Below are 56,458 nucleotides of genomic sequence, written 5' to 3' on the forward strand. Positions count from 1 at the left end.
TCGGCGGCTGTTCCTCCATCAACGGCATGATCTATATGCGCGGTCAGGCCCGCGACTACGATCTCTGGCGGCAGATGGGCTGCACCGGCTGGGGGTGGGACGACGTGCTGCCCTATTTCCGCAAGTCGGAGGATCACTATAGGGGCGAGGACGACATGCATGGCGCCGGCGGCGAATGGCGCGTGGAAAAGGCGCGCGTCCGCTGGGATGTGCTCGATGCCTTCCAGCAGGCGGCCAAGGAGGCCGGCATTCCCGAAACGGCAGATTTCAATCGCGGCAGCAACGAAGGCTCCGGCTATTTCGACGTCAACCAGCGCGCCGGCATCCGCTGGAACGCGACGAAGGCCTTTCTGCGCCCGGCCATGAAACGCGGCAATCTCACTGTCATGACCAAAGCGCAGGTGCGGCGGCTGCTGGTTGAAGAGGGCTCCGTCACCGGCGTCGAATTCCAGCATGGCGGCAGGGCGAAGCGGGCCTATGCAGCGAAGGAGACGGTGCTTTCGGCCGGCTCCATCGGCTCGCCACACATTCTGGAACTGTCAGGCGTCGGCCGCGGTGACGTTCTCCATCAGGCCGGCATCGACGTGCTGACCGAGGTGAAGGGTATCGGCGAGAACCTGCAGGACCATCTGCAGCTTCGGCTTGCCTATAAGGTGACAGGTGTGCCGACACTCAACGAAAAGGCGTCGAAGCTGCTCGGCAAGGCGGCGATTGGCCTCGAATATCTGATGCACCGTTCCGGCCCGATGGCGATGGCGCCGAGCCAGCTTGGTATCTTCACTCGCTCCGGCCCCGATAAGGAGACGCCTGATCTGCAGTATCATGTGCAGCCGGTGTCACTCGACAAGTTCGGCGATCCCGTCCACGCCTTTCCGGCGATCACGGCGAGCGTCTGCAATCTCCGGCCGGAAAGCCGCGGTTCCGTGCATGTCTCCAGCCCCGATTTTGCCGCCCAGCCGGTCATTGCGCCAAAATACCTCTCGACGCAGCGCGATCGCGACATAGCTGTTCGCTCGATAAAGCTGACGCGCCGGATCGTCGCGCAGCCGTCCTTCGCCCGCTTTCATCCAGAGGAGTTCAAGCCGGGGCCGAGCTACCGAAACGAGGCGGAACTGGAAAAGGCGGCTGGCGATATCGGCACGACGATTTTTCATCCGGTCGGCACCTGCCGCATGGGCATCGACAGGGACAGCGTCGTCGATCCGAGGTTGAGATTGCGGGCGCTCGGCAGGCTCCGGATCGCGGATGCCTCAGTGATGCCGGCCATCACTTCGGGCAATACCAATTCGCCGACGATCATGATTGCCGAAAAGGCGGCGGCCATGATCATCGAGGACAACAGATAGGAGAAGAGCATGGCAAGGATCGGATTTATCGGGCTTGGCAACATGGGCGGTCCAATGGCTGCCAATCTCGTCAAAGCCGGCCACGAGGTTCTTGGCTTCGATCTGGCGGCTCCGGTGCTGAAGGCTGCGGAGGAAAGCGGTGTGAAACCGGCCAGCCATGCCAGCCAGGCGGTCAAGGAGGCCGAGATCATCATCACCATGCTGCCGCAGGGCAAGCACGTGCTGACGGCCTGGGCCGACATATTGCAATCGGCGGCGCAGGGTACGCTCGTCATCGATTGCTCGACCATCGATGTCGAAAGCAGCCGCAAGGCGCACGAAATGGCGAAAGCCGCAAGCTGCCTGTCGCTCGACGCACCCGTTTCCGGCGGCACGGTCGGAGCGAGCGCCGGTACCTTGACCTTTATGGCAGGCGGCTCGGAAGAAGCCTTTGCCAAGGCAAAGCCGATCCTGGAGGCGATGGGCAAGAAGATCGTTCATTGCGGTGAAGCAGGCGCCGGACAGGCCGCGAAGATCTGCAACAACATGATCCTCGGCATTTCCATGGTCGGGGTCTGCGAAGCCTTCGTGCTTGCCGAAAAGCTCGGTCTCTCGCATCAGGCGCTCTTCGATGTCGCTTCCACCTCATCCGGCCAATGCTGGTCGATCAACACCTATTGCCCGGTGCCGGGACCGGTGCCGACCTCGCCGGCCAACAATGATTACAAGCCGGGTTTTGCTGCAGCACTGATGCTGAAGGATCTGAGGCTTTCGCAGGAGGCGGCACTCGCGAGCGGTGCCTCCACGCCGCTTGGTGCGGAAGCCGCACAGCTCTACGCGCTCTTCGAGAAGCTCGGCAACGGCGGCAAGGATTTCTCCGCCATTATCGAGATGTTCCGTGAAAAGGCATAAGGGGCCTCTACCGCTCCCAATAGGCGCCGATGCTCATCTTGTGCCGGTCGTGGCCACGTTCGGTCTTGAGGAAATCGCGGATGCGCTTGGCCTCGGATCGTTCACAGCCGGCCCAGACGAAGGTCTCTGCGTCGACATCCGTCAGTGCGCCTTTGATTGCGCTTTCGATTAGACCCATGGTGCCGGCCGGCGCGCCGTTACGATGMATCCAGGTCAGGTCGACAATGCCAGCGGACGGCAGCGACAATTCCTCCGAGGGACCATCGACTTCGAGGAAGATTCGCAACTGCGTTCCCGCGGGAACTTCTGCCGCAATGCGCGAGATCGCGGGCAGCGCCGTCTCGTCTCCGGCAAGGATCATCAACGTGGCATCGGGAATACCCCCGCCGCCAGGGCCGAGTGCACCGGCGATATCGCCGGGCTGGGCATTCACCGCCCATTCGGCGCCGGGCATGTTTTCGCCTTCATGCAGCACGAAATCGATATCGATCTGGCCGCGCTCCAGATCGATCCTGCGGAACGTGTAGATACGCACGGTCAGCGCATCCTCATCCTTCGCCCATTCAATGCGGCCATCGGAGCGGAGCCTTGGCCAGACGGGCGCACGACCCTTCGGTGGGATCAGCAGGCGGAAATGCAGCCCGCCGTGCGCGAAATGCCTGGCATCATCACATGCCACAGTCACCCGGCGCATATGCGGGCTTATGTTACGAGCGCCGATCACGCGGATTTCGCGCAGATCCGGCAGATGGTCGGCTTTCGGTGCGTCCGACCATGTCAGCTCCAGCGTGTCTTCGCCGGCGAACTGAAAGAGATGTTCGGCAAGCACCGAGCGGACATTCTGGAGTGCACGCGCACTTCGGCACGAGAGTTCGATCTCGAGCTTGCGGCCCTCGTGCCGGATATCGGCCTTGCCGGTGATCATTTCCAGCGTGACCAGATCACCGTCGCGTTTCACGGTGCTGTGCTCGACGAAATGCGAGCAAATCTCGTCGAGCATTCGGCCTGGATCGACGGCGATTGCGACGCCGGATGCGGTAAAGGGTTCGCCCATCATTGTTTGATGTCCTTTCGCGAAAGCAGCCAGATGAGGTAGGGGCCGCCGATCAGCGCGGCGAAAAGGCCGACTGGCACCTGATAGGGGTAGATGATGACACGCGAGAGCCAGTCGGCCGTCATCAGTACCCCGGCGCCTGAAAGCACGCTCGCAGCAAGCTGATGTGCAGGTCGGTCGAAGCCGGCCAGACGCGCCAGATGCGGGGCGATGAGCCCGGTGAGGCTGAGTGGGCCGACCAGGAATGAAGCGATCGCCGTCATCAGTGCGGCGAGCACGGCCAGAACCAGGCGGCTTGCGCCGACCCGGAGGCCGAGAGATCGACTGGAATTGCCGCCGAGCGGCAACATCGTCAGCCAGCGGCCGAGGAAGGGCAGCGGCGTCACCAGCACGATGAGCGAAATCATTGCCGTCCAGGCTTCAAAAGCACCCGCGCGATTGGTCGAGCCCGAAAGCCAGGTGAGCAGGATGTAACCGCGCATGTCGCCCTGCGCGAGCACCATCGTGACGATTGCCATTGCGAAGGCGCCGATGCCGACACCGGCGAGCAGCATGCGCTCTGGCGAAAACTGCGCGCGAGCGGAAATGGCGATCATCGCGCCGAAAGCCGCGAGCGCCCCTAGCACCATAGCAAGCAGCATGATGACGGTCGACGGGAAGCCGAACAGGAAGAGCGCGACAGTCAGGCCCGCGCCGGCGCCGCTACTGATGCCGAGCACTTCCGGACTGGCGATCGGATTGCCGGTGACGCGCTGCATGATGAAGCCGGCGGCGGCGAGCATGCCACCGGCACCGGCCGCAACTAACGTGCGCGGCAGGCGGAAAGGCAGGAGGTCAGTGAAGAGCACGCCGGTGGCCATATGCCAGCCATCATCGGACGGACCGAGCGTGAGGAAGAGTGCGAAGAGCAGCAGGATTGCGGCTGACAGCACGGCAAGGGCGGCGATTGGCGTCGACAGCCTCCTGAGCGCCTGTGTTGACTGCGCTGCCAAGGTCGAGACGGAATGCACGCGCGGCAGCAGGAACAGCAGCAGGGGACCGCCGAGCAGCGCGGTGGCAGCGCCGGTAGGGGCGAGATCGGTGAAGCCGGGGCCGAGAATTTGCGTCAGGCAATCGGTAAGGAACAGTAAAGCGGCGCCGGTCAGTGGCGCAGCGATCATCAGGCTTCCGGTACTGCGCGCACCCAGGAGCCTGGCGATGGCTGGTGCTGCGAGGCCGAGGAAGCCGATGACGCCGACTTCAGCGGTGACCGAGGCTGCAAGCCAGACAGCGAGCGCGAGGACGGCAAAACGCGCCATATGCAGCGCGAGGCCGAGGCTTCTCGCGCTGCTGTCGTCGAGTGTCAGGATGCGCAGCGGTCGTATCAGGATCAGGGCGGAGACAAAGCCGAGAACGAGGCGGGGTGCGAGCGTGATGACGCCATCCCAGTCCTGCTGGCTGAGCGAGCCAGCGCCCCAGATGTAGATCGACATGGCATATTCGCCGCGCGCGAGGATGAGGGTCACGCTCAGCGCTGCAGCGATCATGCTGACGATCATGCCGGAGAGCGCCACGGTAACCGGATCGAGCCCGCGTCGCCAACTGAGCGCCAGCACGATCGCGACGGCGCCAAGGCCGCCGCCGAAAGCGACGATCTCTCGCGAAGGGCCGATCAGCAACGGCGAGAAACTGAGCGCTGCCGTCATCGCCAGTTCTGCACCGGAGGCAATGCCGAGTGTGGAGGCATCGGCTATCGGATTGCGCAGCACGCGCTGCAACAACGTTCCGGAAAGTCCGAGCGCTGCACCGGCAACCAGCGCCAGCACAGAGCGGGGGAGGATGCTGTTCCAAAGCAAAACGCTATCGAGGGCGGCCGCCTGAACGGCATCGCCAGGCACCTGCGGGCGTGTCGCGATCAGAAACACGAAGGCAGCGACGCAAAGGGCGGGAAGCACAATCGCCGCAAGCGGAAGACGGTGACCGCGGGCGGGATGAGCAAGGCTAGCCATTCCATGCATGACCGAGCCTCTCCTGCAAAAGATCGGCGAAGCGCATGGCTGCAGGCAGCGCGCCGTAGGGATTGATCGAACCAAGTACGAGCACGCGCTTCTCGCGTACTGCCGGCAACGCATTCCAGAAGGCACTTGTCGACAGCGTGGCGAGCGCATCAACGGGATGCGGCGGGATCATGACGATCCAGGCATCCGGCATGGAGGCCAGCGTCTCGATGCCGACAGGGGCCGCAGCCGAGTAGCTGGTCGCGCCTTGCCAGGCGTTGATCAGACCGACGCGCTTCAGCACCTCGCCGAACATGCTGTCGGAACCGAAGACGCGAAAATGCCTGGCATCGCCGAGATTGATCGGAAGGACAGGCCGGCCGTCGCCCGCCGCAAATGCTGCCTTGTATCGGTCCAGCCTTCCGGCAAGCTCTTCTGTGAACTTTCTCGCCGCATCGAGCTCTAGTCGATCGCCGATGGCGATTGTTGCCCGTTCTGCCAGCATGTAAGGGCTCTCGCCAGGCTTGTAGATCGCGTGGCTTTCGACGGGGGCGATCGGTTGCATACGGGCATCCGCCCAGGCGTAGAAGTTCGAATTGAAAATCAGGTCCGGTCGGGCAAACCGCAGTACTTCGAGGTTTGGCGTGCCCCGCAGGCCGAGATCGGCGACATCATCTGGCACCGCGGGTATGACCGCCACCTCCCGGAACTGGCGAAGTTCCGTTCCGGCAACAACATTGGCGCCGATTGCCAGCAGGGTTTCGAGCAAGGCCCAATCGAGGGTCGCGACACGCACACTATCGGCCGCCCGCAGCAAAGCCGGGGCCGACAGCGTGGCCGCCGCACCGGCGAGAAGCTGCCTGCGGGAGAAAAATGCCATGGCCTACAACAGATAACTGACCGGCTCGTTTCGAACCGGGTGCGAGAAAACGCCCATGCCGACGCCGAAGATCGACTGCAGCATGTCGGCCTGCATGATATCGGCTGGCGTGCCTTCGGCGGTGATGCGGCCACGGTTGAGCGCGATGATCGCATCGCAGTAGCGCGCCGCGAGGTTGATGTCGTGCAGCACTATGACGACGGTTAGCCCGCGCTCATGGCTGAGTTCTTGCACCAGCGACAACACGCTGGCCTGATGCGCAAGATCGAGCGCCGACGTCGGTTCGTCGAGCAGCAGGCAGCGGGCGTTCTGGGCAAGCATCATGGCGATCCAGGCGCGCTGGCGCTCGCCGCCAGACATGCTCGCGACGAGACGATCGGCAAAATCCTCAAGCTCAGTGCGGACGATTGCTTCTTCGACCATGTCGCGATCGGTGGCACTGAAGCGGCCGAGCGTGCCATGCCAGGGGAAGCGGCCGAGCGCCACCAGTTCCCGTACGGTCATGCCATCGGTTGCTGGCGTGAACTGCGGCATATAGGCGACATGGCGGGCGAACGCGCGACTGCCCCAGTCGGCGGACGCCTTCCCGTCGAAAGATATGGAGCCGCTCTTCGGGGCGATCTGCCGGGCAACGATCTTCAGAAGGGTGCTTTTGCCGGAACCGTTTGGGCCGACGAGGCCATAGATACGGCCAGCCTCAAGCGTCAGATCGATACCGTCAATTATCGACCTGTTGCCTATCGCGTAATCGATCCCAGCAAGGTTCAGGAAGGGCGTGGACACGAGGAAACTCCGGCTTTGCTGCAAGGGTTCGGGAGGACCAGGCCTCCCTTTCATGCAGCTTCCTGAAAAAACTAAACTCGATTTGTCAACTTACCATTTCTTGCTAAGCTTGAAAGTGACCGTGCGTGCGTCACCGTAACCGCAGACCGTCAGGCCCTGGCAGCTCGACACATACTCCTTGTCGAAGAGATTGGCGACGTTGAGCGACGCCGCCCAATTTTCCTTTTCGTAGCGGATGGCCGCGTCGAACACGGTCGCTGCCGGTACCTTCTCGGTGTTGGCTTCGTCAGCCCAGGACCAGCCCTGATGCCGAACGCCGGCGCCGAAGCTCACCCCTTCCAGCGCGCCCGTCGTGACGAGATAGTCGATCCAGAGCGAAGCTTTGACTTTCGGCGTGATGTAAGGGGATTTGCCGACGAGAAGCGGGTTAGCTTCGTTTTCAAGCACTTCCATGTCGGTATAGTCGAGCCCGGCAGTGACCTTCCAGTTGTCGTTGACGTTGACCTTGCTTTCGAGTTCGAAGCCGCGCGAACGCACCTTGCCGAGCTGGCTCTGTTCGAAGGTGACCGGGTTCGTCACGGCATTGTTGCGCTTGTCGATCTGGAACACCGAGGCCGTAATCACGCCATCGAAGAAAGTCGGCTCATACTTGACACCGCCTTCGATCTGATAGCCTTCCTCAGGCTTGAGCGGGCCGGAAATGCCGGTGCCGATCAACGGGTTGAAGAAGCTTGCGACACTGACATAGGGGGTCAGGCCATTGTCGAACTCGTAGGCGAGGCCGGCACGGCCGCTGGCTGCGCCATCATCGAAGCTGTAGCTCGTCCCGATCGCGGCATCGGAGTCGATATCGACATGGTCATAACGGCCATTCAATGTCAGCAGCCAGCCATCACCGAAATGGATCTGGTCCTGAGCGTAAATACCGATCTGCTTCATGGTGACGATGCCATCGGCGTAAACGAAATTGGCTCCTTGCGGCGCGCCGTAGACCGGATCGGTTGCGCTGATCGGGTTAGAGCCGCAGCAAGCCTGCCAATTGTCCAACCGGTAATATTTGTAGTCGATGCCGGCGAGCAGGTTATGCGTTGCGCCGCCGAGCTCGGCCTCGCCCTCGATGCGATTGTCGATGCCGACGGAATCGACGCCGGAACGGCCTTCAAAGCCGATACGAGCCAGATCGTAATCCGGTGCTGTCGGCACGCCGCCGACATAGCCGTTGAGGTATGGGCCCTGCTCATGCTTGTCGAGCCGGCCATAACGGAAGTTCGAAGTGAATTTCACGCCGCTGTCGAATTCGTGCTCGAATTCATAGCCGATCATTTTCTGGACATAACTGCCGTCGTCGATATCGGGCTCGCCGTAGAAGGCGTCGCGCGGGATCTTGCCGAAGGGCGCGTCTACGACCGTGCCGACATATGGGAAGAAACCGTTGCCGGTATGGACCTGATCGAGGCCTGCGAGATAACCCCAGACGGTGAAGCTCGTCGCATCGTCAGGTGCGATCTTCAGCTGCGGCATGATGAAGCCGCGGAAATCATGAGAGAAATCCGAGTAGTTGTCGCCGCCGGAGACCTTGCCGGTGATACGGTAGGTCATCGTATCGCTGGAACCAACCTTGTCGGATATGTCGAAACCGGTGAAGGCGTTGCCGTTACTGTTGATACCGATATCGGTGTAATAAAGCGGCTCGTCGAGCGGGCGCTTGCGCACGAGATTGATGATGCCGCCCGGATTGGCGCCACCGTAGAGAACCGAGGCCGGCCCCTTTAGAACCTCGACGCGCTCCAGCATGAACGGATCGATCTGGAAACCACCGAAGCCGTAGCTGAAGAGGTTCAGGTTGTCGAAGAAGACGCCGGTCTGTGTGGCGTTGAAGCCGCGGATATAGAACCAGTCCGTATCGGGATCATTGCCGAAAGGCTGGGTCGTGACGCCGGGCGTATAAAGCAGCGCCTCGTCGATCTTGTTGGTGATGCCGTGATCGTCCATTTCCTGCTTGCCGATAACGGAGACCGACTGCGGGATCTCGTTCAGCGGCGTATCGCTCTTGGAGCCTGTGGAGGAGGTTTTTGCGACATAGCCTTTGACGGGGCTGGTGGCGGTTTCATCGCCGGCGCCCTGGATGACGATCGGCGCCAACTGCGTCGGATTGGCATCCTGGGCAACGGCGGAAGAGATCGCCATGATGCCGGTGACAGCCGTTCCTGCCAATAGATATGTCCTGAAGGTGAGCCCTTTGGTCTGCGCTCGCATAGATTACCCCACTCGTGCCGCGGCTTTTCCAGCCGCGCAATGGCCTTGAATAAGTCGAGTGTTTAACTCAAATTTAATTGGGCGGATTGTCCTGATCGGGTGGAAATTGAACGTTCTTGGGCAATATTCTGCGCGGCGTGCAAAAGCTCAGGCGTGTTGCACTTACGCAATCTGCGCCTTTTTCCAGTTCGCCGGCGTGGTTCCCAGATTCTTGCGGAAGACACGAGTGAAATGGGCCTGATCGGCAAAGCCCGTTTCGACGGCAATGGTCGTCAGAGGATACTCGCTGCGCACGAGCAGATGTTTTGCGCGATCGAGGCGGAGATTGGTCTGATATTGATGCGGTGCCACGCCGGTCGAGGCCTTGAAGGCGTGGCTGAAATGCGATTGCGACAGGCCGGTGACCGATGCCAGTTCCTCAAGCCGGATGTTGCGCAGGCAGTTTTCCTCGATGAAATCGGTGGCACGGCGCAATTGCCAGCCGGCAAGCTTGCTGCGCTTGCGCGGCTGCACCTTCGTAAGCTTCAGCACATCGATGATGAGGGAGAGCGACAGGCCGTCGCCATAGAGATCATGCAGCGGCTGCGGATTGACGCATTCGGCGGCAATCAGCTGGGCGAGCGACAACAGCCGCTCGTCGGAAAACAGCAGTTGGGCATTGGCGAGGCGCTGCGGATCGAGATCATCGCCGAGCCTTCGGCTGATCGTCTCGACATCGAAATGGATATCGAGATGGCGCAGGGAATGCACATCCACCAGATCGGCCCAGACTTCCATATCGGCCGGCACATAGGAGATCGGCCGCTTCTCAGTGTCCTGGACCGTGCCGTGGGCGCGTGGCGAGAGCTTTACCTGCGAATTGCCCGGCCCGCGCTTTTCAAGGAGGATGAAAAGCCGCGGGTCGCGCGATACGTAGTAGCCGCCGGAATGGGGAGCACAGTCCACATCCCAGACATCCGCCACGATGCCGTTCCACACCCGGCGATTGACGCCTTTGGTGACGGAAAAGCCGTGAATCCTGTTTTGCATGCGCGGTTGAAACGTCATTTCCACTTCTGTCTCCGGCCGGACGGCCGAAATAAACCTTCGTAATAAACTCAAGTTTAATACAGGAGGCGGAGTGGGATGACAATCACCCAGTTCATGCGGGTGGAAATGCTGGTATCAGACGACGGAGAAGGTCAACCTTGCGCTGTCGCCGAAGCGGATGTCGATCTCGCCGGGTTCGGTGAGTTCGACGGCGCCACTGAGCGTGCCGGTGGTGACAAGCGCGCCCGATTTCAGTGAACCTTCCGGGCGCAGCGGGTCGTTGGCGTAATCGACCAGCCAGGTCACGACGTCGCCCTTGGGATGTTTGGCTAGGCCGTCATAGATCGTCTTGCTGCCCTGGGTGACCTTCAGCGGTGTGCTTGCGGCGGTATCGATGAAACTCTTTGCGATGGCGGGGCCAAGCACATAACCGCTATTGCCGAGACGATCTGCGAGGAAGAGAAGGAAGGAGACAGCACCGCTTTCCCTGACCGCGCTGACCAGCAGTTCGGCGCCGAGATAGGCGGTGGAGATCGCCTCCAGCACTTCGGCGCGGCTGTAGGGGGCACCCTTGCGGTAGGGCAGATCCTTGCCGAAGCGAACGGCAATTTCGGTTTCGAATTTCAGGCCCGGATACCAGGCAATGGTCGCACCGGAGACAGCTTCGGCATAGGGATGGAGAGGTGCTGTAACCGGCTGGCCCTCGGGCGAGACCGTGACCTTCCAGGCGTTGCTCGCGATCCCTTCTTCAGCCTTCACGGCATTCTGGGTTTCCATCGCCTGGTTCAGATCAGCCGGCAGCGAAAAGGCGCTCGTCGGCTCCTGCTTTGCGGCCTGGCGCAAGGCGCGGAGTTTGGTGGCGAGTGCGCGCGGGTCGAATGAATCAGTCATGCTGTTTCCTCCATCAAATCGAGAGGTGCCACAGTAGCGGCGCAGCCGACGTGGACAAGGCTAGTCTTGGAAAGACTGTTATTCCATCGCGGCGTACCAGCGATCCCGGTAGGCGGGAAGGCCTGGAATTGCCTGGGGCGAGAAGTGTTTTTCCACCCCGGATACCGGCTTGATGCCGGCAAGCAGGGCAGCGCCCTGACTGGTGCCGGTCGAGCCCGGCAGCGCCATCGTATCACGGCCGGTGATTGCGGCAATCAGCGACAGATAGGTCTCGTTCAATGCGAAAGGGCCTTCGACGATGATTGGGCCTTTGGCGCCGATCAGCCCGAGGCAGGCCTCCGTCATCAATGCGAGATAGAGGCAGGCAGCGGCATATTGTTCGTCGCGGCTCGCATCTTCCACGTTGATCCAGCGGCTGACCTTGCCCGGAAAGGGGCCTGAGCCGGGTGCCACGTTCGGCAGCAGCATGATGCCCCTTTCGACGACATCCGCGATAGCAGCTTTTGCCTCAGCATCGCCAACCTTGCCGATCTCGGCCGACAGGATTTCGAATTCGCGACCGCCCATGAAACGGGAGGAGGGCACGGCGCGGCCATAGGCATCGACATTGGCGAGCGCATCGCGCTTGGCGTCGAGATGGGCGAGATCCCCGCCGACGCCGAAATTGATGACCCAGGTCCCGGTCGAGACGACGGTAACGGGCGCCTCGCGGCCGACGAGATGCGGCAGCAGTGACGCGTTGGAATCATGGATGCCGCAATAGACCGGCACCGAGAGACCGATTTCTTCGGCAATGTCCGGCAGAACGGGACCGAGTGGATCAAAGGCCGAATGGATCGGCGCCATCCGGTCGCGAATGGCAAGCGCATCGACCAGCGAAGAGTAGGCACCGGTCTTCGGGTTCCAGAGGTCCGTGTGGCAGCCGAGCGAGGTTGCCTCGTTTGCCGCCACGCCGGTCAATCGTGCCGACCAATATTGCGCATAGGTGACGATGGTTGCGACCTTGGCGAATTCTTCGGCAAAAGCCGTTTTCTGGTAATGGAGTTGTGCGCCGATATTCAGGCCCATTGAAAGACGGGGCGAGAAGGTTTCGGAGAAGGGCGGCCGCAACGCGTCATAGGCGTCGCGGATCTCCTGTGGATATTCATGCTCATAATCGATGACGGGCATCACAAGCTTGCCGTCTGCGCCGAGCAGGGCGGCTGCCGCGCCGTGCGTGGTGATCGAGATCGCATCGAAACCCGGCTCGCTCGCAAAGGCTTTCAGCGAGGTGAGAGCGAAGCTCCAGAGTGCTTCAATATCATAATGCGGATAAAGGCCGTCGCGGATGACCGTATTCGGCTGCTTGCGGACGGCAATTTCTGCGCCCGTCGTGCTGTCGAGAACGACGACCTTGGCGTTTGTCTTGCCGATATCGAGAACGGCGATGCGGCGGTAATCGCTCATGGCATATGAAAAACAGTAACGAGGTCGCTCTGTACGGGCGAATTGTCGGGATTGGACGCCATGATATCAGCCATATGCGCCCACCATTTCTTCATGACGGGATGGTCCGGCAGGCTTGCCATCGTGTGATCCTGCGGCCGGGTCAGCACGCCGAAAAGCGTGTTGGTCTCGCGGTCGAGATGGATCGAATAGTCGCTGGCGCCGGACTGATGCAGCAGATCGATCAGTTCCGGCCAGATCTCGTCATGCCGCTTCCTGTATTCGGCCTCCATGCCAGGATTGAGCTTCATCTTGAAGGCGTGTTTTTCCAGGGTCATTTGGCGCTCATGGCTTTGATGCGGCGGGCGATGATCGGGATCGCGATGGTGATGATCAGGAGCAGGCCGATGAAGATCGACATGACGATGCCGGGTACGTTCAGGAGCCCCAGACCGAAAGTGACGAGGCCCATGACGAAGGCGGCGATAACGACGCCGCCGATCGTGCCGGAACCGCCGAGGATCGAGATGCCGCCGAGCACGACCATGGTGACGACTTCCAGCTCCCATCCTTGAGCGATCGACGGGCGCGTCGAGCCGAGGCGCGAGGTGAGGCAGACGGCGGCGATGCCGCTCATCACACCGGTCAGCAGGAAGAGGATGAATTTTACGCGCTCGACCGGAATGCCGGAGAAGCGGGCGGCAAAGTCATTGTTGCCGATYGTGTAGACCTGCCGGCCGAAATTCGTGGCATGCAGCAGGATGGCGAAAAGGATCGCCAGTACGATGAACAGAACGAATTCAAAAGAGAAAACCCAGACGACGTAGCCCTGGCCGAAATAGGCGAAATCAGTCGGATATTTTCCATAGGCCTGGTCGCCGAGCACGATGTAGGAAATGCCGCGGAAGAGGCTCATCGTGCCGATGGTGACGACGATTGAGGGCAGTTTCAGCACGGAAACGAGCACACCGTTGAAGATGCCGCAGAGAAGGCCGGTGCCGATGCCGATCAGCACGAGGCCCGGTGTGCCGACACCGGCCTGCGCTGCAGCACCCATGGCCGTCGAAGCGAGCGCGATGATGGCGGCAACCGACAGGTCGATCTCGCCGGCTATGACGAGCAGCGCCATTGCAAAGGCGATCATCGCCTTTTCGGTGAAGTTGAAGGTCGCGTCAGAGAGGTTCCAGGCATCGAGAAAATAGGGCGAAGCTACGGAATTGAAGATGAAGATCAGGACGGCCACACCGAAGAGCAGCACTTCCCAGCTTGACATGACACGCTTGAAGGGTGTGCCGAGGCGATCGGGAATGACGCGCTTTTCGGGTGTTGACGAAACGGCGCTCATGCTGCGACCTCCGCTGCTGCGCGATCCCGCAGGATGATGCGGCCGCGATTGCGCTCGCGCCTTGCATTGAAGACGACGGCGAGAATGATGACGGTTCCTGAGATCGCCATCTGCGTGAAAGGCGAAATGCCGATGACGGGCAGGGCGTTCTTGATGACACCGAGGAAGAGCGCGCCGAGCACCGTGCCGGCAACCGAGCCGACACCGCCGGCAATCGAAATGCCGCCGATGACGCAGGCCGCGACGCTGTCGAGTTCGAAACCGTTGGCGATATCAACATAGGCGACCGCATAACGGGAAACCCAGAGATAGCTGGAAAGACCGGCGAGCGCGCCCGAGAGCACAAAGGCCAGGAATTTCGTCTTGCCCGTATCGATACCGGCATAAATGGCGGCGGTCGGATTGCCGCCGGTTGCATAGGCCGAACGGCCGAACGGGCTGTAGCGCAGGAGCATGTACATCAGCGCGACGATGATGATGGCGACCCAGCTCAGCACAGGCAAGCCGAGGATCGGCGTGCGAGGAACGGCAAGGAAGGTCGGCGTCATCTGATGCGCGTTCACCCAGGCGCCGCCCGAGAGCACGAAGGCCATGCCGCGATAGATGGTGAGGGTGCCGAGGGTAACGACAATCGGCGGTATTTCGAGCCGCCAGACGAGGAAACCGTTGATCGAGCCGAGGGTTGCGCCGATCACGACTGCCGCAAGGATGAGAACGATGAGCGGCAGTCCGGGAAAGGCGGCGTTCATCATCGCGATCGCCATGCCGGTAAAGGCAAGATTGGCTGCGACCGAAAGGTCGATCGATTTCGTCAGGATCACCGTCATCTGGGCAAGCGCCAGGATGATGAGGATTGCCGTATCGTTGAAGATGCCGGCGAGATTATCCGGTGTGGCGAAATCGGCTGCGCGCGTCGAGAACACGGCAATCATCACCACGATGATGGCGAAGAGCAGGGTTTCGCGTTTTCTGATCAGTCTCATCATGCCCGTCACCTCATGCATTTCCGGTCGCCGCGCGCACCAGCGCTTCCGGCGAAAGCTGATCGCGTTCGAAGAACCCCGCCGACAGGCCTTCCTTCATGACGAGCACACGGTCCGACATGCCGATGATCTCGGGCAGTTCGGAAGAGATCATGATGATGGAGAGACCTTCTGCCGCAAGCTCGCTGATGAAGCCATGAACGGCAGCCTTCGAACCGATATCGATGCCCTTGGTCGGCTCATCGAGAATGATGACCTTCGGCATGGTGGCAAGCCATTTGCCGATGACGACCTTCTGCTGGTTGCCGCCCGAAAGTGTGCCGACCGGTACGGAAAGGGCAGCAGCGCGCAGGTCCAGCCGCTCGGCATATTTGCGGGCGAGCGCGAATTCCTCCGCGGCCTGCAGGAAGCCCTTGCGTGAGGTGCGCGTCAACGACGGCAGCGTCATGTTCTGATAGATCGGCATCGGCAGGGCCAGGCCGTGCCGGCCGCGCTCTTCCGGCACGTAGACGATGCCGGCGCGGATGGCGTCATGCGGCGAGTTGATCGAAATTGAACGGCCTTCAAGTGTCAAACTGCCCGAGAGCGGCTTGGTGATGCCGAAGAGCGACTGGGCCAGCTCCGAACGCCCGGCGCCGATCAGCCCGTAGATACCGAGGATTTCGCCCTTGCGTAGCGTCAGGGAAATGTCACGGAATTCGGTGCGATGGCTGTATTTCTCGACTTCCAGGACCGGGCCGCCGATCGCCACATCGATTTTCGGGAACGCGTTCTCGACGTCACGGCCGACCATCATGCGGACGATTTCGTCCTGCGGTGTTTCCTTGAGCTTTCCGTGGCCGACGGCGCGGCCGTCGCGGAAGACGACGTAATTGTCAGCGATTTCGTAGAGCTCGTCGAACTTGTGACTGATGAAGAGAATGGCCTTGCCGCTTGCCTTCAAGCCCTCGACGATGCGGAAGAGATCGTCGATTTCCTTACGCGACAGCGCAGCCGTTGGCTCGTCCATGATGACGATCCGGGCCTCGATCGACAAAGCGCGGGCAATCGCCACGAGATGGCGCTGCGCAATCGAGAGGTCCTTCAGGCGGATCGTTGGATCGATATTGCTTTCAAGCGAGGTCAACAGCGCCCGTGAGCGGCTATTCATCTCGCTCCAGTCGATCGTACGCCAGCGGGTGCGCGGCGCGTGGCCGAGGAAGATATTTTCGGCGACCGATAGCTCGTCGAAGAGCACGGTCTCCTGGTGGATGGCGGTTACACCTGCATCGATCGCGGCCTGTGCCGTTGCAAAATGCACTGAGTTGCCGTCGACAATGATCTCGCCCTCATTGGGGCGATAGATGCCGGTCAGGATCTTGACGAGCGTCGACTTGCCGGCGCCATTTTCGCCGATCAGTGCCGTCACCTTGCCGGGATAAAGCGCGATGCTGACATTATCGAGCGCCTTCACGCCCGGAAAGATCTGCGAGATGCCGCGCATTTCCAGAATGGCGGATGCGTCATCGGTTTTTTGATCCGCGACGGGGTGTTGAAGGGCAGGGGACATCAGCAAGCTTACCACCATCGAAAGAGAAGCCCGGCGGCAGAGCCGCCGGGTGTCCGTTCATGATCTCTGAAATCAGAAGACCTTGGAGAACTGGTCGATGTTCGAGGCATTGTAGACGAAGGGGTCGGCCATCGCGGCTTCGCCGTTGTCGCCGATCTTGATCTTGCCCATGCGGCCGGCTTCGATTTCGCTGCCCGGCTTGCCGTCGGCATCACCCTTTGCAAGGTGATAGGCGATCTGCGTTGCAGAGTAGCCGAGATCGATCGGGTTCCAGATGGCGAATTCCTTCGTGGCACCCGACTTGATCGCGCCAGCCATTTCAGAGGGCAGGCCGAGACCGGTGACGTACACCTTGCCGACCAGACCCTTGTCTTCGACAACCTTGGAGGCCGCGAGAACGCCGACCGTCGTCGGAGCGACGATGACCTTGACGTTCGGGTTGGACTTCAGGAGGCCTTCGGCTTCACGATAGGACTTGTCCGAGAGGTCGTCGCCGTAGACGGTGGTGACGAGGTTCAGGCCCGGGAAGTCCTTGAGCTGCTTCTTCATCTGGTCGATCCAGATGTTCTGGTTGGTCGAGGTCGTCGTTGCCGACAGGATGGCGAAGTCACCCTTGCCGCCATCAAGATGATCCTTGGCGAGCGTCAGGCACATCTTGCCGATCAGCTCGTTCGAAGACGGGTTGAGCTGCAGGATGCGGCCTTCCGGAGCAACGCCGGAGTCCCAGGAAATAACCTTGATACCGCGCTGGGTAGCCTTCTTCAGCGCCGGAACGACGGCGTCGGGGTCATTCGCCGAGATCGCGATGGCATCGACGCCCTGAGCGATCAGCGAGTTGATCACTTCGATCTGGCCTTCGGCCGTCGTGCTCGTCGGGCCGGTGTAGATGACTTCTACGCCGCCGAGTTCCTTGGCCGCTTCCTGGGCACCCTTGTTGGCGGCRTCGAAGAAGCCGTTGCCGAGCGACTTTACGACGAGGCCGATCTTGATGTCCTTGGCGCTTGCGGCGCCAGCCATCATGGTGACGGCAAAAGCCACACCGATTGCAAGTGTCTTTGCAAGTTTCATGTCATGTCCTCCCACTAAGATTTAGACTTCCACACCTCGCCGACGCCTCATGCGACCGACGAGGAATCCTCCTTCACAGCCTGGGCCACCGAGCTTGCCACGACGAGCCGGACGCCGGCATTCTCGATCATGCGAGCCGCTTCTTCCGAGATGCCGTCGTCGGTGATGACCACAGATACGCGGTCGAGCGGGCAAAGAATGAGGCTCGACCGGCGATTGAATTTGCTTGAATCGACCATGACGATGAGTTCATCGGCCTGGTGCATCAGTTTCTGCTCGCTCTGGATGATGAGGGCATCCGCCTCCATGATGCCGAGCGGGCCGACGCCCTGGGCGCCAATGAACATGCGCCGCGCATAAAAATTGCGGATCGCATCATTGTCGAAGGGCGACAGGATCAGGCTCTGCTCGCGATAGATCGCGCCGCCCGGCACTGTCACACTGTTCTTGGAATGCTTCACCAGATGTTCGGCAATGGCGAAGGAATTGGTCATGACCTGCATGCGATGGCCGGCCATGTAATGCACCATCTGGAAGGTCGTGGTGCCGCCATTGATGATGATGGCGTCGCCCGCCTCACAGAGATCGACGGCTGCGCGCGCGATTGAGCGTTTTTTATCGATGTTGACCGATTCTGAAACCCTGAACGGGCGTCCTGCAAGATTTCCAAGCTGCGGCGGGTGCACAGCCTCCGCGCCGCCACGAACGCGCCGGATCTTACCCTGCACGTGAAGAGCCGCAATGTCGCGCCGGATCGTCGCTTCAGAAGCGTCCGTCAGCTCGGAAATGTCCTGAATCGTAACGACGGACTTTTCCTGGACAGCGCTTAAGATAATGCGATGGCGTTCGCGTTCGTGCATTGGGCTCCTCCTCTTGTCATATTTATTTCGTATCCGTTAAAGCCTGTCAATCAGAAACGATCATAAATTTTCATATTGCGATGCAGCATAATCGAATTTGATCGTTTTCGATTGACAAGCGCCATTTTGATGCGCGATACCGTGAGCGAAAGGGCGTGCTTATCGCGGCGCCCGCAGGCCTATACACAAGCCTATATGGGAGGATGACATGGCGGCAAAAGTTCGACTTCTCGAGAACCGGTGGGATGATGCTTATGCGGCAGGCCTCGATGAGCCCGGCAAGCTTCTCTATCGCTCGAATCTGCTCGGCGCCGACAAGCGCATCACCAATTATGGTGGCGGCAACACGTCGGCCAAGGTCATGGAAACCGACCCGCTAAGCGGCGGCAAGGTTCAGGTTCTCTGGGTCAAGGGCTCGGGCGGTGATGTCGGCACGATCAAGCTCGACGGTTTCGCGACACTTTACCAGGACAAGCTGGAGTCGCTGAAAGGCATCTACAAGGGCGTCGAAGACGAAGATCGCATGGTTGGCTTCTTGCCGCATTGCACTTTCAACCTCAATGCCCGTGCAGCTTCGATCGACACGCCGCTGCATGGTTTCGTGCCCTTTACGCATGTCGACCACATGCATCCGGACGCGATCATCGCCATCGCCGCCTCCAAAAACTCCAAGGAACTGACCAAGCAGATCTTCGGTGAGGCGATCGGCTGGCTACCGTGGCGCCGCCCGGGCTTCCAACTCGGCCTCGACCTTGAAGCTTTCGTCAAGGCGAACCCCACCGCTAAGGGTGTCGTGCTCGAGAGCCACGGCCTCTTCACCTGGGCAAACGATGCCAAGGCTTGCTACGAGCTGACGCTCGATATCATCAACAAGGCAATCGAATGGTTCGCCGGCCAGACCGAAGGCAAGACGATCTTCGGCGGTGCCGTCGTGCAGAGCCTGCCGGTAGCAGAGCGCCGCGCGATTGCCGCCCGCCTGATGCCGGAAATCCGCGGCCGTATCGGCAAGCAGGAGCGCAAGCTCGGACACTTCGATGATCAGGACGCCGTACTTGAATTCGTCAATTCGAAGGACCTGCGCCCGCTTGGTGCGCTCGGCACCAGCTGCCCTGACCACTTCCTGCGCACCAAGATCCGCCCGCTGATCGTCGATCTCGATCCGGCAAAGCCTGATGTCGATGCCATCATCGCCGGCCTCGACAAGGCGCTTGAAGATTATCGCGCCGATTACGCGCGCTACTACAATGCCTGCAAGCACGCCAATTCGCCCGCCATGCGTGACGCCAATCCGGTCATCTTCCTGGTGCCGGGCGTCGGCATGCTGTCCTTTGCCCGGGACAAGGCGACGGCTCGTATCGCCAGCGAATTCTATGTCAACGCAATCAACGTGATGCGCGGTTCCTCGACGGTGTCAGAATATCAGGGCCTGCCGGAGCAGGAAGCCTTCGATATCGAATACTGGCTGCTTGAAGAAGCCAAGCTGCAGCGCATGCCGAAGCCGAAGAGCCTGGCAGGCAAGGTCGCCTTCGTGACCGGCGGCGCCGGCGGTATCGGCCGCGCCACGGCTGCGCGCCTCGTCGGCGAGGGCGCCTGCGTGGTGCTTGCCGATATCGATCAGGCCGCACTTGAATCGACCGAAGCCGAATTCGTGAAGAAGTACGGCGCGGATGCGGTGCGCACTCTGAAGCTCGACGTTACCAAGGAAGACGGAGTGATCTCCTCCTTCGCCGAATCCTGCGTCGAGTTCGGCGGCATCGATATCCTCGTTTCGAATGCCGGCATCGCGTCTTCGGCACCGATCGAAACGACAGAGCTTTCGACGTGGAATCGCAATATCGACATTCTGGCGACCGGCTATTTCCTCGTTTCGCGCGAGGCTTTCCGTCTCTTCCGCCGTCAGGCGCTTGGCGGCAACGTCGTCTTCATTGCATCGAAGAATGGTCTTGCCGCTTCGCCGAATGCGGCCGCCTATTGCACGGCAAAGGCTGCCGAAATCCACCTTGCCCGTTGCCTGGCGCTCGAAGGCGCAGAGGCCGGCATCCGCGTCAACACAGTCAATCCGGATGCGGTGCTCCGCGGCTCGAAGATCTGGAGCGGCGAATGGCGTGAACAGCGCGCGGCTTCTTCGAAGATCGAAGTGGACGATCTCGAGGAACATTACCGCAAGCGTTCCATGCTGAAGCTCAACGTTTTCCCGGAAGACATCGCCGAAGCCGTCTACTTCCTGGCATCCGATCTTTCGGCCAAGTCGACCGGCAATATCATCAATGTCGATGCCGGCAATGTTCAAAGCTTCACGCGCTGATAGCGAGCGGCGGGTATTGCCCGCCGCAACACAATCTCTGGGAGGAAGACATGGCTGAATTCAGGATTGCGCCGGATCTGGTCGCAGCGGAAAACGACAAGCGCGCCGGCGCGCTGAAGGCTGACTACGAAGCGCTTGGCGCCACACTCGCCCGTCGCGGCGTCGATATCGAGGCGATCACCCGCAAGGTCTCGGAATTCACCGTGGCCGTGCCCTCCTGGGGCGTGGGCACCGGGGGCACGCGCTTTGCACGATTCCCGGGCACCGGCGAGCCGCGCGGTATCTTCGACAAGCTCGACGATTGTGCCGTCATCAACCAGCTGACGCAGGCAACGCCGACCGTTTCCCTGCATATTCCCTGGGACAAGACCGATGTTAAGCAGCTGAAGGCGAAGGGCGATGCGCTCGGCCTCGGTTTCGACGCGATGAACTCCAACACCTTCTCGGATGCGCCCGGCCAGAAGCTGACCTATAAATATGGCTCGCTCAGCCACACAGATGCGGCGACCCGGCAGCAGGCAATCGAGCATAATCTCGAATGCATCGAGATCGGCAAGGCGATCGGCTCCAAGGCGCTCACCGTCTGGATCGGCGACGGTTCCAACTTTCCCGGCCAGAGCAACTTCACCAAGGCGTTTGAGCGTTATCTCGCCTCGATGGCTGATATTTACAAGGCGCTGCCGGACGATTGGCGGCTCTTTTCCGAACACAAGATGTACGAGCCAGCCTTCTACTCGACGATCGTGCAGGATTGGGGCACCAACTATTTGATCGCCCAGACGCTCGGTCCCAAGGCCTATTGCCTTGTCGACCTCGGTCATCACGCACCGAATACCAATATCGAAATGATCGTCGCCCGTCTTATCCAGTTCGGCAAGCTCGGCGGCTTCCATTTCAACGACTCGAAGTACGGTGACGACGATCTCGATGCTGGTTCGATCGAGCCCTATCGCCTGTTCCTCGTTTTCAACGAGCTCGTCGATGCCGAACAGCGCGGCGTCAACGATTTCCATCCAGCCCATATGATCGACCAGTCGCATAATGTGACGGATCCGATCGAAAGCCTGATCAACAGCGCCAACGAAATCCGCCGTGCCTATGCGCAGGCCCTGATCGTCGACCGCAAGGCGCTCGAAGGTTATCAGCAGGACAATGACGCGCTGATGGCGTCGGAAACGCTGAAGCGCGCCTACCGCGCCGATGTCGAGCCGATTTTGGCCGAAGCGCGCCGCCGTGCGGGCGGTGCGATCGACCCGATCGCTGCCTACCGCACCAGCGGCTACCGCAAAAAGGTAGCCGCTGAGCGTCCCGCCTCCGTCTCCGGCGGCGGTGGTATCATCTGATCGGTTGGAAGCCGTCGATCACGGCTTCCACTGTCCCGCGACCTGCCGGGTGGCGACGTTCAGCCGGTTCCAGACATTGATATTGGCAATTGCGATGACGAGGGCCGCAAGGCTCTTGCCATCGTAATGGCGCGTGCATTCCTCCCAGACCTCATCCGGCACCGGATCGGCTCGGTCGCTGAGGCGGGTGACGGCTTCGGTCAGGGCCAGTGCGGCGCGTTCGGCGTCGCTGTAGTAGGGGGCTTCGCGCCAGCCGGCCACGGCAAACAGCCGCTCGTCAGTCTCGCCGTGCTTGCGGGCAATGCGCCAATGTCCATCGATGCAGACGCTGCAGCCGTTGATCTGGCTGGCGCGCAGATAGATGATCTCCAGAAATCCCGGCGCAAGGCCGACCGTAACCGGCAGTTTGCCGAGGGCATTCAGTGCCTGCATGGCGTCGGGGATGACGAGGGCTGGATTTCCCATTCTCTCTTGCATGTTCAGTCTCCTGATGACGTGTTCCGTTTGACGCAGAGCCGGGCAGTTGCCGGTTTCGTTCGTCATGGATTTGACGGATCAGGGGCAGAGAGTGTGACGAGGGCAGCGTAAAAAGATGAGAAGCGAATTGGTGAGCATTTGCTACGTCAGGAATTAACGGCCGTCGTCAAGGCCGTTTCGCCAGCAGCCCACAGGCTCTCAAACGCCGTGAATTTCCGATCCCGGGCTCCTGCGCCGGCGACAACGATATCAGGCTCAGAGGTGGTTGGGGGTGTGGATCTAGCGGCCTCGTACCTGTGGCTGTCCGCAATCGCTATCGGGTGCGGACTTTGTATCGCAAGGCGACGGCGCCGTTGTCTTTCGTCTCGGCCGAAATGAGCGAGAGTTGTGTCTTGCCCGCCAATCCGCCTTCGAAGGTGACGATAGGCTGGCCGCCGCTACCGTCGAGAGCCGGCGCGACAAGCAGATAGAGTTCGTCGATAAGATCAGCGGCAAAGAAGGCTCCGTTGATCGCGGCTCCGCCTTCGAGCAGAAGTTTGCGGATGCCGAGTTCCTTCTCCAGCACATCGAGCGCTGCGGGCAGGTCGATATCTACTGATGGCGAAACGATGTAGGAGATGCCGTCGGCAGCGAGTTCTGCGAGATGGGTGTCCGGCACGGTATTGCCGAGGATGACAACGATATGGTCGCCTTCAATATCTGCTCGCGTGAAATGCAGCTTGCCCGACGTGTCGAGTGCGATCGCGTAGTTGTTTGCCTTGCGATCGGCAAAATGGTTCGGCCGTTCGACCGAGCCGGCAGATTGTGGCGGATGCGGCCCTCCCTTCGCCATTTCGGCCATGGTCACGCGCCCGACAAGCCAGGCGTCGCCCTGCAGTTCTTCATGGATCTGCTGATAGAGCGCCGACCATTCCTTGCGTCCGCCATCGGGGCTTTCGGTCCATTTGCTCGGATGCAGGCCACCGTCGAGCGACGACATCATCAGGCAGACAATTTCCGGCTTCATGGGAATTCCTTTCGGCTGTGCGGCAGGCACTCAGAACTTGATCGAAAGGTGGCCGCTGTCAGCAATGACAACGGTCGCATCGGCATAATGTTCGATCTCCGGATAACCTTTCAGCGAATGCTTGTGACCGGCGGCCGTGATGACCATGACATCGGCGCCGGCTGCCGCTCCTGCCTTTACGCCGGCTTCGACATCTTCAAAGACCAGGCATTCATGCGTTGCAAAGCCGAGCTTCTCTGCGCCGAGGATATAGCATTGCGGGTCGGGCTTGCCGACGGTCACGTCTTCCGCCGTCACGATCGCCTGCGGCATCGGGAGGCCGGCTGCCTCGAGCCGTCGCTCAGCAAGGCGGCGCGGTGAAGATGTGACGATCGTCCAGCGGTTTGGCGGCAGCGAAGCCAAAAAATCGGCGGCACCCGGCAGCGCGATGACGCCTTCGACATCCTGGATTTCCTCTTCGGTGATCTGAGCAGCTTCTGCTTCTGCATCAACGCCGGGAAGGTTCAGCCGCCGGATCGTGTCGATACCTCGTGATCCGTGCATAATCGGCAGGAATTTTTCTACATCCAGCCCGTGCCGCTCCGCCCAGCGCCCCCAGACGCGCTCCGCTGACGCCGTCGAGCTCAGGATCGTGCCATCCATGTCGAACAGGAAGGCGGCATATTGTCTGGAACTATCAAATCGGGAGGACATCGGGAAACACCATAGGGAGGGATATACGCGCCATCAGCCAATGAAAAATGCGGCAGGTCAAGTCGCCAGTAGAATTTCATGGGCTTGATGTGATGCCACTCCTGTCACATCGTCCCGCTTCCGTTCGTCATGGTCTTTGATGCAACAGTACAAGGAATGGATCGATGGACGAGAAAAGATGGCTGGCCGAGGAATTCGAGGCGAACCGTGGGCATCTGCGGGCCGTCGCCTTCCGCATGCTCGGCTCCCGGGCGGAGGCGGAGGATGCAGTGCAAGAGGCATGGCTGCGCCTGACAAGATCGGACAGAGGCAGTGTCGATAATCTCGGCGGCTGGTTGACGACAGTCGTGGCGCGCATTTGTCTCGACATGTTGCGCTCGCGCAAGACGCGCCATGAAGAGCCGCTCGACCTGCCGGCGCATGGCGCGATTGTCGATATTGCCAGCAATCCTGAACGGGAGGCAGCCTTCGCCGATTCCGTCGGCATCGCCTTGCTCGTGGTCCTGCAAACGCTTTCGCCGGCTGAACGCGTCGCCTTCGTGCTGCACGACATGTTCGATCTCCCGTTCGAAGAAATTGCCGCAGTCATCGGGCGAAGTGCTGCCGCCACCCGGCAGCTTGCCAGCCGCGCCCGGCGCCGGGTGCAGGGGCAACCGGAAACGCCTGATGTCGACCTTACGCGCAAGCGGAGCATTGCCGAGGCTTTCCTCATCGCCTCGCGCAACGGCGATCTGGCCGGGCTGATTGCAGTGCTCACGCCGGATGCGGTCTTCCGGCCGGATGCGACTGCGATCCAGCTCGGGGATGTCACTCCGCTTCACGGCGCTCAAGCCGTCGCCGAAAACTTCAAGGGACGGGCGACGTCAGCGAAAGCTGCACTTGTCGATGGCGAAATCGGTCTTGTTGTTTTCATCCACGGGCAGTTGCGCGTTGTGCTGGCGCTGGGCTTCGAGGGCGACAGGATCTCGACGGTCGATGCGATTGCCGATCCGGATCATCTGCGCGATATCGGCTATTCGATCTTCGAAGGCTGACGATCACATCGCTAAGTCTTTCCCACAAGGGGGCGAAGGCCGGTCGCCGGTCCCGAAAGCAGATCGAAAGAGGGCGATTCCGTCCATATAAAAAATCGCCAATATCAAGCGGTTCGCGTTCTTTCTTGATTTCTGTCAAGGCGAGGATTGTCGAATGCGGCTACTTATTCGGCGCAGACCGGATCGAATCTGCCCCGTCGTTATCATGCCTTTCCGGGTTTTCGCCCATCAAGATTTTTCACCTGTGGTTTGTGCTCCGGAGGAAACGTAGTGCTCATACGAGAGACCTTCCTGGCATGCTGTCTTTTCTTTCTGGGAGCAAGCATGGCCCCTGCCCAGGAAGCCAAGGCCTATCCGGATGACATGGCGGAGCGCGTTCAAGCCTGTACCCCGTGCCACGGTGTGGAAGGGAAGGGCACGAACGACCCCTATTTCCCACGACTTGCGGGTAAGCCTGCAGGATATCTCCATAACCAGCTGGAAGCCTTCAAATCGGGCAGGCGCAAGTACCCGCCGATGAACTATCTGCTCGCTTATTTGACGGACGACTACCTGCGGCAGTTTGCCGAGTATTTCGCCGACCAGCGGCCGGCTCTGCCCGAAAAGTCTCCACCTGACGTCAGTCAGGCGGTGCTCGATCACGGGCATGCGCTCGTCACGCAGGGCGACCTCGACCGCTCGATTCCGGCCTGCGTCAGCTGTCATGGCGGTGCCCTGACGGGGCAGTCACCCGGAATCCCCGGACTTCTCGGATTGCGGGCAAGCTATATCAGCGCACAGCTCGGCGGATGGCGCTATGGTACGCGAACGGCAATCGCGCCTGACTGCATGCAGCTTGTGGCCGGGCACCTTACGGAAGACGATGTGCGTGCCGTCGCCGCCTATCTCGCCAATCAGCCTCAGCCCGCAGATCCCGCGCCGTCTCCTGCCGGATCCTATTCTCTGCCGTTTGCATGTGGCAGCCAGCCGGAGGGCAATAAGCCATGAGCGCGCATCTGAGAATTCTGCCCGCCCTTGCCCTGGTGGCGTTTGTTGCGGCTCTTTCCCCGGTCGCAGCGCAGTCCCCGCAAAACGCTTCCTCCGATGTGGTCAAAAAGGGAGAATATCTCGCGCGCGCCGGAGACTGCGTTGCTTGCCATACGGCGCCCGACGGAAAGCTCTTTTCAGGCGGGCGAGCCATGCCGACGCCTTTCGGCACGCTTTATACATCGAACATCACGCCGGATGAGACGGGTATCGGCCGATGGTCTGCCGACGACTTCTACAACACGATGCATCATGGCCGTTATCCGGACGGGGGCCTGCTTTATCCCGCGATGCCGTTTGCCTCCTATACCAAGGTTACCCGCGAAGACAGTGACGCGATCTTTGCCTATCTGAAGACGATCACGCCGGTGCATCAACCGAACCGTCCGCATGAGCTCGACTTTCCCTATAACAACCGCTCTCTCATTCTCGGGTGGCGGACGCTGTTCTTCAAGGAAGGCGAGTTCACGCCGGATGCCAAACAGTCAGAGGAATGGAACCGGGGGGCCTATCTGGTCGAAGGGCTCGGACATTGCGGCATGTGCCATACGCCGATCAACGCGCTTGGCGGAAGCCGTGAATCGGAAGCCTTCCAGGGCGGACTGATTCCGATGCAGGACTGGTATGCGCCATCGCTGACCTCCAACAAGGAGGCCGGGCTTGGCGACTGGTCGATCGAGGAGATCTCCGATCTCCTGCAGAAAGGTATCTCGACGCGGGGCGCCGTCTATGGCCCGATGGCGGAGGTGGTCTTCAATAGTCTCCAGTACATGACGGACGAAGACATCCGCGCCATGGCCGTCTACCTGAAGAGCATCGCGCAGGACCAACCCACACCGCCTCGCTCCTCCGTCAGGACGGAAGAGGCGAGTCTTCTGATCAGTCTCGGCAAATCAGTCTATGACAAGCAGTGCGCCAGCTGTCATGGCGCCCAGGGCGAAGGCCGACCGCCGCATTATCCGCTGCTCGCCGGCAATCAGTCGATCCAGATGGAATCGGCAGTCAACGGCATCCGCATGGTGCTCAATGGCGGCTATCCGCCTGCGACCGAAAAGAACCCCATGCCGCACGGCATGCCGCCCTTTGCGGTAACACTTTCGGACGACGAGGTGGCGGCCGTCGTCTCCTACATCCGGACCGCATGGGGTAATCGCGGCACGCCGGTCACTGCCGCCGAGGCGAACAAACTTCGTTCTGCTCCACTTCAATGAGGACGCCATGATCAATTCGGAAGATCCAGCAGACGCTCCTGACAACGCCTTGGTCGAACAGATCGTCGCCGAGGGACCACACGGCGCCCTTGCCGTAGCGGGGATAGCGACCGCGATCGTCGTCCTCATGTGGATACTTTTCTATCTGCTCGTGTTCGTGCCCAGGAGCGGCTGATGACCGATATGCATAATCAGGCAGCGGCAGTCTCGGAGCGTGTCGAACGGCGCTGGGCGACAGTTGCAGTCCTCATCATCGTCTTTCTCGCGGGAATGGCAGCTTTCGCAGGCATTCACAATGCAACGATGCCGCAGGCCACCGTCGAGACCATCGATCCCACGACGATCCATCTCGCAAGCGAATTCATCGAGTCCAATCTCGGGAGCGCAGTCGAGCCTGACGGCTCGGTGACGGTTCGGGCGATCGGCCAGCAATATTCCTTCTCGCCGCCCTGTATCGTCGTGCCGGCCGCGACGCCGATCACTTTCCGCGCCACCAGCGCCGACGTCGTGCACGGCTTCCTCATTCAGGGCACCAACATCAATACGATGCTCGTACCGGGTTACGTGTCGATCCAGAAGGCAAGCTTTGCAGCCCCCGGTGACCACCTGATGCCCTGCCAGGAGTTCTGCAGTGTCGGTCATGAGGGCATGTGGGCAAGGGTGAAGGTCGTGGACAAGCAACAGTTCCTCTCGGAAATGGCGGACAAGAGGAGGCTTTCCTGTGCTCCATAATCGCAGATTGATCCTTGCGCATTTCTGGCTCGCCTTTGCGGTTTTCGGATTGGCTCTGTTGCTCGGCGCCTGGCAGATGTATGTCCGCAGCCCGTTGTCCCCCTGGGTCAACAATCCGGAATGGTATTATCGCTCGCTGACGGCGCATGGCACTGTCATGGGTTATGTATTCCCGACCCTCGTGGCGATGGCCTTCGGTTATGCGATCAGCGAGTCTTCCCTGAAGCAGAATCTGGTCGGTGTTCGCTGGGCATGGGCAGGGTTCTGGCTGATTGCCGTCGGCTCCGTCGTCGCGATGATTCCGGTAGCCCTGGGCATGGCTTCCGTTCTCTACACATTCTATCCGCCGCTGATCGGCAATCCGTTCTACTATATCGGCGTCGTGATGGTCGTCGTCGGTTCCTGGATCTGGGTGGCATTGATGTCCGTCAATCTGGGCATCTGGAAAAAGGCCAATCCGGGCGCTCCCGTCCCGCTGGCGATGTTTGCCAATGTCGCAGGCTCCTATCTTTGGGGCTGGACTGCGGTCGGTGCGGCGCTCGAACTTCTGCTGCAGATCATTCCCGTAGCGTTGGGCTTCAAGTCGACGATCGATGCAGGTCTTGCCCGCGTGTTCTTCTCGTGGACATTGCACGCCATCGTCTACTTCTGGCTGATGCCGACCTATATCGCCTATTACACGATCGTGCCGCGGTCGATCGGCGGGCGGATCTACAGCGATACGATGGCGCGGATTTCCTTCATCCTGTTCCTGGTCGTCGCAATGCCGATCGGCATCCACCACGCGTTTGCCGATCCGCAGGTCGGCGCAGGCTTCAAGTTCATCCACTCCGCTTTCACCGCGCTCGTTGCGCTTCCGACACTCTTGACCGTCTTTACCATCTGCGCGTCGATAGAGATCGCCGCCCGCGCGCGCGGCGGCCGTGGCATGTTCGGCTGGCTGAAGGTCCTGCCGTGGCGCAACCCCATGATGCTGGCCGTGACATTCTCCTTCATCATGCTCGGTTTCGGCGGGGCGGGCGGGCTCATCAACATGAGCTACCAGCTCGACGCGTCGATCCACAATACGCAGTGGATAACAGGGCACTTCCATCTCATCTTCGGCGGCGCCATCGTCATCATGTATTTTGCGATCGCCTATGATCTCTGGCCCCATTTGACCGGTCGACAGATCGTCAGCCTCGGGCTCGTCAGGCTGCAGCTCTGGCTCTGGTTCATCGGGATGATCGTGACGACATTTCCCTGGCACTATGTCGGCATTCTCGGCATGCCACGTCGAATGTCTTTCTTCGACTATACCGATCCGGCGCTCGCCAACGAGGCCCTATCGGTCGTGTTCTCCGTCTTCGGCGGGTTCATTCTCGTCGCGGCGGGAATTCTCTTCATTGCCATTCTGGTCCGCACGCAGTTTTCGGTGCGGCAAGAGCCCGAGGAATATCGCTTCGCGGTCGCCGTCCATCCGCTGACCAGGGTGCCCGCTGCGCTCAACAGCTACGGTCTCTGGATCGCTCTGATGATCGGGCTGACCATTACGAATTACGGATATCCAATCCTTCAGCTCGCCGTGCGTGACGATACATCTGTGCCCGCAGTCTATGTGGGAGAACGATGATGCCTCGCGAAAAGATGATCAGCTTCCGCAATCGCTGGACGGTCACGAGCGTGACCGTCACCGCGGGCATCTTTGTCGTAGCAGCAGGTTTGGGCTTTGTGCTGCTGCCGCGCCTGGAGGCAGGGGGTCAGGTAGCGGGCATCTGGGATTCCATCTGCCGGGCCGCGGGATTGCCGCGGCCGGGAACGCCTTCCGAAACAATCACGCCGGATTACAAGACATCCCTGGTCAATGTCGCGACGGCTGTGCCGAGAAGGCGGGACGAGGAGGCGATCGGTCGGGGCGCAACACTGGCCCAGCAATGCGCGATCTGTCATGGCCCGACGGGCGTCAGTCGTGCCGACTCTCCGAACCTTGCGGGACAATACGCAAGCGTCGTCTACAAGCAGCTTCGTGACTTCAAGGACGGTGTGCGTGTCAACGCCGTCATGAGCCCGTTTGCCGTGAAGCTGACCGAGCAGGACATGCAGGATCTGGCGGCCTATTATTCCTACCTGCCGCGCCTCCCAGGCTTTCATCCGCCAGGCAGCAATCCTGTGCCGCGGATCGTCGCGAGCGGCGCGCCGACGCGCGGCATTGCGCCTTGCGGTTCTTGCCATGGCAGCATCGAGAACAAGCTCGGCAGCCCCTGGCTCGAGGGTCAGTCGGAACTGTATCTGAAGACCCAGCTTCTGGCCTTTATATCCGGCTCACGGCAGAACGACATCAGCAGCCAGATGCGCAATGTCGCTCGCGCGATGACGCCCGAGGAAATCGACCAGGCAGCCCAATACTATGCCAATAAGGAGCCACTGGCGGCCGAATGACCGGTCCGAATAGTGCTTAATGGCTGCGCCAGCCCATCAACTTTTCGATGCGCTCGGCGGAACTGCGTACCTGTGCGGTATAGTGGCTTTCGTCAGAAAAGGCTTTCTGCTCCGGCAGCACGATGGAAATGGTGGCGACGCATTGACCTTCACGATCGCAAATCGGCGAGGCGATGCAGGCAACCGCATAATCGGATTCGCCTGCCTGGATCGAGAGGCGCGATTCAAAGGCTTTTCCGGCGGATTCCGATAGTGTTGCGGGATCGATCTCTGCGCGGCCCGTCGGCGAGGAGCGGGCACAGCGCTTGAAGAGCTCGACCCGCTCGTCTTCCTGCAGATGCCCGACCAACAGACGGCCAGATGCAGTCCAGTTGAGCGGTACACGAGTGCCGACGCGGGAGGCGACCTGGAAATGACTGGGGCCATCGGCCATGGCCAGAACCAGCATGAAATCGCCGTCACGGCCGCAGACCTGAACGGTTTCGCCGGCCTGGCGGCAAAGGTCATGCATCTCATGCGTCGCGACACTCATGAAATCGAGCGACCGCGCATAGGCGAGGCCGTAATGGTAGAGCCGCGAGCCGAGCCAGATCGACCCGTCGGACTGCCGCGTCAGCATATTCTTTTCGACCAGATCGTCGACGATGACATAGACGGTAGAAAGCGGTGCCTTTACTGCCTTGGCGATGGCGTAGACGCCGGCCGGCGATCCCGTCTCGTAGAGATGGTCGATCACCTGCAGCGCGCGATCGATGCCGCTGACACGTGCACGGCGCGCGCCCTTGGCGCCGGTCCCTTCGGCCGGGTCTTCATCTTCGGAGTGGATTACGGGGGAAGTCTTTCCGTCCAATTCAACATACCTCTGATATCATGCGAACCTGTTACATTACTATGGCATAGCCGCCCGCGAAGCAAATCGCAAAATTTCTGGATATGAAATCTTCGGTGGCTGCCGCAGACGGGCATCAGGTGCCGTCATGGGACGTGCTGTAATTGCAGGCGACGAATTCATCTGCGGCCGCCCCGTCACGCATCGGCGGTGCCGCAGACGGAACAACAAGCCGCAGTTTGAGTTTTCGTCCCATCAGCGATACCGGCTGATCGGATGTCGGCCAAGTCTCCTGCCAGACATCGCGGTCAGCAGTGGCAAGCCGAAGCCCCTTTTTGCGGCTTGCCGGAGCCACTGCCGGTGGGCGTTGTCAGAGGATGGCGCCCCCCCGCGGCGAGCGTCTCAAGGTTGCGGGATGAATTATTGGGAATCGATATTGATGTGAGCGACATCGCAAGGGCTGCCGCCTCATAGCGGCAGCCCGTCTGGGAACAGGGCTTATCCCCAGTGCCGATCGGGCCTTGTAGGGCCAGTGGTCAGGTCAGCCGAAGCAGGGCATCGCCGGCAGATTGGCGCGGCTGGCAAAGGACCCGATCATTTCGCTCACCGTGGAGGGACGCGGCTCGCGTTTGTGTGCGGCCGTCTCAAGGAGTTGCTTGAAATCTTCAAGCTTCACGCCGTCGGCGCGGAGCACCATGGCGATCAGCGGGTCGCGAAGGGCTTCGGAAATGGTCAAATCTTCTCTGGTCTTTCTCATGGTACGGTCCTCCTTTCGTGGGCGGTCGCCCGTGTTCCACTCCCGCTGCCAAGTGCTCCTGGCATTGACTTCTGCGAAGAGTGGTGTTACCGGTAAGTAACAATGCATTTGTTACCGATCGGTCACATCGATGTCAAGGACTTCGTCCKCRAAAAAATCAGAATCGTYGAATGAAATCTCCGTAGCTGCTTCAGATGATCGAATCCCTCCCAGGGAACGTATCGTCTCGACAGCGTCGGAGCTTTTCCGCGAGCGCGGCATTCGCGGCATTGGCGTCGATGCCATTGCGGATGCGGCTGCCACCAACAAGATGACGCTCTACAGGCATTTCGGCTCCAAGGATGAACTGGTCTGCGAGACACTGCGCCGCGCCTCCGAAAAAGCCGAGAAGATCTGGCGCGATCTCGAAGCCGCGCACCCGGGCGACGCGCGCGGCCAGTTGCTTGCCTGGGTCGAGGACAGAGCTCACTGTCTGAACGGCGAGCCCGCCGGTTGCGATCTCGCCAACGCTGCCATCGAACTGAAGGGCGAAGGCCATCCGGCGCACGAGTTGATCGAGCGGCACAAGGCGATGCAGCGCAACCGTCTTGCGGCCCTTTGTATGGCTGCCGGTTCGCGCGAGCCGGAACTGCTCGCCGATACGCTGACACTGCTGCTTGAGGGTGCGCGTGTTACCCGTCAGGCCATGGCGGATGGCGGCTGCTCCTGCCATTTTGAAAAAGCCTGCAACGTGGCGATCTCCGCTTTCGGCTGATATTGTCGCAGCCAGGGAACCTTAGGGGTTGCATGGCCGTTCTGCTGATCTGGGGGCAATCTGGAGGCAGAGATGAATTACACCTATCTCCGGCACCTATATGCCAGACGCGCCGAGCTTGAAGCCAAACTCGAACTGCACGATGCACGCTATTGCTTTGGCGAAGAGGAAGTGGACGACGGTACGCAAATCGATCTGAGGCAGCGTATCGAGGAAATCTCTGAGGAGATCGCGGCGCTGGAGCATACTCCAGGTTAGCCGTTGCCGGCACTCAGGACGGAAATTGTCCGTTCGTCGAATTTTCCGTCGTAGAAATGATCGATCGCCTTGTGAAAGGGCGAGCCGTGATCGCTGACCGCGGCAAACAGCGTCATGGAGGAGCGAAGCTTTAGATCATCCGGGGAGCCCATGATATCGTGCGCGCTGCGATCCTTGACGGAGAGGATTGCCTCGACGCAGCGCAAAAGGCGGCTGCCGAGGATGGGGTCAGCGAGGTAGGCCGAGGCTTCTTCTGCCGAGCGAATGGCATATTTCTCCGCCATTGAAGACGTTCCAAGACCGGCGATCTGCGGGAAGATGAACCACATCCAGTGGGAGCGCTTGCGACCGGCTTCCAGCTCCGCAAGAGCCTGCTTGTATATGCCGTTCTGCGCTTCGATGAAGCGGTGAAGGTCGTAATCCAAGTCGCCGGCCATGGTTCTTTCCTTTCCTATGCTTGAAATGCACGTCAGACGAAAGATTCCATGCCCGGCGAAAATCGCTTGCCCTTAGCAGACCTTGTCTGCGTAGGGGCTCGTTTCACGGCAATGGCCGTAGCGCTGGTGGTGTGGCACCAGACTATCACCCGGAGGCGCTTGCTCTTCAATAGCCGAAGTCGTCATCGGATCGGTCGCTGATGTCTGTGCCGACGGTGCTGTGAAGCCTACAAAGCTCAGCAGTACGAGGGCGCCCACGACCACGATCCGCTCCAGGACCGACAGCTTCTGTGCGCTGACGTGGTCGGCGTAATCGCGTTCAGCTTCGCCGTAACTCACGTCCTCCTTCACATGCTGGTGCACCATATCCTGGTGACCGGAGGTCCAAGTTTCAGATTGTGTCATTTCAAGTCTCCTGCAATGCACCGGGATACGGCTTGGGAAGGCAAGCTAATGGCATGCCGATCCGGCTCCCGCGTGCAGCACCGCATGTGTGTCTTAACTGCAGTAAATTGAAGAGCGCTAAATCAAACTCAGTGTTCACAAAATCGTACTAATCATCGTGAAAAGCCGTGCAAGGGCTGGTCCTGCCAAATGATAGGAGGTAAATCCTGTTCGATATCCACAGGACTTTCCCCATGACCCCTGCTTTCGGTGCGATGTCTATCGCTCAGCTTTCCCTACTCATCCAGAGCGGCGAGGCCGATCCTTTGGATGTCGCGGACGCGATTTTCGACGGGATCGAGCAATATGCCGACAAGGCGGTCTTTACGGTATTGTTGCGCGAGCGGGCGATGCGGGAGGCTCATGCTTCCTCCAGGCGTATACGTGACGGCCGCTCGCTCGGTGCACTCGACGGGATTCCGATTGCCTGGAAAGATCTTTTCGATATCGAGGGCATGCCGACCACGGCCGGTTCGGTGGTCCTGACGGACGACGCACCCGCGAAGCAGGACGCAGCCATCGTCACGCTGCTCAAGAATGCCGGCATGCTGGCGGTCGGTCGCACCAATATGAGCGAATTCGCTTTCTCCGGACTCGGCATCAATCCGCACTACGGTACGCCGGAAAATCCCCATAGCAAGGACGAGCCGCGCATTCCCGGCGGGTCGTCCTCCGGTGCGGGCGTGGCGGTGGCCGCAGGCCTTGTACCGGTTGCGATGGGCACGGATACGGGCGGCTCGGTGCGTATTCCCGCCGCCCTGAACGGCATCGTCGGTTACAAGGCAACGCGCGGGCGCTATGCCATGGAAGGGGTCTATCCGCTGGCGACGAGCCTCGATTCGCTCGGCCCGCTCTGCCGGTCCGTCCAGGACGCGATATGGATCGATGCCGCCATGCGTGGTCTGACCGCCCCGACCATTACCCGGCAGTCGCTGAAAGGCATCGATATCGTCATACCCAAGAATGTCGTGCTCGATGGTCTGGGGCCTGGTGTCGCCGAAGCCTTCGAAGGCGGTGTCGAGCGACTGCGTTCTGCCGGCGCGCTTATCAGTTCGATCGAAATCCCGGCTTTCGACGAAATCATCTCGCTGATGGCAAAACATGGCGCGCTCGTGACTGCTGAAGCCTTCGCTCTCCATCGCGAAAGGCTTGCAGGGCCGGAGGCTGCGCGCATGGATCATCGCGTCGTCATGCGCACCCGTCTCGGCGAAAAGACCAGCATGCCCGACTATATCGCCATTCTTGCTGCCCGCGCCCGGTTGATCGCCGATACCGAGCAACTGATCGGCAATCGCCTGGTCGCCTTCCCTTCGGTTGCCCATGTCGCGCCGCCGATTGCCGCACTGGAGCGTGACGACGAGTTTTTCGTTGCCACCAATGGCAAGACACTGCGCAATACGGCGCTCGGCAATTTCCTGGATTGGTGCGGCGTTTCCATCCCCTGCGGCAAGGGCGAGGCGGATATGCCGGCCGGCTTCCTTCTCTCGGCTCCGGCTAATCGCGACGATGCACTTCTCACGGTCTCGCTGGCGGCGGAAGCTATCATTCGCGGTGACCGGATCTAGGTGTTGCGGGCTTGAAGCCGCGCATCATTCTTGCCAATGTCGTCCCGAGGAAATGGGAGGAGTTGAAAGATGCAGGCTTTGCAGAACGGCCGATTTGCGGTTTCCACGTGGTCGCTTCATCGGATGCTGGGGGCAACCTACCCCTATGGTCCCGATCCGCAGAAGAGTGCAGCACGCCAGGAGCCCTATGGGCCGGGCATTGTCAGCATGCTCGAAGTACCCGGCATGCTCGCCGAGCGAGGATTTGGTCGGCTGGAGGTCTGCTCGTTCCATCTGCCGAGCCTTGATACTGGCTACCTCTCGGAATTCCGTGATGCGCTGAAGGCCTCCAACATTCTTTTCCAGACACTGCTCGTGGAAGACGGCGACCCCAGCAATCCCGAGACGGCGGAGCGCGACATAGGCTGGATTGCCGGCTGGATCGAGATCGCCAAGTCTCTCGGCGCCGAGCGCATTCGCGTTATCGCCGGCAAGCAGGCGCCGAACGAGGAGAATCTGGCGCGGTCCGCGCGGCACCTGAAATGGCTGGCCGGGCAGGCGACGGGAAGCGGCGTGCGTGTCGTCACCGAAAACTGGTTCGCGCTTCTGCCCTCGCCGAAGGAAATGAACTGGCTGCTCGACGAACTCGACGGCAAGGTCGGCCTCAATGGAGATCTCGGAAACTGGGCGGCACCCGCCAAATACGAAGGGCTGGCCAATATCATGCGCCGCGCCGAAATCTGCCATGCCAAGGCCGACTACAACGCTTCCGGGCTTGATGCTGCGGACTACCGCCATTGTCTGGAAATGTGCGAAAAGGCCGGCTATGCCGGACCCTACACGCTGATCTACGATTCACCGTTCTTCGCGGATGAGTGGGACGGCATCCTGCTGCAGAAGAAGTTCATCGAGGAATTCCTTGCCGACGCTCCCGCGCGTCGAACGGCCTAGGTTCGCTCCAGCCTGTTCTTCTCCCGCTTGCGCCAATCCTTGGGCGTCTCGCCCGCATGCTTGAGGAAGAAGCGGGAGAAATAGGCCGGGTCTGCAAAGCCAAGTCGATAGCCGACCTCCCGGACGTTTGCGAGCGTGAAGACGAGTTCACGCTTGGCCTCGTCGATGAGCTTGTTGGCGATCAGGTCGTGAGCCGTCTTTCCGGTCATCGAGCGAACGATGCGATTGAGATGGGTCGGCGAGACGCCGATTTCCCTGGCATAGAATGAAGCGGGTCTGTGTGAGCGGAAATGCTGCTGGATGAGGCCTGTCAGCTGCTCCATCCGCCGTTCGTTTTCATCAGCGGAAAACCGGCTGACATTCTCCTGATGGGAAATCCTGGCCGTTAGCCGTAGCGCGACCGCGACATAGGAGGCGAGAAGTTCGCTGCGGCCGCTGCGGTCGTGTCGATATTCTTCGCCGAGCCGTTTCAAGCTCTGCATGAGATAGGCTGCGTCGGGATCTTGAGGGTCGAGCGCCGTGAGATGCGGGACGGCGAGCCACTCGCCGAGCAGGCTGCGGTCGCCGGGAAGGTGGCTGAGATTGGCGCTCAGCATGGTGACGACAAGACCGTCAATATCACGCGAAAAACGAAAGCCATGGTCGAGACCGGGAGGAACCGTGACAACCGCAGGCGGCTGGATGGCGAGGCTCTGCTCGCCGAAAATAGCATCGCCTTCGCCAGCGTCGATGTACAATATCTGAAAGAAGCTCGCGTGCCGGTGCAATTTGATCTCCCAACGGTGCAGGCTGCTGCGCGAGGGGATCGTTTCGCAGTGAAGCCAGAAATCGGGTTCCTTGCCCGATGTCTCGCCGTAGAGCTCATAGGTCGGCACATGTCTCGTCATGGGTTTCCTTCCGTTCCCATGTTCGTTTTGTGCAATTTTTCGGTGGGAAAGTCCATTGCTGCGGGAAGGGCTAAAGGTCACAATTTGCCAAAAGCCAATTGCGTGGAGGAAACAATTGCGCACCCAAATCGCCATCATTGGTTCAGGCCCCTCGGGCCTGCTGCTGGGTCAGCTGCTGACAGAAGCCGGCATCGACAACATCATTCTCGATCGGGTCGGCAAGGACTACATTCTCGGCCGCGTTCGGGCAGGCGTCCTGGAAGAGGGCACCGTCCGTCTTCTTGATGAGGCCCGCTCGGCTGCCAGGCTGCATGCTGAAGGTCTGCCGCATGACGGCTTTTCACTGGCTTTCGACGGACGCGATCACCGCATCGATCTCTATGGCCTGACCGGCGGCAAGCGCGTCACGGTCTACGGCCAGACCGAGGTGACTCGTGACCTGATGGAGCGGCGCGAGGCAAGTGGTGCTGCGACGATTTATGACGCCGCCAATGTCGTGCCACACGATTTCGCGGGTGGTTCTTCCTTCGTAAGCTACGAGAAGGATGGTGTCACTCACCGTGTCAACTGTGATTTCATCGCCGGCTGCGACGGCTTCCACGGCCCAAGCCGCAAGGCGGTTCCGGAGAAAGCGATCACCACCTTCGAAAAGATCTACCCCTTCGGCTGGCTCGGTCTGCTCGCCGATGTCTCCCCGGTCAATCACGAACTGATCTACGCTAATCATCCGCGCGGTTTCGCGCTCTGTTCCATGCGCTCTGCGACGCGCAGCCGCTATTACATCCAGTGTTCCCTGGACGAGAAGGTCGAAGACTGGAGCGACGAGCGCTTCTGGGACGAGTTGCGCCGCCGCCTGCCGGCCCATCACGCCGAGGCCCTGAAGACCGCTCCATCCTTCGAAAAGTCGATCGCGCCGCTGCGCTCCTTCGTGGCCGAGCCGATGCGCTTCGGCCACCTGTTCCTTGTCGGCGATGCCGCCCATATCGTGCCGCCGACCGGCGCCAAGGGGCTGAACCTTGCTGCAAGCGACGTGCATTACCTGTTCGAAGGCCTGAGGGAATTCTACGATGACCGTTCGGGAGCCGGCCTCGAAGCATATTCGCGGAGAGCGCTTGCCCGCATCTGGAAGGCGGTACGCTTTTCCTGGTGGATGACGACGATGATGCATCGTTTTCCCGATACTGGCGATTTCGATCAGAAGATCCAGGAGGCGGAACTCGACTATCTGACCCATTCACGTGCCGCCTCGACAGCGCTTGCGGAAAACTATGTCGGATTGCCGTTCTGACGGGCATGTGAAGGCCCATTGCCTGCCGCATGGTGCTCTGAGTGAAGCGTCATTCCGCGCCAGACGCGGATTGAAAATACCGCAAAATATCGTCGAGAATCCTGGATATCTGTGCAAGAAATCAACAGCCAAGAAAGCAGGATCGCCAACAGGCTGAAGCTGCAACCGGATGATTGCCAAGCAGATGCTGCTGGCCCGATTTGACGATTAAAGGGGGTCGCATGAACGCCGATACCAATACGCAGCTACGACGCTACCGCATCGCCTCCGTTCCCGGCGACGGTATCGGCCCCGAAGTCATCGCTGCCGGCCTTGAAGTGCTTGAAGTGCTGGCCGCCCGCAGCGGTGCCTTTGCGCTCGACGTCGATCACTATGACTGGGGCAGCGAACGCTATCGCAGGACCGGCGCGTTCATGCCGGACAATGCTTTGTCTCTGTTGAAAGAGGCTGACGCGATTTATTTCGGCGCCGTCGGCGCACCCGACGTGCCGGATCACATCACTCTCTGGGGTTTGCGCCTGCCAATCTGCCAGCGTCTGGACCAATATGCCAATATCCGCCCGACGCGCATCTTTCCGGGCGTGAGAAGCCCGCTGAGGGGGGTGGAGGAAGGCGATCTCGACTGGCTGATCGTGCGCGAAAATTCCGAGGGGGAATATTCCGGCCATGGCGGCCGTGCGCATATCGGCCTGCCGGAGGAAGTGGCGACCGAAACCTCGATCTTCACGCGCCGGGGCGTCGAGCGCATCATGCGTTTTGCCTTCGGCGAGGCGCAGAAGCGTCCGCGCAAGCTTCTGACCGTCGTCACAAAATCAAACGCCCAGCGTCACGGTCTGGTGCTGTGGGATGAGATCGCCTCTGAAGTAGCCAGGGACTTTCCCGACGTGACCTGGGATAAGGAACTGGTCGATGCCATGACCTTCCGCATGGTCGCAAAACCAAAGAGCATCGACACAGTCGTTGCAACCAACCTGCATGCCGACATCTTATCCGACCTTGCGGCCGCACTTGCCGGCTCGCTTGGTATCGCACCGACCGGCAATGTCGATCCCGAGCGCCGCTTTCCGTCGATGTTCGAGCCGATTCACGGTTCGGCTTTCGATATTACCGGCAAGGGCATCGCCAATCCGGTCGGAAGTTTCTGGACGGCATCGCTGATGCTGGAGCATCTCGGCGAAGCGGCCGCGGCAAAGATACTGATCTCGGCAGTGGAACAGGTCTGTGCCGCTGGCATTCTCACTCCGGATCTCGGTGGCAAGGCCACCACGGCGGATGTGACACGCGCCGTTTGCGAGGCTGTGCGAGGATCGAATTTCGTCCCTGGTGACGAGACTATCCCGACTGTCTGATCCGCGCCGGCCGCATCTTCCGGGTTGCCGTGGCTCTCGAATTCGGCATTCATCGGTATCGATGAGGGACTCATTTCGATGGCGGTCGCTCCTTTCGGCGACGTGAAGCAATCCGGCATCCGCCGGGAAAGTTCGAAATGCGGCGTCGAAGAGTTCCTCGAAGTCAAATATACGGCTATTGGTGGTCTGGCGAACTGAGGAGAATGCCATGAGTGCAGCTGACATCGAAGGCTTTGCAGCCCGGATCCGGAACCATGAAAGCCGGATGATCTCCGCCTGGGTGGGCATTCCCGATCCGCTGCTGGTCAATCACCTGGCACAGGAAGCCTTCGATGCCGTCGTCCTCGACATGCAGCACGGCATGTGGGACCTGCCGTCTGCAGCGGCTGCCGTCAGCCATGTGCGTATTGCCGGCAAGCCGGCGCTCGCCCGTATTCCGGTCGGCGATTTCGCCTCTGCCTCGCGCCTGCTCGATGCCGGCGCGTCCGGCATCATCGCGCCGATGATTAATTCGGCCGAGGATGCGAAGGCCTTCGTTAAGACCACAAAATACCCGCCGGCCGGCGAGCGCAGCTGGGGTCCGTCGTTGGCGCTCAACCACACCGGCCTTTCGGCGGACGACTATCTCAAGAACGCCAATGACCTGACGGTCGCAATCGCCATGATCGAGACGCGCGCGGCGCTGGATGCAATCGATGATATCCTCGGCGTCGCCGGCGTCGACGGCATCTTCATCGGTCCCTCGGACCTTTCCATCGCGCTCTCCCATGGCGATCAGGTCGCACCGAATGCGGCTGAGATCGACAGCGCCATGCAGCACGCAGTTGCGCGTTGCCGCGCGCATGGAAAATTCGCCTGCGCCTTTGCCGGTGACGGCGAGCGTGCGGGCGAGCTTCTGAAATTCGGCTTCGCCTTCGTCATCGCCGGCGCGGAAACCGCTCAATTGCGATCCGGTGCGCGCAGGGCGATCAACGCGGCCAGGAAGATTGCTTCCGCCGGTTGACCCGCCAAAACCCCAACGAAGTTGCATGTTGAGTATCGTCAGATGTTGGCGGTTTTCTTGGCCGGCCCGCGCTCGGCCAAGGAATATAGGGCGCTACGCGATCATGTAACCGCCATCGATAGGCATCGAGATGCCGTTGACCATCGCGGCTTCGTCCGACAGTAGGAACAGGATCACCTCCGCCACATCCTCGGGCTCCGCGAACCGGCCGACTGGGATGCGCTGTTGCATTCCCGCCGCCTTTTCGGGATCGCTCCAGGCCTTGATCGCCATTGGCGTCAAGGTCACCGTGGGATGAACGCCATTTACCCGAATCCCTTGCGGCGCCAATTCCTTGGCCATGACACGCGTCAGGCCGTCCAGGCCGCCCTTCGACGCGCAATAGGCCGCATGATCGGGGATGCCGACGAAGGCCGCGACGGAGGACACGTTGACGATGGCGCCGTGGCGACCGTCTTCGATCAAGGATCGTGCATATTCCTGTGCCACGATCATCGGAGCGCGCGTGTTGACTGCAATCAGGTGGTCAAACGCCTCGACCGTGGTTTCGAGGAAGGACTGCAGTTCGGTCGTTCCCGCGCAACTGATGAGGAAGTCCGCTGGAAGTGCGGCGCGCGCCGCCTCCCGAGTCGCGTTCGCATCGGCAAGATCAACCTGAATGGCCTGGCAGCCTAAGTCCTCACGGAGCGAAACGACGTCATCAGCACTTCTTGTCAGTGCCGCGACCTTGGCGCCGCGTTTGACCAATATCTCTGCGACAACGCGGCCGATACCCTTGCCGGCGCCGGTGACGATTACTTTCTTACCTTCGAAATTCATATGCTCCTCGCCTTACAATCGCTGTCCCGTTGCCTGATCAAAGATGTGAACGCGGCGGGGATCAATATGAAAATGCAGCACCTTGCCGGGTGTGACTTCGATACGCTCGCGGATGAGGGCATCGATCGGTACTCCGCCGACGCGGCCGAAGATCAGCGTTTCGGAACCTGTTGGCTCGTAGACCGACACCTCAACCGGGATACCGTCTTCGGCGATGGTGATGTGCTCGGGACGGATGCCATAGGTTACGGCTTTCCCATCTTCGGCATTTAGGCCTCCGACGGGAAGGACCACGCCCTGATCGGTGACGACGACCTGTTTGCCTTCCCGGGTTGCGACCTTGCCTTGAAGGAAGTTCATTGACGGGCTGCCGATGAAACCAGCCACGAAGAGATTGGCCGGAAAGTCATAGAGATCGAGTGGCTTGCCGACCTGCTCCACCCTTCCGTCGCGCATGACGACGATCTTGTTCGCCATGGTCATCGCTTCGATCTGGTCATGCGTCACATAGACGGTTGTCGTCTTCAGGCGCTGGTGCAGCTCCTTGATTTCGACGCGCATGGTGACGCGAAGCTTGGCATCGAGGTTGGACAGCGGTTCATCGAACAGAAAGACCTGAGGGTCGCGGACGATCGCCCGGCCCATGGCGACGCGCTGTCGCTGACCGCCCGACAGCTGCTTCGGATAACGGTCCAGATAACGCGTCAGATCAAGGATCTCGGCCGCCTTGCCGACCTTCTCGGCGATTTCCGATTTCGGACGCTTCGCCATTTTCAGCGGAAAGCCCATATTCTCGGCGACCGTCTTGTGAGGATAGAGCGCGTAGCTCTGGAAGACCATGGCAATGTCGCGTTCCTTCGGCGGAGCATTGGTGACCACCCGCCCGCCGATCCTGATGTCGCCGCTGCTGACGGTCTCCAGACCGGCGATCATGCGCAGCAGCGTAGATTTACCACAACCGGAGGGGCCGACCAGGACGACGAATTCGCCATCCTCGATATCGACGCTGACGCCGTGCATGACCTGAAGCGCGCCATATCTCTTGGTGACGTCGCTGACCTGTACGTTTGCCAAAGTCGTTTCTCCCTAATCCAGCTCGGCTTGCGTCTTGGTAATGTGCAAATAATTCATCGGCTCACCCCTTCCAGATGATGTAGGCGCCGAGCACGGCCGAGATTGCCGCCGCAAACCACACCGAAAGCCCGAACGGTTCGATGAACCGCATCCAGAGCAGGGAGAGAGCGACCCAGATTACGACCGAAATGAACAGCCTGTCGAACCAGTTTGTCTCGATCGGCAGGAAGCCTGGCTGTCTTTCATTGTTCCGAGAATTCGAGGCCATCCCGCTATCCTTTCACTGCGCCGAAGGTCAGGCCGGCAACGATGTGACGCTGCACCACCGAGAAGACGATGAGCGCCGGGATCAATGTGAGCATCGAGATTGCCGCCATGATGCCCCAGGCCGTCCCGGTCGTCGTCACGTATTCCGACAGTCCCGTTGTCAGTGTGCGGGCGTTGAAGTTGGTGAGCGTCGCAGCGAGCAGATATTCGTTCCACGCGAACACCCAGGTGAGGATGAGCGTCACTGCAAGGCCCGGACGCGCTAAGGGAAAGACGATGTCGTAGAGCACCATCCACGGGCTTGCGCCATCCATATAGGCCGCCTCGTCCAGTTCCTTCGGGATGCTCTCTACGGTCGGACGCAGGGTCCAGATGGCAAAGGGGAGGTTGAAGGAGCAGTAGACCAGGATCATGCCGAGCCTGGTATCAGCCAGCGAAAAGTCGCCGATCCTGTAGACTTGCGTCAGCAGCAGGAAGAGCGGCAGCAGGAAGACCGCCGGTGGCGCCATGCGGTTGGTGATCGTCCAGAAGAAGATGCTTTCCTTGCCTGCGAGATCGAAACGCGTCAGCGCGTAGCAGGCAAGAAAGCCGAGGGTCGTCACCAGGATCGCGTTCCCCGACGAAATGACCAGCGAATTGATCATGTATCGCCGCAAGGTCTCGTTCGTCAGCACGTCCTGGTAGTTCTTCCAGAAGAAGCTCCGAAGGACGACGTCTGGCGTGGAAAACAGGTCGAAGGGCTGCTTCAGCGAGATGACGAAGAGCCAGTAGATCGGGAAGAGAGTTGCAAAGCTTATCAGCGTCCACAAGAGAACCGAAAGCCAGGGGTTCTGTCTTCTCATCGCATCAGCCTTTCTTCGCGCGGGGAGCAATCAGGCCAACATAGAGCAGCCAGCAGACGACGATGGTGAGATAAAGCACGACGACAGAGATCGCTGAGCCGTAGCCGTAGTTCGTTTTCGGAAAAACCTCTCTAAAGATGTGAACGCCGATATAGCGCGTCGACGACCCCGGACCGCCTCCGGTCAGCATCAGGACTTCGTCGACCGTGCGCAGCGCGTCCATGAGCCTGATGAACACTGTGGCCAGCAGGGCAGGGCGGATCAGAGGGAGCGTGATATGCCAGAAGATTTGGCTCTTGCCGGCGCCATCGATCTGCGCCTGCTCGAAGGGATCTGGCGGAAGCGAGACCAAAGCAGCGATCAGGGACAGGGTGACCAGCGGCGTCCAGTGCCAGACGTCCATGATGACAGTGATAGTGAATGCCGCGAGCGCACTCTGGCCGATGTTCAGATCGTAACCGAACCAGCTTCGCAGCAGGTATGGGATGATGCCGATCGACGGTGTCGTCATCAGCTTCCAGACCGATCCGACAATGATAGGCGCCATTATCAGAGGAAGGGTGTGGATGGTGCGGAAGAACGCTTTTCCCGGAAAGTCCTTCATCAGCGCCTGCGCGAGTATGTATCCGAGGATCAGTTCGGAAACGACTGCGAAGAACACGAAGGCGATGGTGATGCCGAGCGAAGCAAGGAACTGCTTGTCGAAAACGAGGGTTCGGTAGTTCGAAGCCCAGTTGAAGACCATCAGCGGATTTGCGGCGAAAGGGTTCCACTGGTGAAACGAAACCCAGACAACGTAGATGAAAGGAAAGATGCCGAAGAGCCCGAGGATCAGGATCGTCGGTGACAGCAGCAGCCATCCAAGTTTTTGTGAATGCATCGCCTCATCCTCTTCGGCACCCAACGGGGCGGCCTCTCAAGTCAAGAAAGGAGCGGGTCGCCAAGCGAAGACGACCCGCCAAGTTGGGGAGGATGACCTATTTGCGATAGCCGAGCGACGTGAGCTCTTCTTCTGTCTTGGCCGCCATCTGGTCGAGCCCTTCGTCGGGCGCGATCTTGCCGGTCAGGATGTCGAAGAAGATCGGCAGGGTTGCTTCACGCAGCTGGGCATGGAACGGATACGGAGGGGCGCCGGCGAAGAGTTTGCCCTCATCCTTCAGCATCGTGTAGAAACCGCCGAGTTTGACATCCATCGCCTTGACCTTCGGATCGTCGAAGGTCGCCTTGTTGGTGATGCGCGGTGCCGCGATCGCCCAATCAGGCTGCACGTCGTTCTGACCCATGAATTGGAGGAAGAGCAGGGCTGCTTCCTTGTTCTTGGATGTAACCGGCAGGCCGAAGGCGCCGCCGTCATAATAGCCGATATAGCCCTTTCCGGATTTCGCGTCTTCCAGAACGCCCGGCTCCAGCGGCGGCAGGGCAAAGCCCACTTTGTCGACCACCTTCGACTGTGCAGGATCACTCGCGATCCATGCGGCGTTCTCACCGTAGATCAATCCTTGAGCGACACGGCCGGCAGCGAAGGTCGTGGCGGTTTCCGTCCAGGTCGATTGGGTCGATTCCGGCGGGGCGATGTCGCGCAGATGAAGCCAGTACTTCAGCGCGGCTTTCGCCTTGTCGCTGTTCATTGCGCCGCCATGTTCGACGGTTGCAGCATAGTTGTTGCTGGCGTCGATGCCCCAGTTGTAGACACCGAAGGTCGGGGCGATGGATTCGAAATATTCATACCAGGACGCGGCGTGGCCTGTATGGGCCTGCGCAGTGGTGCCCCAGAGCTCAATGCCGTTATCCTTGCCGTATTTGGTGAAGAATTCGGCGATCTGTGTGTAGTCCTCATGCGTGGTCGCCGGCTTCAGGTCCTTGCCAGTCTCCTTCTTGAAGGCTTCCTTGATCTTCGGATCGTCGAAAAGGTCCTTGCGATAAAGGTAGGTCTTCAGGAAGGCTTCCATCGGCACGCCAAAGAGATCGCCCTTCTTGTCCTTGAAGTAGTCGGCAAAGCTGGTGAAGTTTGCGTCGTCGTAGGTCGGCGCCTTCAGATCCGCCTGATCCTTCAGCGTCTGCGTAATGTCGACGAGGAAATCCCGGGACAGATACGAATAGATGATGTCCTGTTCGATATAGACCATGTCATAGATGCCGGTCTTGGCCTCCATGTCCTTGATGGCCTTGTCGTACATCTGATCCCAGGACGTCGTCTCGATCTCGACCTTGATGCCCGTCTTCTTCTCGAATTCCGGCGCCAGCACATCCTTGATGTAGTTGGACGGCGGCGTGCTTTCGGTCACTCCGTGCAGCGTCACGCCCTTGAATTTGGCGCCGGCGTCGGACCAGAAATCTGCCCAGGCCGGCGAGGCAGTGGTGGCGAGACTGAGCGTCAGCGCGAGCGCGCTGGCCTTCAAAGCGTAGTTCATTTCAATCCTCCCAGATAGCAGCGAGATCATGTCGCCGGACCTGTGTGTAGAGGAAAAATGCCGCCTGCGCAATATTTGTTGTCTAAACCTGCAAATATGCAGGCTATGTTGTTGTTTTCGGTAGAAAGTAATTTACGAGAGAGAGATGGAGATAGGATGCCGCAATAACATTGCTGCATCGCAACGATTTACCTCGCAAAGGCAAAATTACGATCCTTGAATTTATTTGTTGCTTTGCCATACTAAATAACATAGCTGTTGCGCGAAGGCAGGCATCCAGCGGAGGAAAATGGCCATGCGTCGATTGGGTATCCATTCATTTGTATGGACAGGCGGCCAAACCCAGGAGGGCCTCGAAATGGCCCTCAACAAGTCGGCCGAGCACGGATATCGCACGATCGAATTCGCCTATCTGCGCCCGGAGAAATTCAATCTCGATCGTCTGGCGAAGCTCGCGCAATCTCTCGGCCTCGAGATCGGCGTGACGATGGGCCTGCCCGTCGACAAGGATATCTCAAGCGAGGATGCGGCGGCCATCGCCGCCGGCAGGCAGATGCTGGCCGATGCAGTGCATGCGGTGCGCGACATCGGCGGCAACAAGCTCGGTGGCATCCTCTATTCTGCCCATACCAAATATAATCGACAGCCCACGAAGAAGGGCTGGGACAACAGCGTCGCCGCGATCGCTGCGACTGCGGATATTGCAAGGGATGCCGGCGTCGATCTCGTCCTTGAGGTTGTGAACCGCTTCGAAACGAACCTTTTGAATACGACGGCCCAGGGACTGAAGTTCATTTCCGAGACCGGATCGGACCATGTCCGCCTGCATCTCGATACCTTCCACATGAATATCGAGGAAGCAAATCCGGCTGCTGCGATCCGGCTCGCCGGCGACAAGATCGGCTACTTCCATATCGGCGAAAGCAACCGCGGCTATCTCGGTGACGGCGTCATCAACTTCGACCTCATCTTCGATGCGTTGCTCGGTATCGACTACAAGCGCGACATCGTGTTCGAGAGCTTTTCAACCGCGGTCGTCGACGAAGGCCTTTCGCTCGCCTGCGCAATCTGGCGTGACACCTGGACCGACAATGATCCGCTGGCGGCACATGCCAAACGCTTTATCGAGCTGAAATATGAAGAAGCGAAACGCCGCCGCGTCACGAACGCGCGCCCTTGATAATCCTTCTGCCGATCTGCTTCGAAAGTGTAGGCTGGAGCAGTCGATTTGAAGAGAAATGAAGATGAACGACACCGTCTCCATCGGAAGCTCGCCACGCAGGATCAGGCAGAACAATATCGTTGCTGCCTTGCAGACGATCTACGGCCATCGCCGCCTAAGTCGGGCCGATCTGGCGCGGAAGCTTGGAATGAACCGCTCGTCGTCGGGCGAGATCGTTGCCGAGTTGACGGAAAGCGGCTTGGTCCAGGAGTCGGAGGAGAGCAGCAAGCAGCGTTCGGAGCAATCGCGCGCCGGCCGGCCGGGGATCATGCTCGAACTGGTGCCGGATGCGGCATTCTTCGCCGGGCTCGAGCTTGGCGTCGAGCACATATCTGCTGTCGTCGTGGATCTTTCGGCAGACGTCCGTGCCTGTCGCAGGCTGGCCTTCCAGGCGCAGGCCTCGACCGTGGAGGAAGCTGTGGCGCGGGGCGTCGAGCTCCTCATGAACGCCATGTCGAAGGAAATGGTTGAGCACTGCAGGGGGCTCGGCATATCCGCGCCGGCGCATATCCGGCCGGAAGGAATTGTCACGCTTGCGCCGATCATCGGCTGGCGAGAGGTGCCATTGAAGGAGATCGGCCGCAGCGCCTTTCCGGCCGAGGTGCCGATTGCGGTGGAGAACGATGCCAACGCCTTCGCCATCGGTGACAGCTATCGTCGCGGCATTTCCGGGGTGACGCTCTTCCTGCTCATGGAGACCGGCGTCGGTGGAGGGATTATGATCGACGGGAAGCTGTTTCGTGGCGGTCATGGCCTTGCAGGCGAAATCGGCCATACCCTCGTACCGGGAAGCGGCGGACAGAAATTCGAGCAGCTTATCGGCCGCGAGGTGCTGATCCGGCAGTACCGGGAAGCGACCGGCCGTACCGACGTCGATCTGCAGGATTTCCTCACCGACGTTCGCGACCGTGTTCCGGACGCGGTGAACATAGCGGAGATGTGGTCGCGGCATCTTGCCTATGCGTTGCTGCAGGCTTGCCGTCTGCTCGATCCGGTCCGGATTGTCCTTGGCGGCTCCGTGGCCTCACTCTATCCGATGGTGGCCGCCCGTGTGGCGGTTCACATGGCGGAGGGCCAGAACATTCCTTTTCCGACACCGGAGATCGTCGTTGATGACGATGCGGAATTCGGGTCCGCCTTCGGCGCGGCGTGCATGCTGCACCAGCGCTTCCTCTCTCTCGAAAACGAGGAATTCGGCGGTGAAGACGGTGCCTTACAACGATCAACAGCGACTTAGCGACACCTATCGAAAGCAGGATTGCAATGACTTCAGTGCTGGCTCCGGACAGTCTCGGTCCCACGGTTTGCGTCGGTGAGATCCTCGTGGAGATCGTCGCCACGACCGTCGGAGACGGATTCCTTGAGGCTCAGTCTCTTGTCGGCCCGTTCGCCAGCGGGGCGCCGGCGATCTTCATCTCGCAATGCGGCCGGCTCGGCGGCTCGGCGGCGATGGTGGGAGCCGTCGGCAATGACGATTTCGGTCGTGTCAACGTTGACCGCCTCAGGCGTGACGGCGTCGATGTCTCTACCATTGCCGTCGATCCTGACTATCCGACGGGAAGCGCCTTCGTCCGCTACCGCAACGACGGTTCCCGCGACTTCGTCTATAATATCGCAAGGTCCGCGGCCGCACGCTTCGGCTGGTCTCAGGATGTCAGCGATCTCATCAGCCGTAGCGGGCATCTTCACGTGATGGGTTCGGCACTTTCCGTCCGGAGTGCTCGGGAGGTGATCGACAAGGCGGTCGACATCGTGAAGGCGCGGGGCGGTACGCTGTCGGTCGATCCGAACATCCGCAAGGAACTGCAGCTCGATGAGGGCACCGAACGCCGATTTTCCCGGCTCGTCGCTGCCGCCGATCTTCTCTTGCCGTCGGGTGAGGAGCTTGAGAGAGCGGCAGGTGTACCAGGCGAAGCCGAAGCGATCCGCCGCCTTTTCGAAATCGGCGTGAAGGAGATCGTGCTGAAGCGCGGTGCGGAAGGCGCGACCTATTTCGCCAAGGATGGAGGCCGTATCGATGCTCCTGCGTTCCTCGTCGACGAGGTCGATCCGACCGGTGCCGGCGATTGCTTCGGCGGCGCTTACCTCACCTGCCGGCGGCTCGGAATGTCTCCAGGTGAGGCTCTCACCTATGGTTCGGCGGCAGGTGCGCGCAATGTTGCGATCCGTGGCCCGATGGAGGGTGCCGGCACACGTCAGGAACTCGACGCGTTCATCGCCTCAACGGAAAGGCGTTCCTGATGCAGGTTGCGCTCAATCAACTGGCCACGCTCAGGGCTCAGGGTCGTCCCCTTGGTATTACCTCTGTCTGCTCGGCCCATCCGATCGTCTTGAGAGCGGCGTTGCGTCATGGGCGGGATCATTCGAGCACGGTTCTGATCGAAGCCACCTGCAACCAGGTCAACCACCTGGGCGGCTATACAGGCATGACCCCTGCGGACTTTGCTGCCCTCGTCCTGCGCATCGCCAAAGAGGAGGGGTGCCCGGATAATCTCATCGTGCTGGGAGGCGATCATCTCGGGCCAAATCCCTGGCGGGATCGTGTGGCCGAAGAAGCCATGGTGGAAGCCGAGAGGATGGTCGCGGCCTATGTCGATGCCGGCTTCCGCAAGATCCATCTGGACGCGTCGATGGGCTGCCTGGGCGAACCCGCCGCATTGGACGATGAGACGACCGCTTATCGCGCTGCACGGCTTGCCGCCGTCGCGGAGACCGCGGCAAGGCGGGCAGGAGGCGCCATGCCGGTCTATGTAATCGGCACGGAGGTTCCTCCTCCCGGTGGTGCCGATCACGCGCTGACCACGATCGAGCCGACCGAGGCTTCGGCCGCCAGACGGACGATCGATATCCATCGTCGTATCTTCGCAGAGGCCGGTCTTGCTGAGGCGTTTGCGCGTGCCATCGGCCTCGTGGTGCAGCCGGGCGTCGAGTTCGGCAACCATAATGTCATCAGCTATGATCGCGGCAGGATCGACGCGTTGAAGCAGGTGCTCGAGGACGAGCCACAATTCGTGTTCGAAGCGCATTCCACCGATTATCAGGGCACTCGTCCGCTGACTGCACTCGTCGAAGACGGCTTTCCGATCCTCAAGGTTGGACCGGAACTGACCTTTGTCCTGCGCGAGGCCCTCTACGGGCTGGATCTGATCGCATCCGACCTCGTGCCTGATTATGGCGAACGTCCGCTATACGCTGCGATGGAGGCTTTGATGCTGACGCATCCGGAAAACTGGAGCCGTCACTATCATGGTACGGAGGATGAGCAGCGCTGGCTTCGTCATTACTCGCTGTCTGATCGCATCCGATACTATTGGACGTCTGAGCCGGCTCAATCCGCGGTCGCGCGCCTTTACGGTGCGCTTGCAGGGAAAGCCGTGCCACTTCCGCTTTTCTGTCAGCACATGCCGGCAGCCGCACTGTTTTCCGATGCGCCACTCGATCCGGAAGAGGTTTTGGTCTGGCGGGTGACGAAAAGCCTTGCCGAATATCATGCAGCATGCGGCGGAGCGAGATGAGGCCGCCCAACAGAGGAGGAAGGAATGAACGATTTGAAAGGGAAGGTTGCTGCGATCACGGGCGCGGCCTCCGGTATCGGTATGGCGTCGACGGAGGCGATGATCGCGGCGGGTGCCACGGTCGTTCTTGTTGACCGTGACGAGAAAGCGTTGAAGTCTGCCTGCGAGCGCCTCGGTGCACAGGCGATACCTCTCGCTTTGGATCTCCTAGATCCCGAGGCATGCGCTGGGCTTCTCGATCGCGTGCTGTCCAAGGTAAGCCAGCTCGATATCTTTCATGCCAATGCTGGCACCTATATCGGCGGTGACCTCGCGGACGCCAATCTCGATGCCATCGACCGGATGCTGAACCTGAACGTCAATGTCGTCATCAAGAACGTCCGGACCGTCATTCCGCACATGATCGAACGTGGCACCGGCGACATCGTCGTCACAAGCTCCGTCGCGGGCCATGCGCCCGTTCCCTGGGAACCGGTCTATTCGCCGTCGAAATGGGCGATGCATTGCTTCGTCCAGACCATGCGCCGCCAGCTTCTGAAAAGCGGTATTCGTGTCGGCTCCGTCTCGCCCGGTCCTGTCATCAGCGCGCTGCTTGCCGACTGGCCGGAGGAAAACCTCCGCAAGGCGAAGGAAGCTGGGGCCCTGATCGAACCCAAGGAGGTGGCTGACGCCATCATGTTCATGCTGACGCGTCCGCGTAACGTCACGATCCGCGACATCGTCGTTCTACCAAGCGCATTCGACATCTGAGGAGCCGAGCTATGAGCTATCAGGAAAAATTCCGCCTCGACGGTGAACGGGCTGTCGTTACCGGCGGCGGACGCGCCATTGGACTTTGCTGCGCCCATGCGCTCGCCGAGGCTGGTGCCGCCGTCATCGTGATCGAGCGTAACGAAGCCGACGCAGAGGAGGCGCTGGCGCTTCGGGGCAAGGGCTATGACATCGAGTTACGGTTGGGTGACGTCACTGATTCCGCGCGCATGGAGGCCATTGCCAATGAGCTTGCCGATGGTGGCCGGCCGGCATCGATCCTGGTGAACAATGCAGGGATCGGCAAGAACGGCATTTCGTCGGAGGACGTCACCGACGCCGACTGGCTGCGGATGATGGACGTCAATGTCAATGGCGTCTTCTGGTGCTCGCGTTCCTTCGGCCGTCACATGGTTGCGATGAAACGCGGTGCGATCGTCAATCTCGGTTCGATGTCGGGCATCATCTGCAACCGGCCGCAGGCGCAGACACCTTATAATGTTTCGAAGGCGGCTGTGCACCACATAACGCGCTCGATGGCCGCCGAGTGGGCCCAGCACGGCGTCAGGGTCAATGCCGTCGCGCCGACTTATATCGAAACGCCGATGGTTGCGGCAGTCGAAGCCAATCGTGAACGGATTCCGATCTGGCTCAACGATACGCCGATGGGACGAATGGGCACGCCGGAGGAGGTTGCCAGCGCTGTTCTCTTCCTTGCATCGGGTGCTGCAAGCCTGATGACGGGTGCAATCGTCAGCGTCGACGCAGGTTTCACCTGCTGGTAGATGCGCTACAGTTCGCAGGCGCCGTGTCCACAGGCGCCTGCATTCCATCAGGTTCAACTCCGAGCCGGGTCGTCCCTCACGGCATCGGCGAACTTGCGCATCAGGCGGACCAGATTGTCGAGATCATCGGGATCCCAGGTCTTGAATATCTCGATCCCCATGCGCTCGCGCGCGGCATCGACACGATCCGTCATCGATTTGCCTTGCGGGGTCACGATTGCTTCGCTGACGCRCCGGTCCGTCGCGCTGGCCTGACGCTGGATCAGGCCGAGGCTCTCCAGCTTGGCGACCTGACGGCTGACTGTCGTGTAGTCGCGGCCGGCACGGTCGGCCAGCTCGACCACGCCGATTGGCCCCAGTCTCTCGATACCCACCAGCAGGGGAAAGAGCGCACGGTCGAGCGAAATCCCAGCCTCCCTGACCATTGCTTCGTCCCGTTGCGGACGGTTCATGACGCTGACGATTTCAAGGAGTGATCCATGAAGGTCACGGATACAGTTTGAGATATGTGTATTTTGCACATTTTTTGTTGACGGCATTCCTGTTCTCCTATTATGTGCGTAATACACATAAATGAGGAGCTACGGCAATGACAGATGCAGATGCAATCGATGTTTTGATTTGTGGCGCCGGCGCTGCCGGCCTGACACTGGCGATCGATCTGGCGCGGCGCGGCGTATCCTTCCGGCTGATCGAGAAAATGGATGATCCGTTTCGCGGCTCACGCGGCAAAGGCCTCCAGCCGCGAACCCTGGAAGTCTTTGAGGATCTTGGTATCGTCGACAGGATTGCCGCTTCCGGCAGCCTCTATCCGCACCAGCGCGAATATCATGGCGACGGTAGCGTGAAGGTTGTTGCGCTTTTCGAGGGCGGCGAACCGATCCCGGCCGAGCCCTACGGCACGCCGCTTCTCGTCCCTCAATTTCTGACGGAGGCAGCAATGCGCGAACGCCTCGCAGAACTCGGTCACTACCCGGAATTTGGTTGCGCTTTGATTGCCTTCGAGCAGGACGGGCAAGGGGTCACCGCGAGGATTTCCAAGGGCGGAGAAGAGCAAATCATGCGGGCGCGTTACCTCGTTGGTACTGACGGCGGCCGAAGCTTTGTCCGCCATGCACTTTCCATCGATTTTCCGGGAAAGACGCTCGGCGTTCGCGCGATCGTCGCCGATGTGACGTTGGCAGGTTTGAGCAGTGACGTCTGGCATCGATTCAACGAGGGATCGATGGAAACGCAGATCTCCTTTTGCCCCTTGGCCGAGACAGGCCTCTTCCAGATGCAGGGGCCGATACCCCTGGAGGGTGAAATCGATCTCTCCGCCGAGGGGCTTTCGGCCCTCACGGCTGAGCGCACAGGCCGCAGCGATATCAATATTCAATCGGTTTCCTGGGCTTCGGCATTCAATATGAACGCCCGGCTTGCCGATAGTTATCGCGTTGGCCGTGTCTTTCTCGCCGGCGACGCAGCCCATATCCACCCGCCGACAGGTGGCCAGGGACTGAACACCAGCATTCAGGACGCCTATAATCTTGGCTGGAAACTGGCAGCCGTCCTGTCGGGTGCTCCAGAGGGGCTGCTCGACACCTATGAGGAAGAGCGCCGTCCGATCGCAGCGGACATGCTGGGGCTCGCCACCAGGCTGCTCGACGAAGCGAAACGCGGCGAGATGCGGCGTGGCCGCGAGGTTCACCAGCTTGACATCGGTTATGGCGGATCCAGCCTGTCGCTTGACGATCCGCTGCGTCGGGCTCGTATCCTCGCCGGGGACCGCGCTCCCGATGCGCTGCTGAAGGGTGCCGCAGGTCAGGCTACCCGGCTATTCGAGCTCTTCAAAGGCCCGCATTGGACACTTCTCGGATTTGAGGCGGCAGCCATTTCCATTCAGCCGCGCAAGGGCCTGCGTATTCATAGGATTGGACAAGGCGGCGATCTCATGGACAGCGAAAACCGGTTCCGCGAAACCTATGACATCGCGTCGGGCGAGTGGATCCTTGTCCGTCCCGATGGTTATATCGGCGCGATCGTATCGCAGCCCGAAGCGGCAGCATTGGAAGCCTATCTTCGGTCTGTCGGATTGCAGGCAGGTGCAACGGTAACGCATTGAAACATGCTTCCGCGATATGGTCCGCCAGGGAATCCGGAGATATTTATGGCGCGGAATCTTCAAGGATTTTCAGCAACGTGACGCTATAATTGTGATGACAACGGCGTTGGCAACGGTTGCGCATCGGGCATTTGGTCGCCTTGTGCTTCCGCCGTCTGCGACCGATATGACACAATCACGGATCACTCATGCCGAAATTCCTGTTCGCTTCGATATTCGCACGCACCAGCCGAGCTATCGGTCTTCGCCTGCTTGCCCTTTCACTTGGACTGCTGATTTTCGTTGTTACGGGTCATGCTGAAGATGTCCTGCGTATTCCCTATTCGTCCGATATAGGCAGTCTCGACCCCGACAACGGTTTTGAGGTTGCCGGATTGACGACGCTCGACAGCGTCTACGAGGGTCTCGTCAAATATGAAGCCGGCTCAACGAAGATCGCCGGCTTGCTGGCAAAGAGCTGGGAGGTATCGGGGGACGGTCTGGCCTATACGTTTCACCTTGTCGACGGCGTCAAGTTTCATGATGGTACGGCCCTAAACGCGGATGCGGTTGTCACCTCATTCAAGCGCCGTCGCGACGGCGGTCTTGTCCAGAACTATACGCTCGCCAACATGGCAGATATCGCAGCACCGGATGCTTCCACCGTCGTCATCACGCTGCGCCATACACAGCCTTCCTTCATGGATAGTCTCGCAAGCCCGTGGGGGCCGAAAGTCATCAGCCCGGGAGCCCTTTCCGATCATGCCAAGGGCGACCTTGCCACGGGATGGCTGACCGATCATGCGGTTGGAACCGGGCCTTTCAAGCTCGCCGAATTCAAGCGAGGTGAGCGATATGTGCTCGAGCGGAACGAAAACTATTGGGGGGCCAAACCTTTTTTCGGCAAGGTGGAATTTTTGGTCATTCCTGATATCGGCCAGCAGATTCTCAAATTGAAAGCCGGTGAGATCGATGCCGTACCTGCCAATTTCCCGTTCGCGCAGGTCAGTAGCCTGCCAGCCGATCTGCAAATAACCTCGGCTCCCAGCATGACACAATACGAGGCCTTCATTAAGCCGGGATCGCCGCTCGACGATGCCGAGGTTCGCAAGGCGGTTCTGACCGCGATCAACCCGAATTTGTGGGCGAGCGATGCTTTCGGGCAATATGCGCATGTCTCGAAATCGCTCTATCCGAACATCATGCTGGATCCGGGTCAGCCAGTGCAATTTCCGACGGATATTGAGGCAGCGAAATCTGCCATCACCAGGCACGGAGCGGTCACCCTCAGCATCGGACTCTACAGCGCCAATCCGAGCTACGGGCGTATCGCCGACCTGATGATCGCCGGGCTATCTCTCATCGGTGTCCAGGCCACCTCCCATATCATGCCGCCGGGGGCGGCCTATGCCATGAAGGGCGACCCTGCAGCTCCGGACATGCTGCTGATCATCGCTTCACCGGACGCGGCTCATCCCGACAATCAGGCGAAGGCCTTCTTCACCAAGGATGCGCCGCTCAATCTTTACGGCAGGGCGCTTCCGGATGCGGATGCGCTTGTCGCGGAAGGCGCATCCAAAGCGGATATCGCCGCGCGCAACGCGCTTT

The 56,458-nt window shown here is 60.2% G+C and carries 55 protein-coding genes (2 of these 55 cut by a window edge); 26 read left to right on the forward strand and 29 right to left on the reverse strand.

What is annotated here, in order from left to right:
- Both AC1DF8_RS11205 and mmsB read left to right on the forward strand, forming a co-directional pair.
- A protein-coding gene (locus tag AC1DF8_RS11205) for a GMC family oxidoreductase (protein ID WP_478153535.1) crosses the window boundary here: on the forward strand, positions 1-1,346 show its 3' portion. Its footprint begins 250 nt before the window's first position; only the last 1,346 of its 1,596 coding nucleotides appear in the window; its start codon lies off the left edge, out of view; its stop codon occupies positions 1,344-1,346.
- Between the two features lie 9 nt (positions 1,347-1,355).
- Positions 1,356-2,237, forward strand: coding sequence for a 3-hydroxyisobutyrate dehydrogenase (mmsB, locus tag AC1DF8_RS11210; RefSeq protein WP_478153537.1), 882 nt, complete (start codon positions 1,356-1,358; stop codon positions 2,235-2,237).
- Between the two features lie 7 nt (positions 2,238-2,244).
- On the opposite strand, the gene AC1DF8_RS11215 is transcribed toward mmsB, so the two are convergent.
- The 14 genes from AC1DF8_RS11215 to AC1DF8_RS11280 all read right to left on the reverse strand — a co-directional run bounded on the left by AC1DF8_RS11215 (position 2,245) and on the right by AC1DF8_RS11280 (position 18,336).
- Positions 2,245-3,294 carry a DUF2218 domain-containing protein gene (locus AC1DF8_RS11215; RefSeq protein ID WP_478153539.1) on the reverse strand — a complete coding sequence of 350 codons (1,050 nt, stop codon included), beginning with the start codon at positions 3,292-3,294 and terminating at the stop codon, positions 2,245-2,247.
- Positions 3,291-5,288 (reverse strand): Fe(3+)-hydroxamate ABC transporter permease FhuB, encoded by a 1,998-nt coding sequence (gene fhuB, locus AC1DF8_RS11220; RefSeq protein ID WP_478153541.1) that lies wholly within the window; start codon positions 5,286-5,288, stop codon positions 3,291-3,293. Before fhuB ends, AC1DF8_RS11215 begins: the two co-directional genes overlap by 4 nt.
- Positions 5,272-6,147 (reverse strand): ABC transporter substrate-binding protein, encoded by an 876-nt coding sequence (locus AC1DF8_RS11225; RefSeq protein ID WP_478153543.1) that lies wholly within the window; start codon positions 6,145-6,147, stop codon positions 5,272-5,274. Before AC1DF8_RS11225 ends, fhuB begins: the two co-directional genes overlap by 17 nt.
- A 3-nt stretch (positions 6,148-6,150) precedes the next feature.
- Positions 6,151-6,930 (reverse strand): ATP-binding cassette domain-containing protein, encoded by a 780-nt coding sequence (locus tag AC1DF8_RS11230; RefSeq protein ID WP_113208363.1) that lies wholly within the window; start codon positions 6,928-6,930, stop codon positions 6,151-6,153.
- 90 nt (positions 6,931-7,020) lie between these two features.
- Positions 7,021-9,186, reverse strand: coding sequence for a TonB-dependent siderophore receptor (locus tag AC1DF8_RS11235; RefSeq protein WP_478153545.1), 2,166 nt, complete (start codon positions 9,184-9,186; stop codon positions 7,021-7,023).
- 162 nt (positions 9,187-9,348) lie between these two features.
- A complete protein-coding gene (locus tag AC1DF8_RS11240) occupies positions 9,349-10,233 on the reverse strand; it encodes a helix-turn-helix domain-containing protein (RefSeq protein WP_029616355.1) in 885 nt (294 codons plus the stop codon).
- 117 nt (positions 10,234-10,350) lie between these two features.
- Positions 10,351-11,106 (reverse strand): fumarylacetoacetate hydrolase family protein, encoded by a 756-nt coding sequence (locus AC1DF8_RS11245; protein WP_478153548.1) that lies wholly within the window; start codon positions 11,104-11,106, stop codon positions 10,351-10,353.
- 78 nt (positions 11,107-11,184) lie between these two features.
- Positions 11,185-12,552 (reverse strand): FGGY-family carbohydrate kinase, encoded by a 1,368-nt coding sequence (locus tag AC1DF8_RS11250; RefSeq protein ID WP_478153550.1) that lies wholly within the window; start codon positions 12,550-12,552, stop codon positions 11,185-11,187.
- On the reverse strand, positions 12,549-12,869 hold the full coding sequence (gene rhaM / locus AC1DF8_RS11255; protein ID WP_478153552.1) for an L-rhamnose mutarotase: 321 nt from the start codon (positions 12,867-12,869) through the stop codon (positions 12,549-12,551). The genes AC1DF8_RS11250 and rhaM overlap by 4 nt, the downstream gene beginning before the upstream one ends.
- A complete protein-coding gene (locus AC1DF8_RS11260) occupies positions 12,866-13,876 on the reverse strand; it encodes an ABC transporter permease (protein WP_478153554.1) in 1,011 nt (336 codons plus the stop codon). The genes rhaM and AC1DF8_RS11260 overlap by 4 nt, the downstream gene beginning before the upstream one ends.
- A complete protein-coding gene (locus tag AC1DF8_RS11265; RefSeq protein ID WP_029616356.1) occupies positions 13,873-14,862 on the reverse strand; it encodes an ABC transporter permease in 990 nt (329 codons plus the stop codon). Before AC1DF8_RS11265 ends, AC1DF8_RS11260 begins: the two co-directional genes overlap by 4 nt.
- A gap of 10 nt (positions 14,863-14,872) precedes the next feature.
- Complete coding sequence (locus tag AC1DF8_RS11270) at positions 14,873-16,408, reverse strand: sugar ABC transporter ATP-binding protein (RefSeq protein WP_112969179.1); 1,536 nt, start codon at positions 16,406-16,408, stop codon at positions 14,873-14,875.
- A gap of 72 nt (positions 16,409-16,480) precedes the next feature.
- Positions 16,481-17,476 carry a rhamnose ABC transporter substrate-binding protein gene (gene rhaS / locus AC1DF8_RS11275; protein WP_018114480.1) on the reverse strand — a complete coding sequence of 332 codons (996 nt, stop codon included), beginning with the start codon at positions 17,474-17,476 and terminating at the stop codon, positions 16,481-16,483.
- Between the two features lie 47 nt (positions 17,477-17,523).
- Positions 17,524-18,336 (reverse strand): DeoR/GlpR family DNA-binding transcription regulator, encoded by an 813-nt coding sequence (locus AC1DF8_RS11280; RefSeq protein WP_478153558.1) that lies wholly within the window; start codon positions 18,334-18,336, stop codon positions 17,524-17,526.
- A 208-nt stretch (positions 18,337-18,544) separates the two neighbouring features.
- On the opposite strand from AC1DF8_RS11280, the gene AC1DF8_RS11285 reads away from it, so the two are divergent.
- Positions 18,545-20,641, forward strand: a complete 2,097-nt coding sequence (locus AC1DF8_RS11285) for a bifunctional rhamnulose-1-phosphate aldolase/short-chain dehydrogenase (RefSeq protein WP_478153560.1) — start codon at positions 18,545-18,547, stop codon at positions 20,639-20,641.
- 50 nt (positions 20,642-20,691) lie between these two features.
- Positions 20,692-21,984, forward strand: coding sequence for an L-rhamnose catabolism isomerase (gene rhaI, locus AC1DF8_RS11290; protein WP_478153562.1), 1,293 nt, complete (start codon positions 20,692-20,694; stop codon positions 21,982-21,984).
- A gap of 18 nt (positions 21,985-22,002) precedes the next feature.
- Here rhaI and AC1DF8_RS11295 read toward each other — a convergent pair whose 3' ends face one another.
- The 3 genes from AC1DF8_RS11295 to AC1DF8_RS11305 form a co-directional block, all read right to left on the reverse strand.
- Positions 22,003-22,461, reverse strand: coding sequence for a carboxymuconolactone decarboxylase family protein (locus tag AC1DF8_RS11295; protein ID WP_113114426.1), 459 nt, complete (start codon positions 22,459-22,461; stop codon positions 22,003-22,005).
- A 313-nt stretch (positions 22,462-22,774) separates the two neighbouring features.
- Positions 22,775-23,467 (reverse strand): RibD family protein, encoded by a 693-nt coding sequence (locus tag AC1DF8_RS11300; RefSeq protein WP_112969081.1) that lies wholly within the window; start codon positions 23,465-23,467, stop codon positions 22,775-22,777.
- A 30-nt stretch (positions 23,468-23,497) separates the two neighbouring features.
- Positions 23,498-24,160 (reverse strand): HAD-IA family hydrolase, encoded by a 663-nt coding sequence (locus AC1DF8_RS11305; protein WP_112546260.1) that lies wholly within the window; start codon positions 24,158-24,160, stop codon positions 23,498-23,500.
- 164 nt (positions 24,161-24,324) lie between these two features.
- Between AC1DF8_RS11305 and AC1DF8_RS11310 the strand changes: the two genes are divergently transcribed.
- From AC1DF8_RS11310 to AC1DF8_RS11340, 7 genes are all read left to right on the forward strand, one after another.
- Positions 24,325-25,194, forward strand: coding sequence for a sigma-70 family RNA polymerase sigma factor (locus tag AC1DF8_RS11310; RefSeq protein ID WP_113210178.1), 870 nt, complete (start codon positions 24,325-24,327; stop codon positions 25,192-25,194).
- Positions 25,195-25,518: 324 nt separating this feature from the next.
- Entirely contained in the window at positions 25,519-26,181 is a 663-nt protein-coding gene (locus AC1DF8_RS11315) for a c-type cytochrome (RefSeq protein ID WP_112546262.1), read from the forward strand.
- Complete coding sequence (locus AC1DF8_RS11320) at positions 26,178-27,431, forward strand: c-type cytochrome (RefSeq protein WP_478153566.1); 1,254 nt, start codon at positions 26,178-26,180, stop codon at positions 27,429-27,431. Before AC1DF8_RS11315 ends, AC1DF8_RS11320 begins: the two co-directional genes overlap by 4 nt.
- A 7-nt stretch (positions 27,432-27,438) precedes the next feature.
- Entirely contained in the window at positions 27,439-27,606 is a 168-nt protein-coding gene (locus AC1DF8_RS11325) for a hypothetical protein (protein WP_183850504.1), read from the forward strand.
- Positions 27,606-28,163 (forward strand): cupredoxin domain-containing protein, encoded by a 558-nt coding sequence (locus AC1DF8_RS11330; protein ID WP_478153568.1) that lies wholly within the window; start codon positions 27,606-27,608, stop codon positions 28,161-28,163. Before AC1DF8_RS11325 ends, AC1DF8_RS11330 begins: the two co-directional genes overlap by 1 nt.
- Entirely contained in the window at positions 28,153-29,775 is a 1,623-nt protein-coding gene (locus AC1DF8_RS11335) for a b(o/a)3-type cytochrome-c oxidase subunit 1 (RefSeq protein WP_113114422.1), read from the forward strand. The genes AC1DF8_RS11330 and AC1DF8_RS11335 overlap by 11 nt, the downstream gene beginning before the upstream one ends.
- Positions 29,775-30,581, forward strand: coding sequence for a c-type cytochrome (locus tag AC1DF8_RS11340; RefSeq protein ID WP_478153570.1), 807 nt, complete (start codon positions 29,775-29,777; stop codon positions 30,579-30,581). Before AC1DF8_RS11335 ends, AC1DF8_RS11340 begins: the two co-directional genes overlap by 1 nt.
- 16 nt (positions 30,582-30,597) lie before the next feature.
- Here AC1DF8_RS11340 and AC1DF8_RS11345 read toward each other — a convergent pair whose 3' ends face one another.
- Positions 30,598-31,431, reverse strand: a complete 834-nt coding sequence (locus AC1DF8_RS11345) for an IclR family transcriptional regulator (protein WP_183886393.1) — start codon at positions 31,429-31,431, stop codon at positions 30,598-30,600.
- A gap of 520 nt (positions 31,432-31,951) precedes the next feature.
- Complete coding sequence (locus AC1DF8_RS11350; protein WP_007825758.1) at positions 31,952-32,167, reverse strand: hypothetical protein; 216 nt, start codon at positions 32,165-32,167, stop codon at positions 31,952-31,954.
- Positions 32,168-32,297: 130 nt separating this feature from the next.
- On the opposite strand from AC1DF8_RS11350, the gene AC1DF8_RS11355 reads away from it, so the two are divergent.
- Positions 32,298-32,921 (forward strand): TetR/AcrR family transcriptional regulator, encoded by a 624-nt coding sequence (locus AC1DF8_RS11355; RefSeq protein WP_478153573.1) that lies wholly within the window; start codon positions 32,298-32,300, stop codon positions 32,919-32,921.
- Positions 32,922-32,993: 72 nt separating this feature from the next.
- Complete coding sequence (locus tag AC1DF8_RS11360) at positions 32,994-33,179, forward strand: hypothetical protein (protein ID WP_112546352.1); 186 nt, start codon at positions 32,994-32,996, stop codon at positions 33,177-33,179.
- Here AC1DF8_RS11360 and AC1DF8_RS11365 read toward each other — a convergent pair.
- On the reverse strand, positions 33,176-33,616 hold the full coding sequence (locus tag AC1DF8_RS11365) for a DUF1810 domain-containing protein (RefSeq protein ID WP_112546269.1): 441 nt from the start codon (positions 33,614-33,616) through the stop codon (positions 33,176-33,178). The two genes, AC1DF8_RS11360 and AC1DF8_RS11365, sit on opposite strands and share 4 nt — an antisense overlap.
- 72 nt (positions 33,617-33,688) lie before the next feature.
- Positions 33,689-33,982 carry a hypothetical protein gene (locus AC1DF8_RS11370; protein ID WP_081493320.1) on the reverse strand — a complete coding sequence of 98 codons (294 nt, stop codon included), beginning with the start codon at positions 33,980-33,982 and terminating at the stop codon, positions 33,689-33,691.
- Between the two features lie 272 nt (positions 33,983-34,254).
- Between AC1DF8_RS11370 and AC1DF8_RS11375 the strand changes: the two genes are divergently transcribed.
- The gene (locus tag AC1DF8_RS11375; protein ID WP_478153576.1) at positions 34,255-35,625 is read left to right on the forward strand and encodes an amidase; all 1,371 of its coding nucleotides are present in this window, start codon (positions 34,255-34,257) and stop codon (positions 35,623-35,625) included.
- Between the two features lie 69 nt (positions 35,626-35,694).
- The gene (locus AC1DF8_RS11380) at positions 35,695-36,555 is read left to right on the forward strand and encodes a sugar phosphate isomerase/epimerase family protein (RefSeq protein ID WP_478153578.1); all 861 of its coding nucleotides are present in this window, start codon (positions 35,695-35,697) and stop codon (positions 36,553-36,555) included.
- On the opposite strand, the gene AC1DF8_RS11385 is transcribed toward AC1DF8_RS11380, so the two are convergent.
- Entirely contained in the window at positions 36,552-37,442 is an 891-nt protein-coding gene (locus AC1DF8_RS11385; protein WP_478153580.1) for a helix-turn-helix domain-containing protein, read from the reverse strand. The genes AC1DF8_RS11380 and AC1DF8_RS11385 overlap by 4 nt on opposite strands.
- Before the next feature lie 115 nt (positions 37,443-37,557).
- Between AC1DF8_RS11385 and pobA the strand changes: the two genes are divergently transcribed.
- From pobA to AC1DF8_RS11400, 3 genes are all read left to right on the forward strand, one after another.
- A complete protein-coding gene (pobA, locus tag AC1DF8_RS11390; protein WP_478153582.1) occupies positions 37,558-38,730 on the forward strand; it encodes a 4-hydroxybenzoate 3-monooxygenase in 1,173 nt (390 codons plus the stop codon).
- Between the two features lie 221 nt (positions 38,731-38,951).
- Positions 38,952-40,079 carry a tartrate dehydrogenase gene (locus tag AC1DF8_RS11395; RefSeq protein WP_478153584.1) on the forward strand — a complete coding sequence of 376 codons (1,128 nt, stop codon included), beginning with the start codon at positions 38,952-38,954 and terminating at the stop codon, positions 40,077-40,079.
- A 208-nt stretch (positions 40,080-40,287) separates the two neighbouring features.
- On the forward strand, positions 40,288-41,082 hold the full coding sequence (locus AC1DF8_RS11400; protein ID WP_183850491.1) for an HpcH/HpaI aldolase family protein: 795 nt from the start codon (positions 40,288-40,290) through the stop codon (positions 41,080-41,082).
- 93 nt (positions 41,083-41,175) lie between these two features.
- On the opposite strand, the gene AC1DF8_RS11405 is transcribed toward AC1DF8_RS11400, so the two are convergent.
- The 6 genes from AC1DF8_RS11405 to AC1DF8_RS11430 form a co-directional block, all read right to left on the reverse strand.
- Positions 41,176-41,901, reverse strand: coding sequence for an SDR family oxidoreductase (locus AC1DF8_RS11405; RefSeq protein WP_113114414.1), 726 nt, complete (start codon positions 41,899-41,901; stop codon positions 41,176-41,178).
- A gap of 12 nt (positions 41,902-41,913) precedes the next feature.
- Entirely contained in the window at positions 41,914-42,975 is a 1,062-nt protein-coding gene (locus tag AC1DF8_RS11410; RefSeq protein ID WP_113014409.1) for a sn-glycerol-3-phosphate ABC transporter ATP-binding protein UgpC, read from the reverse strand.
- Between the two features lie 61 nt (positions 42,976-43,036).
- The gene (locus AC1DF8_RS11415; RefSeq protein ID WP_112546278.1) at positions 43,037-43,243 is read right to left on the reverse strand and encodes a DUF2160 family membrane protein; all 207 of its coding nucleotides are present in this window, start codon (positions 43,241-43,243) and stop codon (positions 43,037-43,039) included.
- 4 nt (positions 43,244-43,247) lie between these two features.
- On the reverse strand, positions 43,248-44,084 hold the full coding sequence (locus AC1DF8_RS11420) for a carbohydrate ABC transporter permease (protein ID WP_112546279.1): 837 nt from the start codon (positions 44,082-44,084) through the stop codon (positions 43,248-43,250).
- Positions 44,085-44,088: 4 nt separating this feature from the next.
- Entirely contained in the window at positions 44,089-44,964 is an 876-nt protein-coding gene (locus AC1DF8_RS11425) for a carbohydrate ABC transporter permease (RefSeq protein ID WP_112546353.1), read from the reverse strand.
- A gap of 97 nt (positions 44,965-45,061) precedes the next feature.
- Positions 45,062-46,495 carry an extracellular solute-binding protein gene (locus AC1DF8_RS11430; RefSeq protein WP_113014408.1) on the reverse strand — a complete coding sequence of 478 codons (1,434 nt, stop codon included), beginning with the start codon at positions 46,493-46,495 and terminating at the stop codon, positions 45,062-45,064.
- A 295-nt stretch (positions 46,496-46,790) separates the two neighbouring features.
- On the opposite strand from AC1DF8_RS11430, the gene AC1DF8_RS11435 reads away from it, so the two are divergent.
- The 6 genes from AC1DF8_RS11435 (at position 46,791) to AC1DF8_RS11460 (ending at position 52,767) form a co-directional block, all read left to right on the forward strand.
- A complete protein-coding gene (locus tag AC1DF8_RS11435; RefSeq protein WP_478153588.1) occupies positions 46,791-47,675 on the forward strand; it encodes a sugar phosphate isomerase/epimerase family protein in 885 nt (294 codons plus the stop codon).
- Positions 47,676-47,739: 64 nt separating this feature from the next.
- On the forward strand, positions 47,740-48,954 hold the full coding sequence (locus AC1DF8_RS11440) for an ROK family transcriptional regulator (protein WP_478153590.1): 1,215 nt from the start codon (positions 47,740-47,742) through the stop codon (positions 48,952-48,954).
- A gap of 26 nt (positions 48,955-48,980) precedes the next feature.
- On the forward strand, positions 48,981-49,958 hold the full coding sequence (locus tag AC1DF8_RS11445) for a tagatose kinase (RefSeq protein WP_478153592.1): 978 nt from the start codon (positions 48,981-48,983) through the stop codon (positions 49,956-49,958).
- The gene (locus AC1DF8_RS11450) at positions 49,958-51,232 is read left to right on the forward strand and encodes a D-tagatose-bisphosphate aldolase, class II, non-catalytic subunit (RefSeq protein ID WP_478153594.1); all 1,275 of its coding nucleotides are present in this window, start codon (positions 49,958-49,960) and stop codon (positions 51,230-51,232) included. The genes AC1DF8_RS11445 and AC1DF8_RS11450 overlap by 1 nt, the downstream gene beginning before the upstream one ends.
- A 24-nt stretch (positions 51,233-51,256) precedes the next feature.
- The gene (locus tag AC1DF8_RS11455; RefSeq protein WP_113208385.1) at positions 51,257-51,982 is read left to right on the forward strand and encodes an SDR family oxidoreductase; all 726 of its coding nucleotides are present in this window, start codon (positions 51,257-51,259) and stop codon (positions 51,980-51,982) included.
- Positions 51,983-51,993: 11 nt separating this feature from the next.
- Positions 51,994-52,767, forward strand: coding sequence for an SDR family NAD(P)-dependent oxidoreductase (locus AC1DF8_RS11460; protein WP_478153597.1), 774 nt, complete (start codon positions 51,994-51,996; stop codon positions 52,765-52,767).
- Positions 52,768-52,820: 53 nt separating this feature from the next.
- On the opposite strand, the gene AC1DF8_RS11465 is transcribed toward AC1DF8_RS11460, so the two are convergent.
- Positions 52,821-53,306: a MarR family winged helix-turn-helix transcriptional regulator gene (locus tag AC1DF8_RS11465; RefSeq protein WP_478153599.1), complete on the reverse strand. Its 486-nt coding sequence runs from the start codon at positions 53,304-53,306 to the stop codon at positions 52,821-52,823.
- 50 nt (positions 53,307-53,356) lie between these two features.
- Between AC1DF8_RS11465 and AC1DF8_RS11470 the strand changes: the two genes are divergently transcribed.
- Together AC1DF8_RS11470 and AC1DF8_RS11475 are read left to right on the forward strand one after the other, a co-directional pair.
- Positions 53,357-54,871: an FAD-dependent oxidoreductase gene (locus AC1DF8_RS11470; protein ID WP_478153600.1), complete on the forward strand. Its 1,515-nt coding sequence runs from the start codon at positions 53,357-53,359 to the stop codon at positions 54,869-54,871.
- A gap of 188 nt (positions 54,872-55,059) precedes the next feature.
- A protein-coding gene (locus AC1DF8_RS11475; protein ID WP_478153602.1) for an ABC transporter substrate-binding protein crosses the window boundary here: on the forward strand, positions 55,060-56,458 show its 5' portion. The gene runs 155 nt beyond the window's last position; the window shows 1,399 of its 1,554 coding nt (coding positions 1-1,399); it begins with the start codon at positions 55,060-55,062; its stop codon lies beyond the right edge, outside the window.

This window comes from Rhizobium sp. 05N49 (assembly GCF_056396805.1).

Excerpts from the sequence above, each read along its gene's own strand:
- mmsB (WP_478153537.1), top strand. The coding sequence starts at position 1,356 with ATGGCAAGGATCGGATTTATCGGGCTTGGCAACATGGGCGGTCCAATG.
- AC1DF8_RS11310 (WP_113210178.1), top strand. The coding sequence starts at position 24,325 with ATGGACGAGAAAAGATGGCTGGCCGAGGAATTCGAGGCGAACCGTGGG.
- AC1DF8_RS11265 (WP_029616356.1), bottom strand. The coding sequence starts at position 14,862 with ATGATGAGACTGATCAGAAAACGCGAAACCCTGCTCTTCGCCATCATC.
- AC1DF8_RS11380 (WP_478153578.1), top strand. The coding sequence starts at position 35,695 with ATGCAGGCTTTGCAGAACGGCCGATTTGCGGTTTCCACGTGGTCGCTT.
- AC1DF8_RS11305 (WP_112546260.1), bottom strand. The coding sequence starts at position 24,160 with ATGTCCTCCCGATTTGATAGTTCCAGACAATATGCCGCCTTCCTGTTC.
- AC1DF8_RS11375 (WP_478153576.1), top strand. The coding sequence starts at position 34,255 with ATGACCCCTGCTTTCGGTGCGATGTCTATCGCTCAGCTTTCCCTACTC.
- AC1DF8_RS11430 (WP_113014408.1), bottom strand. The coding sequence starts at position 46,495 with ATGAACTACGCTTTGAAGGCCAGCGCGCTCGCGCTGACGCTCAGTCTC.
- AC1DF8_RS11235 (WP_478153545.1), bottom strand. The coding sequence starts at position 9,186 with ATGCGAGCGCAGACCAAAGGGCTCACCTTCAGGACATATCTATTGGCA.
- fhuB (WP_478153541.1), bottom strand. The coding sequence starts at position 5,288 with ATGCATGGAATGGCTAGCCTTGCTCATCCCGCCCGCGGTCACCGTCTT.
- AC1DF8_RS11425 (WP_112546353.1), bottom strand. The coding sequence starts at position 44,964 with ATGCATTCACAAAAACTTGGATGGCTGCTGCTGTCACCGACGATCCTG.
- AC1DF8_RS11370 (WP_081493320.1), bottom strand. The coding sequence starts at position 33,982 with ATGGTGCACCAGCATGTGAAGGAGGACGTGAGTTACGGCGAAGCTGAA.
- AC1DF8_RS11325 (WP_183850504.1), top strand. The coding sequence starts at position 27,439 with ATGATCAATTCGGAAGATCCAGCAGACGCTCCTGACAACGCCTTGGTC.
- AC1DF8_RS11435 (WP_478153588.1), top strand. The coding sequence starts at position 46,791 with ATGCGTCGATTGGGTATCCATTCATTTGTATGGACAGGCGGCCAAACC.
- AC1DF8_RS11240 (WP_029616355.1), bottom strand. The coding sequence starts at position 10,233 with ATGACGTTTCAACCGCGCATGCAAAACAGGATTCACGGCTTTTCCGTC.
- AC1DF8_RS11245 (WP_478153548.1), bottom strand. The coding sequence starts at position 11,106 with ATGACTGATTCATTCGACCCGCGCGCACTCGCCACCAAACTCCGCGCC.
- AC1DF8_RS11360 (WP_112546352.1), top strand. The coding sequence starts at position 32,994 with ATGAATTACACCTATCTCCGGCACCTATATGCCAGACGCGCCGAGCTT.
- rhaM (WP_478153552.1), bottom strand. The coding sequence starts at position 12,869 with ATGACCCTGGAAAAACACGCCTTCAAGATGAAGCTCAATCCTGGCATG.
- AC1DF8_RS11440 (WP_478153590.1), top strand. The coding sequence starts at position 47,740 with ATGAACGACACCGTCTCCATCGGAAGCTCGCCACGCAGGATCAGGCAG.
- AC1DF8_RS11225 (WP_478153543.1), bottom strand. The coding sequence starts at position 6,147 with ATGGCATTTTTCTCCCGCAGGCAGCTTCTCGCCGGTGCGGCGGCCACG.
- AC1DF8_RS11285 (WP_478153560.1), top strand. The coding sequence starts at position 18,545 with ATGGCGGCAAAAGTTCGACTTCTCGAGAACCGGTGGGATGATGCTTAT.
- AC1DF8_RS11280 (WP_478153558.1), bottom strand. The coding sequence starts at position 18,336 with ATGCACGAACGCGAACGCCATCGCATTATCTTAAGCGCTGTCCAGGAA.
- AC1DF8_RS11420 (WP_112546279.1), bottom strand. The coding sequence starts at position 44,084 with ATGAGAAGACAGAACCCCTGGCTTTCGGTTCTCTTGTGGACGCTGATA.
- rhaI (WP_478153562.1), top strand. The coding sequence starts at position 20,692 with ATGGCTGAATTCAGGATTGCGCCGGATCTGGTCGCAGCGGAAAACGAC.
- AC1DF8_RS11330 (WP_478153568.1), top strand. The coding sequence starts at position 27,606 with ATGACCGATATGCATAATCAGGCAGCGGCAGTCTCGGAGCGTGTCGAA.
- AC1DF8_RS11400 (WP_183850491.1), top strand. The coding sequence starts at position 40,288 with ATGAGTGCAGCTGACATCGAAGGCTTTGCAGCCCGGATCCGGAACCAT.
- AC1DF8_RS11450 (WP_478153594.1), top strand. The coding sequence starts at position 49,958 with ATGCAGGTTGCGCTCAATCAACTGGCCACGCTCAGGGCTCAGGGTCGT.
- AC1DF8_RS11315 (WP_112546262.1), top strand. The coding sequence starts at position 25,519 with ATGGCCCCTGCCCAGGAAGCCAAGGCCTATCCGGATGACATGGCGGAG.
- AC1DF8_RS11470 (WP_478153600.1), top strand. The coding sequence starts at position 53,357 with ATGACAGATGCAGATGCAATCGATGTTTTGATTTGTGGCGCCGGCGCT.
- AC1DF8_RS11320 (WP_478153566.1), top strand. The coding sequence starts at position 26,178 with ATGAGCGCGCATCTGAGAATTCTGCCCGCCCTTGCCCTGGTGGCGTTT.
- AC1DF8_RS11415 (WP_112546278.1), bottom strand. The coding sequence starts at position 43,243 with ATGGCCTCGAATTCTCGGAACAATGAAAGACAGCCAGGCTTCCTGCCG.
- AC1DF8_RS11395 (WP_478153584.1), top strand. The coding sequence starts at position 38,952 with ATGAACGCCGATACCAATACGCAGCTACGACGCTACCGCATCGCCTCC.
- AC1DF8_RS11365 (WP_112546269.1), bottom strand. The coding sequence starts at position 33,616 with ATGGCCGGCGACTTGGATTACGACCTTCACCGCTTCATCGAAGCGCAG.
- AC1DF8_RS11405 (WP_113114414.1), bottom strand. The coding sequence starts at position 41,901 with ATGAATTTCGAAGGTAAGAAAGTAATCGTCACCGGCGCCGGCAAGGGT.
- AC1DF8_RS11385 (WP_478153580.1), bottom strand. The coding sequence starts at position 37,442 with ATGACGAGACATGTGCCGACCTATGAGCTCTACGGCGAGACATCGGGC.
- AC1DF8_RS11340 (WP_478153570.1), top strand. The coding sequence starts at position 29,775 with ATGCCTCGCGAAAAGATGATCAGCTTCCGCAATCGCTGGACGGTCACG.
- AC1DF8_RS11455 (WP_113208385.1), top strand. The coding sequence starts at position 51,257 with ATGAACGATTTGAAAGGGAAGGTTGCTGCGATCACGGGCGCGGCCTCC.
- AC1DF8_RS11460 (WP_478153597.1), top strand. The coding sequence starts at position 51,994 with ATGAGCTATCAGGAAAAATTCCGCCTCGACGGTGAACGGGCTGTCGTT.
- AC1DF8_RS11270 (WP_112969179.1), bottom strand. The coding sequence starts at position 16,408 with ATGTCCCCTGCCCTTCAACACCCCGTCGCGGATCAAAAAACCGATGAC.
- AC1DF8_RS11300 (WP_112969081.1), bottom strand. The coding sequence starts at position 23,467 with ATGAAGCCGGAAATTGTCTGCCTGATGATGTCGTCGCTCGACGGTGGC.
- AC1DF8_RS11250 (WP_478153550.1), bottom strand. The coding sequence starts at position 12,552 with ATGAGCGATTACCGCCGCATCGCCGTTCTCGATATCGGCAAGACAAAC.
- AC1DF8_RS11295 (WP_113114426.1), bottom strand. The coding sequence starts at position 22,461 with ATGCAAGAGAGAATGGGAAATCCAGCCCTCGTCATCCCCGACGCCATG.
- AC1DF8_RS11445 (WP_478153592.1), top strand. The coding sequence starts at position 48,981 with ATGACTTCAGTGCTGGCTCCGGACAGTCTCGGTCCCACGGTTTGCGTC.
- AC1DF8_RS11350 (WP_007825758.1), bottom strand. The coding sequence starts at position 32,167 with ATGAGAAAGACCAGAGAAGATTTGACCATTTCCGAAGCCCTTCGCGAC.